53 protein-coding genes, 3 pseudogenes and 4 riboswitches are annotated in these 56,177 nt (G+C 70.0%); of the genes and pseudogenes, 33 read left to right on the top strand and 23 right to left on the bottom strand.

The genetic code is table 11. From position 1 onward, the window contains the following. The first annotated feature begins 40 nt into the window (after positions 1-40). From V6U82_RS27960 to V6U82_RS27945, 4 genes and pseudogenes are all read left to right on the top strand, one after another. Positions 41-1,024 (top strand): ABC transporter substrate-binding protein, encoded by a 984-nt coding sequence (locus V6U82_RS27960; RefSeq protein ID WP_334466375.1) that lies wholly within the window; start codon positions 41-43, stop codon positions 1,022-1,024. 26 nt (positions 1,025-1,050) lie between these two features. After that, complete coding sequence (locus tag V6U82_RS27955; protein ID WP_334466372.1) at positions 1,051-2,088, top strand: FecCD family ABC transporter permease; 1,038 nt, start codon at positions 1,051-1,053, stop codon at positions 2,086-2,088. Next, a pseudogene (locus V6U82_RS27950) lies at positions 2,088-2,595 on the top strand (ABC transporter ATP-binding protein); the annotation flags it as partial. The gene V6U82_RS27955 and the pseudogene V6U82_RS27950, both read left to right, overlap by 1 nt. A 228-nt stretch (positions 2,596-2,823) precedes the next feature. Next, positions 2,824-3,393, top strand: coding sequence for a (2Fe-2S) ferredoxin domain-containing protein (locus tag V6U82_RS27945; protein ID WP_334466366.1), 570 nt, complete (start codon positions 2,824-2,826; stop codon positions 3,391-3,393). Here V6U82_RS27945 and V6U82_RS27940 read toward each other — a convergent pair. Further along, positions 3,356-4,182 (bottom strand): IS5 family transposase gene (locus V6U82_RS27940; RefSeq protein WP_334466363.1). Its coding sequence is split into 2 segments (ribosomal slippage): positions 3,356-3,819 and positions 3,819-4,182, totalling 828 coding nucleotides; the frame shifts between segments, so codons are not numbered across the junction. The two genes, V6U82_RS27945 and V6U82_RS27940, sit on opposite strands and share 38 nt — an antisense overlap. A gap of 73 nt (positions 4,183-4,255) precedes the next feature. Here V6U82_RS27940 and V6U82_RS27935 point away from each other — a divergent pair. Genes V6U82_RS27935 through V6U82_RS27920 form a run of 4 tightly spaced genes read left to right on the top strand, consistent with a single transcriptional unit; the run spans position 4,256 to position 7,150 of the window. Continuing rightward, complete coding sequence (locus tag V6U82_RS27935; RefSeq protein WP_442933475.1) at positions 4,256-4,588, top strand: superoxide dismutase; 333 nt, start codon at positions 4,256-4,258, stop codon at positions 4,586-4,588. Continuing rightward, on the top strand, positions 4,585-4,992 hold the full coding sequence (locus tag V6U82_RS27930; RefSeq protein ID WP_334466359.1) for a hypothetical protein: 408 nt from the start codon (positions 4,585-4,587) through the stop codon (positions 4,990-4,992). The genes V6U82_RS27935 and V6U82_RS27930 overlap by 4 nt, the downstream gene beginning before the upstream one ends. Beyond that, positions 4,950-6,413: a cobyric acid synthase gene (locus tag V6U82_RS27925; RefSeq protein WP_334466381.1), complete on the top strand. Its 1,464-nt coding sequence runs from the start codon at positions 4,950-4,952 to the stop codon at positions 6,411-6,413. The genes V6U82_RS27930 and V6U82_RS27925 overlap by 43 nt, the downstream gene beginning before the upstream one ends. A gap of 8 nt (positions 6,414-6,421) precedes the next feature. Beyond that, the gene (locus tag V6U82_RS27920; RefSeq protein ID WP_128139015.1) at positions 6,422-7,150 is read left to right on the top strand and encodes a cobalt-precorrin-6A reductase; all 729 of its coding nucleotides are present in this window, start codon (positions 6,422-6,424) and stop codon (positions 7,148-7,150) included. 22 nt (positions 7,151-7,172) lie between these two features. Here V6U82_RS27920 and V6U82_RS27915 read toward each other — a convergent pair whose 3' ends face one another. From V6U82_RS27915 to V6U82_RS27890, 6 genes are all read right to left on the bottom strand, one after another. Further along, a complete protein-coding gene (locus tag V6U82_RS27915) occupies positions 7,173-7,955 on the bottom strand; it encodes a CbtA family protein (protein WP_334466353.1) in 783 nt (260 codons plus the stop codon). Between the two features lie 111 nt (positions 7,956-8,066). Next, positions 8,067-8,276 carry a CbtB domain-containing protein gene (locus V6U82_RS27910; RefSeq protein ID WP_013476133.1) on the bottom strand — a complete coding sequence of 70 codons (210 nt, stop codon included), beginning with the start codon at positions 8,274-8,276 and terminating at the stop codon, positions 8,067-8,069. Further along, positions 8,275-8,415, bottom strand: a riboswitch (adenosylcobalamin (AdoCbl) riboswitch). (Overlaps the previous gene by 2 nt.) Continuing rightward, on the bottom strand, positions 8,415-9,437 hold the full coding sequence (gene cobA, locus V6U82_RS27905) for a uroporphyrinogen-III C-methyltransferase (RefSeq protein WP_334466347.1): 1,023 nt from the start codon (positions 9,435-9,437) through the stop codon (positions 8,415-8,417). Its footprint overlaps the riboswitch before it by 1 nt. Before the next feature lie 13 nt (positions 9,438-9,450). After that, positions 9,451-10,812, bottom strand: a complete 1,362-nt coding sequence (locus V6U82_RS27900) for a cobyrinate a,c-diamide synthase (RefSeq protein ID WP_030275080.1) — start codon at positions 10,810-10,812, stop codon at positions 9,451-9,453. Beyond that, positions 10,806-11,420, bottom strand: coding sequence for a cob(I)yrinic acid a,c-diamide adenosyltransferase (cobO, locus tag V6U82_RS27895; protein ID WP_030275079.1), 615 nt, complete (start codon positions 11,418-11,420; stop codon positions 10,806-10,808). Before cobO ends, V6U82_RS27900 begins: the two co-directional genes overlap by 7 nt. Continuing rightward, positions 11,420-13,408 (bottom strand): magnesium chelatase subunit D family protein, encoded by a 1,989-nt coding sequence (locus V6U82_RS27890; protein ID WP_334466340.1) that lies wholly within the window; start codon positions 13,406-13,408, stop codon positions 11,420-11,422. The genes cobO and V6U82_RS27890 overlap by 1 nt, the downstream gene beginning before the upstream one ends. 47 nt (positions 13,409-13,455) lie before the next feature. Continuing rightward, positions 13,456-13,599: riboswitch (cobalamin riboswitch) on the bottom strand. Between the two features lie 54 nt (positions 13,600-13,653). On the opposite strand from V6U82_RS27890, the gene cbiE reads away from it, so the two are divergent. Both cbiE and V6U82_RS27880 read left to right on the top strand, forming a co-directional pair. Next, positions 13,654-14,862, top strand: a complete 1,209-nt coding sequence (gene cbiE, locus V6U82_RS27885; RefSeq protein WP_334466337.1) for a precorrin-6y C5,15-methyltransferase (decarboxylating) subunit CbiE — start codon at positions 13,654-13,656, stop codon at positions 14,860-14,862. Further along, positions 14,859-15,614, top strand: a complete 756-nt coding sequence (locus V6U82_RS27880; protein WP_334466334.1) for a cobalt-precorrin-4/precorrin-4 C(11)-methyltransferase — start codon at positions 14,859-14,861, stop codon at positions 15,612-15,614. The genes cbiE and V6U82_RS27880 overlap by 4 nt, the downstream gene beginning before the upstream one ends. On the opposite strand, the gene V6U82_RS27875 is transcribed toward V6U82_RS27880, so the two are convergent. The 3 genes from V6U82_RS27875 to V6U82_RS27865 are packed head-to-tail and all read right to left on the bottom strand — an operon-like array spanning position 15,615 to position 18,654. Beyond that, positions 15,615-17,117 (bottom strand): precorrin-2 C(20)-methyltransferase, encoded by a 1,503-nt coding sequence (locus tag V6U82_RS27875; protein WP_334466331.1) that lies wholly within the window; start codon positions 17,115-17,117, stop codon positions 15,615-15,617. It abuts the gene before it with no gap. Continuing rightward, positions 17,114-17,779 carry a precorrin-8X methylmutase gene (locus V6U82_RS27870; RefSeq protein ID WP_334466328.1) on the bottom strand — a complete coding sequence of 222 codons (666 nt, stop codon included), beginning with the start codon at positions 17,777-17,779 and terminating at the stop codon, positions 17,114-17,116. Before V6U82_RS27870 ends, V6U82_RS27875 begins: the two co-directional genes overlap by 4 nt. Beyond that, positions 17,776-18,654: a sulfite reductase subunit beta gene (locus V6U82_RS27865; protein ID WP_334466325.1), complete on the bottom strand. Its 879-nt coding sequence runs from the start codon at positions 18,652-18,654 to the stop codon at positions 17,776-17,778. Before V6U82_RS27865 ends, V6U82_RS27870 begins: the two co-directional genes overlap by 4 nt. Before the next feature lie 45 nt (positions 18,655-18,699). After that, positions 18,700-18,880: riboswitch (cobalamin riboswitch) on the top strand. A gap of 90 nt (positions 18,881-18,970) precedes the next feature. Here V6U82_RS27865 and V6U82_RS27860 point away from each other — a divergent pair. From V6U82_RS27860 to V6U82_RS27840, 5 genes are all read left to right on the top strand, one after another. Then, positions 18,971-19,615 carry a (2Fe-2S) ferredoxin domain-containing protein gene (locus V6U82_RS27860; RefSeq protein ID WP_334466322.1) on the top strand — a complete coding sequence of 215 codons (645 nt, stop codon included), beginning with the start codon at positions 18,971-18,973 and terminating at the stop codon, positions 19,613-19,615. Continuing rightward, positions 19,612-23,211: a cobaltochelatase subunit CobN gene (cobN, locus tag V6U82_RS27855; RefSeq protein WP_334466319.1), complete on the top strand. Its 3,600-nt coding sequence runs from the start codon at positions 19,612-19,614 to the stop codon at positions 23,209-23,211. The genes V6U82_RS27860 and cobN overlap by 4 nt, the downstream gene beginning before the upstream one ends. Beyond that, entirely contained in the window at positions 23,208-23,987 is a 780-nt protein-coding gene (cobF, locus tag V6U82_RS27850; protein WP_030275065.1) for a precorrin-6A synthase (deacetylating), read from the top strand. Before cobN ends, cobF begins: the two co-directional genes overlap by 4 nt. 223 nt (positions 23,988-24,210) lie before the next feature. Then, the gene (locus V6U82_RS27845) at positions 24,211-24,399 is read left to right on the top strand and encodes a Fe-Mn family superoxide dismutase (RefSeq protein WP_082931188.1); all 189 of its coding nucleotides are present in this window, start codon (positions 24,211-24,213) and stop codon (positions 24,397-24,399) included. 5 nt (positions 24,400-24,404) lie between these two features. Then, positions 24,405-24,665 carry a hypothetical protein gene (locus V6U82_RS27840; RefSeq protein ID WP_030275063.1) on the top strand — a complete coding sequence of 87 codons (261 nt, stop codon included), beginning with the start codon at positions 24,405-24,407 and terminating at the stop codon, positions 24,663-24,665. 124 nt (positions 24,666-24,789) lie between these two features. Here the strand turns inward: V6U82_RS27840 and V6U82_RS27835 are convergent, their stop codons facing one another. Next, on the bottom strand, positions 24,790-25,530 hold the full coding sequence (locus V6U82_RS27835) for a DUF1345 domain-containing protein (RefSeq protein WP_334466309.1): 741 nt from the start codon (positions 25,528-25,530) through the stop codon (positions 24,790-24,792). A 601-nt stretch (positions 25,531-26,131) separates the two neighbouring features. Between V6U82_RS27835 and V6U82_RS27830 the strand changes: the two genes are divergently transcribed. Continuing rightward, positions 26,132-28,609, top strand: coding sequence for an ATP-dependent Clp protease ATP-binding subunit (locus tag V6U82_RS27830; protein ID WP_334466307.1), 2,478 nt, complete (start codon positions 26,132-26,134; stop codon positions 28,607-28,609). 345 nt (positions 28,610-28,954) lie between these two features. On the opposite strand, the gene V6U82_RS27825 is transcribed toward V6U82_RS27830, so the two are convergent. The 4 genes from V6U82_RS27825 to V6U82_RS27810 form a co-directional block, all read right to left on the bottom strand. Further along, on the bottom strand, positions 28,955-29,725 hold the full coding sequence (locus tag V6U82_RS27825; protein WP_030275002.1) for a hypothetical protein: 771 nt from the start codon (positions 29,723-29,725) through the stop codon (positions 28,955-28,957). Continuing rightward, complete coding sequence (locus V6U82_RS27820) at positions 29,722-30,741, bottom strand: cytochrome d ubiquinol oxidase subunit II (RefSeq protein ID WP_030275000.1); 1,020 nt, start codon at positions 30,739-30,741, stop codon at positions 29,722-29,724. Before V6U82_RS27820 ends, V6U82_RS27825 begins: the two co-directional genes overlap by 4 nt. Further along, positions 30,738-32,108, bottom strand: coding sequence for a cytochrome ubiquinol oxidase subunit I (locus V6U82_RS27815; protein ID WP_091331579.1), 1,371 nt, complete (start codon positions 32,106-32,108; stop codon positions 30,738-30,740). The genes V6U82_RS27820 and V6U82_RS27815 overlap by 4 nt, the downstream gene beginning before the upstream one ends. Positions 32,109-32,201: 93 nt before the next feature. Beyond that, on the bottom strand, positions 32,202-33,212 hold the full coding sequence (locus V6U82_RS27810; RefSeq protein ID WP_030274996.1) for a mechanosensitive ion channel family protein: 1,011 nt from the start codon (positions 33,210-33,212) through the stop codon (positions 32,202-32,204). A gap of 230 nt (positions 33,213-33,442) precedes the next feature. Between V6U82_RS27810 and V6U82_RS27805 the strand changes: the two genes are divergently transcribed. Next, entirely contained in the window at positions 33,443-33,721 is a 279-nt protein-coding gene (locus tag V6U82_RS27805) for a nucleotidyltransferase family protein (RefSeq protein WP_247301876.1), read from the top strand. A 125-nt stretch (positions 33,722-33,846) separates the two neighbouring features. Here V6U82_RS27805 and V6U82_RS27800 read toward each other — a convergent pair. Next, positions 33,847-34,116 (bottom strand): annotated as a pseudogene (locus V6U82_RS27800) (transposase family protein); the annotation flags it as partial. Positions 34,117-34,484: 368 nt separating this feature from the next. On the opposite strand from V6U82_RS27800, the gene V6U82_RS27795 reads away from it, so the two are divergent. Together V6U82_RS27795 and V6U82_RS27790 are read left to right on the top strand one after the other, a co-directional pair. Next, positions 34,485-35,771 carry an NAD(P)/FAD-dependent oxidoreductase gene (locus V6U82_RS27795; protein WP_334466289.1) on the top strand — a complete coding sequence of 429 codons (1,287 nt, stop codon included), beginning with the start codon at positions 34,485-34,487 and terminating at the stop codon, positions 35,769-35,771. Positions 35,772-36,265: 494 nt separating this feature from the next. Beyond that, complete coding sequence (locus V6U82_RS27790; RefSeq protein ID WP_230650302.1) at positions 36,266-36,436, top strand: TraR/DksA family transcriptional regulator; 171 nt, start codon at positions 36,266-36,268, stop codon at positions 36,434-36,436. 73 nt (positions 36,437-36,509) lie between these two features. Here V6U82_RS27790 and V6U82_RS27785 read toward each other — a convergent pair whose 3' ends face one another. From V6U82_RS27785 to V6U82_RS27775, 3 genes are all read right to left on the bottom strand, one after another. Then, positions 36,510-36,776, bottom strand: a complete 267-nt coding sequence (locus V6U82_RS27785; RefSeq protein WP_030274987.1) for a hypothetical protein — start codon at positions 36,774-36,776, stop codon at positions 36,510-36,512. Positions 36,777-36,845: 69 nt separating this feature from the next. Then, positions 36,846-37,598 carry a rod shape-determining protein gene (locus V6U82_RS27780; protein WP_334466378.1) on the bottom strand — a complete coding sequence of 251 codons (753 nt, stop codon included), beginning with the start codon at positions 37,596-37,598 and terminating at the stop codon, positions 36,846-36,848. Positions 37,599-37,764: 166 nt separating this feature from the next. Then, positions 37,765-37,971, bottom strand: coding sequence for a hypothetical protein (locus V6U82_RS27775; protein ID WP_334466285.1), 207 nt, complete (start codon positions 37,969-37,971; stop codon positions 37,765-37,767). A 209-nt stretch (positions 37,972-38,180) separates the two neighbouring features. Here V6U82_RS27775 and V6U82_RS27770 point away from each other — a divergent pair, with 209 nt between their 5' ends. Both V6U82_RS27770 and V6U82_RS27765 read left to right on the top strand, forming a co-directional pair. Next, positions 38,181-38,492 (top strand): hypothetical protein, encoded by a 312-nt coding sequence (locus tag V6U82_RS27770; RefSeq protein ID WP_051611147.1) that lies wholly within the window; start codon positions 38,181-38,183, stop codon positions 38,490-38,492. 65 nt (positions 38,493-38,557) lie between these two features. Next, on the top strand, positions 38,558-38,689 hold the full coding sequence (locus V6U82_RS27765; RefSeq protein WP_334466282.1) for a hypothetical protein: 132 nt from the start codon (positions 38,558-38,560) through the stop codon (positions 38,687-38,689). 176 nt (positions 38,690-38,865) lie between these two features. On the opposite strand, the gene V6U82_RS27760 is transcribed toward V6U82_RS27765, so the two are convergent. Both V6U82_RS27760 and V6U82_RS27755 read right to left on the bottom strand, forming a co-directional pair. Then, positions 38,866-39,552 carry a response regulator gene (locus tag V6U82_RS27760; RefSeq protein ID WP_128138606.1) on the bottom strand — a complete coding sequence of 229 codons (687 nt, stop codon included), beginning with the start codon at positions 39,550-39,552 and terminating at the stop codon, positions 38,866-38,868. After that, positions 39,549-41,192, bottom strand: a complete 1,644-nt coding sequence (locus V6U82_RS27755; protein ID WP_225319627.1) for a sensor histidine kinase — start codon at positions 41,190-41,192, stop codon at positions 39,549-39,551. The genes V6U82_RS27760 and V6U82_RS27755 overlap by 4 nt, the downstream gene beginning before the upstream one ends. Positions 41,193-41,360: 168 nt before the next feature. On the opposite strand from V6U82_RS27755, the gene V6U82_RS27750 reads away from it, so the two are divergent. The 5 genes from V6U82_RS27750 (at position 41,361) to V6U82_RS27730 (ending at position 45,908) form a co-directional block, all read left to right on the top strand. Next, a complete protein-coding gene (locus V6U82_RS27750; RefSeq protein ID WP_334466277.1) occupies positions 41,361-42,341 on the top strand; it encodes a Bug family tripartite tricarboxylate transporter substrate binding protein in 981 nt (326 codons plus the stop codon). Further along, positions 42,338-42,967, top strand: a complete 630-nt coding sequence (locus V6U82_RS27745) for a tripartite tricarboxylate transporter TctB family protein (RefSeq protein WP_135240910.1) — start codon at positions 42,338-42,340, stop codon at positions 42,965-42,967. The genes V6U82_RS27750 and V6U82_RS27745 overlap by 4 nt, the downstream gene beginning before the upstream one ends. Continuing rightward, on the top strand, positions 42,968-44,470 hold the full coding sequence (locus tag V6U82_RS27740) for a tripartite tricarboxylate transporter permease (protein ID WP_013476179.1): 1,503 nt from the start codon (positions 42,968-42,970) through the stop codon (positions 44,468-44,470). It abuts the gene before it with no gap. Then, on the top strand, positions 44,467-44,919 hold the full coding sequence (locus V6U82_RS27735; RefSeq protein WP_128137554.1) for a universal stress protein: 453 nt from the start codon (positions 44,467-44,469) through the stop codon (positions 44,917-44,919). The genes V6U82_RS27740 and V6U82_RS27735 overlap by 4 nt, the downstream gene beginning before the upstream one ends. A 164-nt stretch (positions 44,920-45,083) precedes the next feature. Beyond that, the gene (locus tag V6U82_RS27730; protein ID WP_334466270.1) at positions 45,084-45,908 is read left to right on the top strand and encodes a LysR family transcriptional regulator; all 825 of its coding nucleotides are present in this window, start codon (positions 45,084-45,086) and stop codon (positions 45,906-45,908) included. Positions 45,909-46,097: 189 nt separating this feature from the next. Here the strand turns inward: V6U82_RS27730 and V6U82_RS27725 are convergent. Together V6U82_RS27725 and V6U82_RS27720 are read right to left on the bottom strand one after the other, a co-directional pair. Continuing rightward, a pseudogene (locus V6U82_RS27725) lies at positions 46,098-47,056 on the bottom strand (acetamidase/formamidase family protein). 125 nt (positions 47,057-47,181) lie between these two features. Next, a complete protein-coding gene (locus tag V6U82_RS27720) occupies positions 47,182-47,919 on the bottom strand; it encodes a response regulator transcription factor (RefSeq protein WP_051611145.1) in 738 nt (245 codons plus the stop codon). A 389-nt stretch (positions 47,920-48,308) separates the two neighbouring features. Here V6U82_RS27720 and V6U82_RS27715 point away from each other — a divergent pair, with 389 nt between their 5' ends. The 7 genes from V6U82_RS27715 to V6U82_RS31640 all read left to right on the top strand — a co-directional run. Beyond that, complete coding sequence (locus V6U82_RS27715; RefSeq protein ID WP_334466264.1) at positions 48,309-50,774, top strand: collagenase; 2,466 nt, start codon at positions 48,309-48,311, stop codon at positions 50,772-50,774. A gap of 108 nt (positions 50,775-50,882) precedes the next feature. Further along, entirely contained in the window at positions 50,883-51,845 is a 963-nt protein-coding gene (locus V6U82_RS27710) for a LysR substrate-binding domain-containing protein (RefSeq protein WP_135240905.1), read from the top strand. A gap of 105 nt (positions 51,846-51,950) precedes the next feature. Then, a riboswitch (glycine riboswitch) is annotated at positions 51,951-52,040 on the top strand. 138 nt (positions 52,041-52,178) lie between these two features. Continuing rightward, positions 52,179-53,306: a glycine cleavage system aminomethyltransferase GcvT gene (gcvT, locus tag V6U82_RS27705; protein WP_334466262.1), complete on the top strand. Its 1,128-nt coding sequence runs from the start codon at positions 52,179-52,181 to the stop codon at positions 53,304-53,306. Positions 53,307-53,337: 31 nt separating this feature from the next. Then, positions 53,338-53,715, top strand: a complete 378-nt coding sequence (gcvH, locus tag V6U82_RS27700; RefSeq protein ID WP_128138908.1) for a glycine cleavage system protein GcvH — start codon at positions 53,338-53,340, stop codon at positions 53,713-53,715. A gap of 6 nt (positions 53,716-53,721) precedes the next feature. Further along, positions 53,722-54,990: a serine hydroxymethyltransferase gene (glyA, locus tag V6U82_RS27695; RefSeq protein WP_334466261.1), complete on the top strand. Its 1,269-nt coding sequence runs from the start codon at positions 53,722-53,724 to the stop codon at positions 54,988-54,990. Positions 54,991-55,082: 92 nt separating this feature from the next. Continuing rightward, positions 55,083-56,009, top strand: coding sequence for a proline dehydrogenase family protein (locus tag V6U82_RS27690; RefSeq protein ID WP_334466260.1), 927 nt, complete (start codon positions 55,083-55,085; stop codon positions 56,007-56,009). A 105-nt stretch (positions 56,010-56,114) separates the two neighbouring features. Beyond that, positions 56,115-56,177, top strand: a 63-nt coding sequence (locus V6U82_RS31640) for a serine dehydratase beta chain (protein ID WP_442933455.1), incomplete at its 3' end; no start/stop codon positions are given.

Raw genomic sequence — 56,177 nt, 5'->3', positions numbered from 1 at the left:
CCACGAGGTGTTGGAAGGCGGTCCCGCTGTGCGGTTCCCCATGCCCTGGCGCGTTGCCGCGCCGTTGTTGCTGTCCACTGTGCTGCTCACCGGCTGCGGCGCCGATGCCAAGCCTGCTGCCGCACCACCGGCGGTGTCCGCTGGACCGGTCGCGGTGACCAACTGCGGCACCCCGGTGACCATCACGGCGCCACCGATGCGGGTCGTCACAATGAACCAGGCCGCCACGGAGATCATGCTGGCCCTGGGCCTGCAAGATCGGATGATCGGCACGGCCTACCTCGACGACGCGATCCTGCCCGCCTACGCGGACGCCTACGCGAAGATCCCGGTGCTGGCCAAGGAGTACCCGACCAAGGAGAAGCTGCTCGAGGCCGAACCCGATTTCGTGTACGCGTCGTACAACAGCGCGTTCGGTGACGAGGGGGTCGGTGACCGCGCCGACTGGCAGAAACTCGGCGTCGGCAGCTACGTCTCCCCTGCCGGGTGCCCGGCGCAGACCCGGCCGGCGAAGCTCGCCATCGGCGACGTGTTCACCGAGATCCGCGAGCTCGCGGCGATCTTCGGGGTGAGCGACCGCGGCGAGAAGCTGATCGCCGACCACGAGGGCCGCATCGCCACGGCCGCAGGCACCGCCCGCAACGTCAAGGTCTTGTGGTGGGACGGCGGCAGTGACGCCCCGAGCGTCGGCGCCTGCTGCGGCGCCCCCAACATGATCATGTCGGCGGCCGGGGTCACCAACGCCTTCGCCGACCTCACCGGCAGCTGGGGCGACACAAGCTGGGAGACCGTCACCGACCGCAACCCCGAGGTCATCGTGCTCGTCGACGCGAGCTGGGATCCCGCCGCGCAGAAGAAGACCTTCCTCGCCGGGCACCGCACCCTCAAGGACCTGCCCGCGGTCAAACAGCAGTGGTACGTGGTGATCCCGTTCTCGTCAACCACGGCCGGTGTCCGCAACGTCCTCGGCGTCGAAGCCCTCGCCCAGGGCATCGCCGCGCTGCCGTCCGGGGCCCCGAGCTGACCGCCGTCACCACCCGGCCCGCCCCGGTGCGCACCCACCGCCCGGTGCGGGCGGTCGGCCTGGCCGCGCTCGTGCTGGCTCTGGTCGCCGGTCTGGTGCTGTCGGTGGCCGTCGCGGTCACCATCGGCCCGGCCGACCTGACTGTCGGGACGGTGTGGACGGTCGTCGCCGGCCACCTGGGACTCGCGAACTCGGACGTGCCGCTGCTGCGCGACCACATCGTCTGGGACCTACGTTTGCCCCGGGTTCTCGGCGCCGCCACGGTGGGGGCGGGCCTGGCCGCGGCCGGTGCGGTCATGCAGACCGTCACCCGCAATCCCCTGGCGGACCCGTACCTGCTCGGGGTCTCCTCAGGGGCGTCGCTGGGCGCGGTCCTGGTGGTCGTGGCCGGCATCGGTAGTGGTGTAGCCGCGCTGACCGGCGGCGCCTTCTTCGGCGCCCTTGTCGCGTTCCTGCTGGTCGTGGGCCTGGCCGGGAGGTTCGAGGCATTGTCGCCGACGCGCGTGGTGCTGACCGGGGTCGCGGTGGGACAACTGTGCGCGGCACTGACCTCTTTCGTGATCATCTGGGTGGCCGACCCGCACGCCACGCAGAGCATCACGTTCTGGCTGTCCGGGTCGATGGCCCGCGCCGACTGGACGGCCCTGGGCTGGGCGGTACCGGTGCTGCTCGTGGTGCTGGCAGTGGTCGGCTGGCACGCCCGTACCCTCAACGCCTTCGCCTTCGGTGAGGAGGCCGCCGCGAGCCTCGGCGTCGAGGTGAACCGGCTGCGGTGGCTGCTGCTGGTCGGCACCGCCCTGCTGACCGCCGTGCTGGTCGCGGTCAGCGGCGCGATCGGGTTCGTCGGGCTGATCCTCCCGCACGCCGCCCGCCTGATCACCGGACCGGACCACCGGCGGCTGCTACCGGTCGCCGTGCTCGCCGGCGCCATCTTCCTGATCTGGGTCGACACCGCCGCCCGCACCGTCTTCGAACCGCGTGAGCTGCCGGTCGGGGTGCTGACGGCACTGGTCGGGGTGCCGGCGTTCTTCCTGATCCTGCGCCGCCGGGAGGTACGCGGCTGATGCTCCAGATCTCCGACGTCTCGTGGGCGGTGCCCGCCGCCCGCATCCTCGACCACGTCACCGGCACCGTACCGGCGGGCAGCCTGGTCGGGCTGCTCGGCCCGAACGGATCCGGCAAGACCACCCTGCTGCGGGCCGTCGCCGCCCTGGTGCGCCCGGATACCGGCAACATCACACTCGCAGGCGACGACGTGGCTCGGCTGCGGCGCCTTGCCCTGGCCCGGCGCATCGCGTTGCTGGCCCAGCACGCCGAGACCGACCTCGACCTGACCGTCCGCGACGTGGTCCTGCTCGGCCGTATCCCGCACCGCCGGACCCGCTGGTCCGACACCGGCAGCGACCATGCCGCCGCGGTCGAGGCACTGGGCCGGGTCGACCTGGCCGGGTTCGCCGACCGTAAGTGGCAGACCCTGTCCGGTGGGGAACGCCAGCGCGTCCAGCTCGCCCGCGCGCTGGCCCAGGAGCCGGAACTGCTGCTGCTCGACGAACCCACCAACCACCTCGACATCGGCCACCAGCTTCAGCTGCTGCACTTGGTCCGCCGATCGCAGGTCACCGCCCTCGCCGCGCTGCACGACCTCAACCTGGCCGTCATGTTCTGCGACACCGTCGTCGTGCTGCACCACGGCCGGGTCGTCGCCGCGGGACCACCCGCACGGGTGCTCACCCCGGTGCTGCTCGCCGACGTGTACGGCGTCGACGCAGACGTGCGGGTTCACGACGGGCGGACCGTCATTGAGTTCCGGCCGCCGTCATGACCCGGCACGTGCTGCCGGTGCCCGGTCGGTCACCCACCACGCTGGCCACGACACGATCCACCAGCTCGCCGAGCAGGTGGCCGCGCGTCTGGGCGTACCCGTGCACAGGTGTTTCCTCGACGGCGCGCAACCGTTGCTGCACGCGGCGCTCGACGCGGCCACCGACGACGCCGAGGTCGTGCTGGTGCCGTGCCACGTGCCGCCCGACCGCTACCTCGACACCTGGATCCGGCGGGCCGTCGCACACCGGCGGCAGACCAGCGGCCGGGTTGTGCCGATCGCCGTCACCGCACCGCTCGCCGCACAGCCCGCCCTGATCGATGCGGTGATCGAGGCCGTCACCGGTGGCCATGCCGCGCTCGGCGGCTCGTCAGGGCCGTTCCGCAGCCCGGCCTGGTCGCAGATCACCCGGCACCGGCGGCACGTGCTGGTCTGCCGCGGGCCACGCTGCACCGCCTACGGCGCCAACGACGTCGCCGCAGCCCTCACCGGCCGGCGACTTAGAGCTCCTAACTCTTTAAGCGTTGGAGTCGGCGCCAGCAGATGATGGCGCAGGCGAGAGTGAGGAACGCTTCGTGGATGTCGTCGCGGATCTCCCAGCGGATGCGCAGGCGGCGGAACCAGTGCAGCAGGGCGATGGTCTGCTCGACGACCCAGCGTCGGGTGCCGAGCCCAGAGCCGTGTGGGACGCCGCGTCGGGCGATGACAGGTGTGATGCCGCGGGTCCGTAGCTCGCGGCGGTACTTGTCGAAGTCGTAGCCGCGATCGGCGTAGATGCGGTCGGGTCGCTGCCGGGGCCGGCCGCGGATGCCCTTGATGCGGGGGATCTTGTCGACCAGGGGCATGAGCTGGGTGACGTCGTGGCGGTTGCCGCCGGTCAGTGCCGTGGCGAGGGGGATGCCGCCCGCGTCGGTGATGACGTGGTGTTTCGAGCCTGGCTTGCGGCGGTCGACCGGGCTCGGACCGGTTTTGGGCCGCCCTTGAGCGCCCGGACGTGGGAGCCGTCGATCACCGCCCGGGACATGTCCAACTGGCCCGCGGCGCGGAGTCTGCCGAGCAACACCTCGTGCAGGCGCTGCCACACGCCAGCGTCGTTCCAGTCCCGCAACCGGCGCCAGCAGGTCATTCCTGAGCCGAAACCCAGCTCTTGGGGCAGGTACTCCCACGGGATCGCGGTGTAGAGCACGAACAAGATCCCGCACAGCACCTTGCGGTCATCGAGAGGCTTGCGGCCCGGGAGCCGTCGCCGCCGGGGCGGACGGGGCGGCAGCAGCGGTGCGACCTCGGCCCAGAGTTCGTCCGAGACGACCCACGGCGGCTGCTCACCCCTCCTCACGTTCAGACAGAACGATCCTCGCGTCCCGAGGACACGCCCAACATCATTTCGTTAGGAGCTCTTAGAAGCGGCGATCGTCGAGCACTTCGGCTCGTTCGATGCCTTCAGCGCGCAGCTGTCCACCGCGACCAAGGGGGTGCAGGGCTCCGGTTGGGGCGTGCTGGCGTGGGAGCCGCTGTCGCAGCGCCTGATCGTCGAGCAGGTCTACGACCACCACGGCAACGTCGGCCAGGGTTCCACGCCGATCCTTGTCTTCGACGCCTGGGAGCATGCTTACTACCTGCAGTACAAGAACGTGGGCCCGGACTACGTCGACCGGCTGTGGAACCTGGTCAACTGGTCGGACGTGACCCGGCGGTTCGACGCGCCCCGCGCCGTCGGCAACCCGATCATCCTGGCACCGTGACCGAGGCCGGCCCCGGGCCGGCGTTCCTCGCGGCGCAGCAGGCGGCGGGAGTCATCGCGGCCAAAAACCGCGGTGACTTCGCCGGCGCCGAGGAACTGCTGGGCGCAATCGGCGACGAGACCGTGCGCACCCGGGTTTCATGCTGCTCGCCGAACTCGCCCTTGACCCTGGTCCGGTCACAGACAGGGCAGAGCATGGACGAACTCGTCCAGGAGGTCACGTTGCTGATGGCCGAAGTGGTGGGCAGCGTCGGACACCAGCCCGGGCTGAACCTCGCCCACGCCGAGCCCGGCGGTCCGGCGGACGGACAGCAGGCGATACTGGGGCGGTGGAAGGACAGGCTCGCCGAACCGGGCGGCTCATGGTGGCGGGCACGACATCGGACGCGGGCAAGAGCCTGGTGACGACCGCGTTGTGCCGGGCGTTCGCACGGCGCGGTGTCCGGGTCGCTCCGTTCAAGGCACAGAACATGTCGAACAATTCGATGGTGTGTGCGGGTGGGGCGGAAATCGGCCGTGCCCAGTGGGTGCAGGCGCTGGCGGCGGGCGCAGAGCCGGAGGCGGCCATGAATCCGGTGCTGCTGAAGCCGGGCGGGGACCGGCGTAGTCACGTCGTGGTCATGGGCGAGCCCGCGGGTGAGATCAGCAGCCGCGAGTTCATCGGCGGCCGGACGCATCTGGCCGAGGCCGCGTATGCCGCGTACGACGATCTGTCGTCGCGCTACGACCTCGTCGTCGCCGAGGGTGCCGGCAGCCCGGCGGAGATCAACCTACGGGCCGGTGACTACGTGAACATGGGCCTGGCGCGGCACGCGGGGATGCCGGTGCTGGTGGTCGGCGACATCGACCGTGGTGGTGTCTTCGCGGCACTGTACGGCACGGTGGCACTGCTCGAACCGGCCGATCAGGCCCTCGTCGCCGGGTTCGTGATCAACAAGTTCCGCGGTGACGAGACGTTGCTCGCACCGGGCCTGCAGCGGCTGGAGGAGCTTGTGGGACGCCCCGTCCTAGGCACTTGGCCCTGGCGATCTGACGTGTGGCTGGACTCCGAGGACGCGCTCGACCTGCAGGGCCGGCGCGGTGACGCTGCACGTGACCTGCGGGTGGTTGTCGTACGGCTGCCGCGGATCAGCAACTTCACCGACGTGGACGCGCTGGGGCTGGAACCGGGCGTGGACGTCGTCTTCACTGCCGACCCGCACGACCTGGCCGGCGCTGACCTCGTGGTGCTGCCCGGAACCCGGGCCACCATCGCCGATTTCGCCTGGCTGCGCTCGCGCGGGCTGGACCGGGCGATCGTCCGGCACGCCGAGGCGGGACGTACGGTGCTGGGAATCTGTGGCGGGTTCCAGATGCTCGGCCGGCACGTGCACGATCCCGAGGGCGTCGAGACCGACGGGCCGGCGAGCGTACCTGGCCTGGGCCTGCTGCCGGTCGAGACGACATTCACCGCACGCAAGGTGCTGCGTCTGCCGAGTGGTGCAGCGCTGGGCGCGCCCGCGTGGGGTTACGAGATTCATCACGGTCACGTCACCCGTGCGGCCGGAGCCACCGAGTTCCTGGGCGGCGCACGGGACGGCAACGTACTGGGCACGATGTGGCACGGCAGCCTGGAGTCCGACGCCCTGCGCAGCGCCGTGCTCGGACTCGCCGCGACCGCGAGCGGCCGGACATTCACGCCCTCGGGCGTCAGTTTCGCCGCGGCCCGGCAGGCCCGGCTGGATCTGCTCGCCGACCTGGCGGAGAAACACCTGGACGTCGATGCGCTGCTGAACCTAGCCGAGCGGGGCGCTCCCGCGGCGCCGGTGATCGGACCCTACGCGTGAGGATTCTCGTGCTCGGTGGGACGGGCGAGGCCCGCGCGCTGGCGGCCTCGCTCGTCGACGACGGTGCCGTGGTCGTGACCTCATTGGCGGGGCGGGTCGCGCGTCCCCGGCTGCCGGTGGGGCAGGTCCGCGTCGGTGGCTTCGGCGGGATCGCAGGACTGGCCGCGTACCTGGCGGAGACCCGGGTTGGTGCCGTGGTCGACGCGACGCACCCGTTCGCGGAGAAGATCAGCGCCAACGCGGCGGCGGCGTGCCCGGCCGCCGGGATTCCCCTGCTCCGTTTGGAACGGCCCGGCTGGGCCGCTCGCCCCGAGGCGTCGGCCTGGTACTGGGCCGGTGACCACAGTGAAGCTGCCCGGGTGGCGGCCGGTCTGGGCGACCGGCCGTTCCTCACCGTCGGACGGCAGTCGCTGGCGCACTTCGTCGAACCGTTGCGCCGGCACGCGTGCCTGGTTCGCGTGGTGGACGAGCCCGACATCGTCCTGCCGGTGTCGTGGAAGCTGCTGCGCAGCCGCGGTCCCTACACCCTCGCGCACGAGCGGGAGGTGATGGCGGGCACGGACGTTCTAGTTACCAAGGACTCCGGCGGTGACCACACGGTCGCCAAGCTGGCGGTCGCCGCCGAGCGGGCGATGCCGGTCGTGATCGTGCGCCGCGCCGGGCCGCCGGCCGGTGTGCCGCTGGTCCGTGACGTGGACGCCGCCCTGGCGTGGGTGCGGGCGTTGCCCGCACCCTGACGCGAGGTTCAGCCGGGAAGGTTCAGAGCGTGGCCGCCAGCTCCTGGCGGCGCAGCCGCTCGGCGGCACGGTCCGCGTCGCGTCCGACCAGACCAGTCAGCATTGCACCCAGGACCGCCCAAGTCGCGGCCAGGGTCGTGATCGACGAGATGCGGAAGTACCAGAGTGTGTCGGCCGGGAAGCCGCCGACCTCGTTGACCGTCGGTAGCAGAGCCCCGGCGACCACGACGACCACGAGATAGGCGCCGGCACCGGCCAGCACCGCCGAGTATGCGCCAAGCTGGGGCAGCAGACGCCGGGCCAGGACCACGGCGCCGATCGCGGCGGCCAGGCTCAGTGCCCAGAACCCGAAGTACAGCGCGGTCCGCTCGTTGATCGTGTCACCGGAGCCGACCGCCGGTGGTGTGGCGGGGTACTTGAGGAACGGCACAAGGGCGGTGGCGACGAAACCGACGGCGGCGACCACCGCGGTGCTGGCCCGTGCGGACAGGGAGCCCAGACGCCCGGCGGCGAAGGCGGCAGCGAGCGCGGTCGCTCCACCGAGGACGATGCCCACCAGGATGGTGCCCAGTGCCAGGCCCCCGGTGGACTGGGTGCCACGCGAGACTTCGGCCTCCTCCTCATCGTGGCTGTGAGACTGCTCGGCGGTGGCATTGTCGTGCGGGTGCTCGGCGGCACCGGCTTCCTCCAGGGCGATGGCTGCATCGACCTGGGGTTCGGCGACGACGTAGGAGACGAGGAAGGCCGCGAAACCGGCGATGAGCCCGGCCAGCAGCCCGTGAACGAGAAAAGTGCGAGGGGTCATCAAGGGTCCGTTCGAGAGCCGGCCGCGGGCAGCACGAAACGCCCGCAGCGCCGGTGACGAGGAAAGACGAAAACTCCGGCCGGGCCGGGCGAACTGCCGCGTGGCGTGGTGTCAGTGGCAGGGGAAGCCCAGCACGTGCCGTGCGTCGTGCGTCAGCTCGTGGATGAAGGTGCCCTCGAAGACGGAGAACGCTCCCTGCTCGGCGCCCACGAAATACAGGACGACGGCGGTGACCAGCGCGAAGAACAGCGCCCAGGGGGCGAGCGCGCGAACGGGGATGGTGGGAAGAACGGCCGGAATGGCCGTGGTCGCCTGAGGCATGACACTCCTTGGGATGCTGCGTCCCGTCGATGGGTGGTCGACCTGGCTGGAGGGTCTGGCTTCGCCGCGAGCGGCGTCACAGTAGCGCGACTGCGCCGGATTCACACCGGCTTCCTTCAGCAGGGTGGCACGACCATATCAGGTATCGGAGCAACGCGACGCTGTCGCGACTGCCTGCACGGCGGCCGGTCCGAGGGCGACGACGTGGCCGATCACCGTTACGGCGGGCGCGCCGATGCCGGCCTCGGCGGTGTCGGCGACGACGTCGGCGAGGGTACTGCGCAGCACCCGCTGGCCGGCCGAGGCGGCGTCCGCGACGACGGCGCATGGTGTGTTCCGGTCGAGACCGGCGGCGACGAGCGCGTCGGCGATGGCCGCGAGGTTGCGCATGCCCATCAGCACCACGAGGGTGGTGCCGGTGCGGGCGAGGGCGGCGTAGTCGATCGACGAGTCGGGATGGCCGGGCGGTACGTGGCCGGAGATGACGGTGAAGCCTTGCACGAGTCCGCGGTGGGTGACCGGGATGCCGGCCAGCTCCGGGGCCGCGATGCTGGAGGTCACGCCGGGTATCACGGTGGTGGGGACGCCGGCTTCGGCGCACGCGGTGACTTCCTCGAAGCCGCGGCCGAAGACGTACGAGTCGCCGCCCTTGAACCGCACAACGTGCCGTCCGGCGCGGGCGTGCTCGACGAGCAGCGCGTTGATCTGTTCCTGGCTCGTGCTCCGCCCGTACGGGATCTTGGTGACGTCGATGATCTCGGCGTCCGGGCGCGCCCACTTCAGGGCCTCCCACGGGGCGAGCCGGTCGGTGAGGATCACGTCGGCCTGCTTGACGGCCGCGCATCCGGCGACGGTGACCAGCCCTGGATCGCCCGGGCCGGCGCCGACCAGCGTGACGTGTCCGGCCGTTCGGACCGCTGCCGGTGCCCCGGCCTCCGAGGGTGCGACGGTACGCAGCACGACGTCGAACCGGCTCTCGTCGACCGGGGTGGTGACCCAGGTCAGGCGTCCGCGGAGGGCGAGGTCCTCCAGCGCGGCGCACACGGCCGGCGCGGCGACGGTGACCAGGGCGCGCTTGTGCAGCAGCGCACTGACCGTGACGGCGGCGGGTGCGCTCCCGTCGAGGACGAGCACGCTACGGCCGGTGAGGTTCAGCTGCATGTGACGGTGATTCCTAACGTGCTGAGGAGACAGCCGTCCGGTGTACGGCCTCGGTGAACGACTGGGCCAGATGCGGTTGCCCAGCCCAATGCACGTGCAGATAGGACGCGCTGAGGCTGGGGGAGGCGAATCCGGCATTGCGGCCCTCGATGCGCCAGGCGGGGTGCTCGCCGTGACCGGGTGTGACGGTGGTGCGGTGGAATTCGTGGCCGGTGGCAGCGGTTCCCCGCTCGCCGAGCAGCTGGTCCGAGCCGAGTGCGGCACGGTGGTACGCGAGGGTGAGGCGCGGCGTCATGACGGCTTCGGCGTCGAGCGCCCCGACCATGGGATGGCCGTCGACGGAGCGGCACAGATACAGCAGGCCGGCGCACTCGGCGACGGTGGGGACGCCGTCGAGGACGGCCTGGCGCAGTTCGTGGCGCAGCGTCGTGTTGGCGCTCAGCGTGGACGCGTGTACCTCGGGGAACCCCCCACCGAGGTATAGCCCGCATGTCCCGGCGGGAAGCCGCTGGTCGCGGGCCGGGTCGAACGGGACGACGGTGCAGCCCGCCGCCTGCAGCAGCTCGGTCGTCTCGGCGTACCGGAAGGTGAAGGCACGCCCGGCCGCGACCGCAACCACCGGTGATCCGGCGCCCGGCCGCCGGACGTGCGCGGCGGGGTCCCATGGCTGGGCGTCCAGATCGGGTGCGGTGCGTGCCACCTGCAGCACCGCATCGAGGTCCACGTGGCGGGCGATCTGCTCGGCCAGCACGTCCAGGGCGGCGGCGGCCTCCTCACGTTCGGCTGCCGGCACGAGCCCGAGGTGGCGCGACGGGGCGCTGACACCCTGGTCGCGGTGCAGGATCCCGAGCACCGGTACGCCGGTGGATTCCACCGCCCGGGCCGCCTCGGCGGCGTGGCGGGCGGACCCGGCTTTGTTGAGCACGACACCCGCGACGGTGACGCCGGCCTCGAACGTGCCCATTCCGTGCACGACGGCCCCGACGCTGCGCGAGGTGTGCGAGACGTCCACGACCAGCAGGATCGGGGTGGCGGTCAGGGCCGCGAGGTGCGCGGTGGAGGCGAAACCGTCGCCGCCGATGCGGCCGTCGAACAGGCCCATGACCCCTTCGACGATGGCGATGTCCGCGTCGCGTGCGCCGTGCAGCAGCAGCGGGATCACGAGTGAGGGGTCGGTCAGGTGCGGGTCGAGGTTGCGGCCGGGGCGTCCGGTGGCCAGCGCGTGGTAGCCGGGGTCGATGTAGTCGGGCCCCACCTTGTGCCCCGACACGGTGTGCCTGCGCGCGGCCAGCGCGGCCATGAGCCCGGTCGCGACCGTGGTCTTGCCGTGGCCGGAGGCCGGCGCCGCGACGATCAGCCGCGGAAGGCTCACCATTCGATGCCTCGTTGGCCCTTCTGGCCGACGTCCATCGGGTGCTTGACGTGCTGCATCTCGGTCACCAGATCGGCTGCCTCGATCAGCCGGGGGTCGGCCCGGCGCCCGGTGACGATCACGTGCTGACGGCCGGGACGGTGGACCAGTGTCTCCACGACGTCGCCGACGTCGACCCAGCCCCACTGCATCGGATAGGTGAACTCGTCCAGGATATAGAGCTGGTGCCGTTCCGCCTGGATACGGCGCTTCACCTCCGCCCAGCCCTCGGCGGCGTCCGCGGCGTGGTCCGCCTCGGTGCCGCTCTTACGGCTCCAGGACCATCCGGAGCCCATTTTGTGCCACTCGACTGGCCCGCCTTCGCCGGTCTGCTCGTGCAGCAGCCCGAGCCTCTCCAGGACGGTCTGTTCCCCGATGCGCCACTTGGCCGACTTCACGAACTGGAACACCCCGATGTCCCAGCCCTGGTTCCAGGCGCGCATCGCCATGCCGAAGGCGGCGGTCGACTTGCCCTTGCCGTTTCCGGTGTGGACCATCAGCAGCGGCCGGTTGCGCCGCTGGCGGGTGGTGCTGCCGTCGTCCGGGACGGTGAGCGGCTTACCCTGCGGCATCAGGCCACCCCCGCCCGCGGAGCGGTCGCCGTGCGAACGACCCCGGTGAGCCCGTCGGCGGTCACTTCACCGAGCGGCACGTGCTCGGCCCTCAGATGAGTGGCAAGCCGGGCGGCGAGGCCGAGCCGGAATCGTCCGGTCTCGCAGTCCACGACGACGACCTGGACACCGCTGGTGGCGAGCGCGGCGGCGGCGCGGTGGGCACGACCCAGCGGGTCCGGGCCGGAGGTGGCGCGGCCGTCGGTCACCACGACGAGCAGGGGCCGGCGGGACGGGTCGCGCAGCGCCTCCCGGCGCAGCACCTCGCCACTGCGTTCCAGGCCCTCCGCGAGCGGGGTCCGGCCACCGGCCGGTAGGTCGGCCAGGCGGCGGGAGGCGACGTCGACCGAGCCGGTCGGTGGCAGGACGACCTCGGCGGTGTGCCGGCGGAACGTCACCAGTGCGACCTTGTCCCGGCGGCGGTAGGCGTCCAGCAGCAGCGACAGCACAGCGGTCTTGACCTGCTCCATGCGGCGGCGGGCCGCCATCGAACCGGACGCGTCCACGCACAGCAGCACGAGGTTCGACTCGCGCCCGACGGTCTCGGCCCGGCGCAGGTCGCCGGGCACGAGCGCGAGGCCGCGACCGCCGGTCAAGCCACCCCGGGAATGCTGATGCGGCGCCGCCGCGGTGATGGTGCCCGGCAGGTGCAGCCGGCCGTCGCCGGACGTGCGCCGCCGCTGCCCGGCGACACGGCCCTGCGGTGTTCGTGCCCGGGACCGCCGGCCGGCCTGACCGTCGCCGGTTCCTTTCACGACCAGCAAGCGGGCACGTGCGGGCTCGCCCGCGGATGCCATCGATGTGGCGGCCTGCCGTTCGGGCTCCGGTACGGGTGGGCTCTCGCCGGGAGAGCCGGGCACGTCCCCGGCCGATCTGTCGTGCCCGGTGTCGTCGGGCAGACCGCCGCCGGGACCGTCGGGTCCGGGGTCGGGGTCGGGGTCGTTGTGGCCGAGTAGGTCGTCCAGGCGGTCCTGGTCCAGGCCGGGCTCGTCGAAGGGGTTGCGGCGGCGGCGGTGCGGCAGCGCGAGACGGGCGGCGATGCGGATGTCCTCGAGTGTCACTCGCGTACGTCCCCGCCAGGCCGCGTGCGCCGCGGCGGCGCGAGCGGTGACGAGGTCCGCACGCAGGCCGTCCACGTCGAACGCGGCGCACAGCTCGGCGATCCTGGTCAGCGTCTCGTCGTCGAGCACGACACCGGCCAGCGAGCGCCGGGCGGCGGCCAGCCGGGTGCGCAGGGCTTCCTGCTCGCCGGCCCAGCGTGTGGCGAAGCCCTCCGGGTCGGCGTCGAATGCGAGCCGGCGGCGGACCGCCTGCACCCGCAGGACGGGGTCACGCGGGGCGGCGACCTCGACCGTCAGGCCGAACCGGTCGAGCAGCTGCGGGCGCAGTTCGCCCTCCTCCGGGTTCATCGTGCCGATCAACACGAACCGGGAGGCATGCTCGACCGAGACACCGTCGCGTTCGACGCTGACCCGGCCGGTCGCCGCGGCGTCGAGCAGCAGGTCGACCAGGTGGTCCGGCAGCAGGTTGACCTCGTCGACGTACAGCAGGCCACGATGGGCCCGGGCCAGCAGGCCAGGCTCGAACGCGACGACGCCGTCTCGCAGCGCGGCATCGAGCTTCAGCGATCCGGTCACCCGGTCGTCGCCGGCTCCGACGGGTAGTTCGACGAGGCGTACCGGCCGTTCGACGACGGGCGTGGACACGTCGAACGGCCCGTCGGGGCAGACCGCCGAGGGATCGTCCGGGTCGATGGAGAACCGGTCGCCCGCATAGACCCGTACCGCCGGGAGCACCTCGGCGAGGCCGCGCACGGTAGTGGTCTTGGCAGTGCCCTTCTCCCCGCGGATCAGGACACCGCCGATGAGCGGATCGATCGCGACCAGGGTGAGGGCGAGAGTCATGTCGTCGGCGCCGACGACGGCACAAAAGGGGTACTGCGCTGGCATGTAGGGCTCCCGCTCGATCTGCCATGGCGGTCCAAGACGCGGCATGCGCCGTGGATCGGATCGAGGCCGGTCTTCGGACTTTCCAGGTCAATGCCTGGATCACCGCAGCGGGCCCTGTGCCGGATTCTCACCGGCTTCCCAGATTCTCCCCGTGACCACGGTCGTGGGGCACCTCGAACCTGTGCATCACCATAGACGCCCCGGTGGCCGGGGCAAGGGCCGGTGGGCGGCTAGGGTGCATCTCCATGGAGGAGCGGGTGACCGTGGTGGGGATCGGGGCTGACGGGTGGGTGGGTCTGCCGGAGCCGTCCCGGGCGCTGGTGCGGGCGGCCGCGACGCTGCTCGGCGGGCGGCGGCACCTCGAGGCGGTGCCGCCCGTCGACGGCCAGCAGCGCGTGGCGTGGCCGTCGCCGCTGCGGGACAATCTGCCAGGTGTGCTCGCCTCCGCGCGAGGGCCGGTTGTCGTGCTGGCCTCCGGCGACCCGCTCGTGTCGGGTATCGGCACGACGCTGCTGGACGTCCTGGGCCCGGAGCGCGTGACGATCGTGCCCGGGGTCTCCTCGGTAGCCCTCGCCCGAGCACGTCTCGGATGGCCGGCTGAGTCCGTCACCACGGTCAGCCTGGTCGGCCGGGACCTACGGCTGATCGTGCCTGCGCTCTCGGCCGGGCGCCGGCTGCTCGTGCTGTCCAGCGACGAGACGACACCCGCGGCCGTGGCCGCGGTGCTGACCGGGCTCGGTTGGGGGCAGTCCAGGCTGGTCGTGCTCGGTGACCTCGGTGCCGCCGGTGAGTCGTGTACCGCGACCACCGCGGCCGGGTGGGACCTGAACGACGTGCCGCGGTTGAACGTTCTCGCCGTCGAAGTTCGCGGTGCCGGTCCGGGCTGGGCCTCGGGCGGCGTGTTGCCCGACGACGCGTTCGAGCACGCCGGGCAGATTACCAAACGTGACCTGCGGGCCAGTGCCCTGGCCCGGCTCGCGCCCGCGCCCGGTCAGCTGCTGTGGGACGTCGGCGCCGGCAGCGGCTCGATCGGTGTGGAGTGGATGCGGGCCTGGCCGACGGCACGGACGATCGCGGTGGAGCCCCGCTCCGACCGGGCCGCGCTGGTGCACCGCAACGCCGCTGCCCTCGGCGTGCCGGGTCTGTGTCTGGTCGAGGGTTCGGCGCCCGGGGCCCTGTCCGGCCTGGACCGTCCCGACGCGGTGTTCGTCGGCGGCGGGGCCACCGTCCCCGGCGTGCTGGACACCTGCTGGGATGCGCTCGGCGCAGGTGGACGGCTCGTCGTGCACGGTGTCACCGCCGAGACCGAGGCGGTGCTGCTGGAGCAGCACAGCCGGCGCGGCGGTGAACTCGTCCGCCTGCACGTCGAACGCGCCGAACCGCTCGGCGGCTTCACCGGCTGGACGCCCGCGCGGGCAGTCAGCCAGTGGTCCATCGTCAAGGGAGATCCATGACCGTCCATTTCGTCGGGGCCGGGCCCGGCGCCGCCGACCTGCTCACCCTCCGCGCGGTACGCCTGCTCGGGTCCGCCGACGTGTGCCTGTACCCGGGCACGTACCTCGACGCCGAGGTGCTGGAGCACTGCCGTGACGACGCCCGGCTGATCGACACCCAGCACCTCGACCTGGACCAGATCACCACGCACCTGGTCCAGGCACACGCCGACGGGTCCGAGGTCGTACGGCTGTGCTCCGGTGACCCGTCGCTGTACTCGGCGGTGCACGAGCAGGCACGCCGGCTCGACGCCGCCCGGGTCCCGTGGGACGTCACGCCCGGCGTGCCGGCCTATGCGGCTGCTGCCGCCGCCGTCGGCGCCGAGCTGACCGTCCCGGAGCTGGCCCAGTCGGTCGTGCTCACCCGCGCGCAGGCCCGGTCCACGGTCATGCCGTCGGGAGAGAAGCTCGCCGCGTTCGCCGCGACCGGCGCGACGCTCGCCCTGCACCTGGCGGTCACGCGTACCCGCGAGCTGGCCGCCGAACTGGCCGGCTACTACGGCCACGACTGCCCCATAGTCGTGGTGCACCGGGTGTCGCAGCCGCAGGAGCTCATCCTGCGCGGCACGCTGGCCGACATCGGCGGCCGGGTCGAGCAGGCCGGTCTGCGACAGGCAGCGGTCATCCTGGTCGGCCCGGCGCTGGCCGGGGACGTCCGTGGCGGCGAGTCGTTCCTCTACTCGGCCGGTCGCGAGCGCCGCGTGCGCGGCTGATCAGGGCACGAAGCGCGGGCTCCAGACACGTCCGGCCGCGGTGACTCGCGTCGCCGAGGCGCCGATGATCAACAGGCATTTCATGTCGATGCTGCCAGGGTCCAGTTCGCCGAGCGAGGTGACGGTGAGGCTCTCCCCGGCCCGGCCGATGTCGCGGCCCACGACCACGACCGTCCGGGGGGACTTGTGCTCCAGCAGCACGGCCCGGGCCTGCGCGACCTGTTCGGTGCGTGAGCGTGAGCGCGGGTTGTAGAGGGCCAGCACCAAATCCGCCTCGGCGACAGCGCGCAGCCGCTTGACCACGACCTCCCACGGCTTGAGCCGGTCCGACAGGCTCATCACCGCGAAATCGGCCCCGATCGGCGCGCCCGCGCGCGCCGCGACCGCCTGGACGGCGGAGATCCCGGGTACGACACGGATGGCGACGCCGGCGTAGCGGGGGTCCTCCGCGGCCTCGAACACCGCCGACGCCATGCCGAAGACGCCCGCGTCACCGCCGGAGACGACCGCGACGCGCTCACCGGCGAGCGCCAGTTCGAGCGCCTGCCGGGCCCGCTCGAGCTCGACCGTGTTGCCGGAGGCGTGGCGGACGAGTCCGGGGCGCTGCGCGACGCGCTGGACGTACGGGCCGTAGCCGACGACGTGGCCGACCTCGGCGAGCACCTGCGACGCCTCGGGGGAGAGCCACCGATCGGGACCGGGGCCGAGGCCCACGACGACGACCTCGGCGCCGGGACAAGGTTCGGTGACCCTGGTGGCCGGGAGGTCGTAACGGGCCACTCCGGGTCGGGTGTCGCCGGGGACCAGCACGATCGAGAAGTACGGCACCGTGGCGGGGTCCACGTCGGCGACAGGCAGTACCCGCTCGGCGGTCATCGACGCCCGTTCGACGTACCAGGAGCCCTCGACGCGCCCGGCCTGCTCGAGCGCCGAGCGGACCTTGGTGAACGTCCGGCCCAGCTTCATGATCACCGCGCCGTCGGTGTCGGCGAGACGCCGGGCCAGCTCGGGCTCGGGCAACGTTCCCGGCAGCACGGTCAGCACGTCGGTCTGCCGGACCAGCGGCAGGGCGGTGGTGGCGGTGGCGGCGGCGAAGGCGGGCACACCGGCGACGACCTGCGTGTCGAACTCGCCGGCGAGCCGGTCGTGCAGGTACATGAACGAGCCGTAGAGCATCGGGTCGCCTTCGGCCAGCACGACCACGTCGCGGCCCGCACGAAGGTGGGCCCGCAGCCGCTCGGCGGCTTCGGCGTAGAAGTCGGCCATCGCCCCGGCGTACCCGCCCGGGTGCTCGGTGCTCTGGGTCGTCACCGGATAGACCAGCGCCTCCTCGATCACGTCGTCCGGGAACAGCCCGGCAGCGATGCGGCGCGCGTTGGACTGTTTGCCGACACCCTGGTGGTAGGCGATGACCTGGGCCGCGCCGATCAGCCGGGCGGCTTTGAGCGTGATCAGTTCGGGATCACCCGGGCCGACCCCGACGCCGGACAGCCGCCCGGTCACTCCGCCTCCCGGGCGAGGGCGTTGAGCGCGGAGGCAGCCATCGCCGAGCCGCCCCGGCGCCCGGTCACCACGAGATAGGGCACGTCGAGGCCGGGGGCGTCGGTGGCGAGGTCGATGAGCGCCTGCTTGGACTCGGCGGCGCCGATGAATCCGACCGGCGTACCGATGATCGCAGCTGGTCGTGGCGCGCCGTCGCGCAGCATCTCCAGCAGGTGGAACAGGGCCGTGGGGGCGTTGCCGAAGGCGACGACCGCGCCGGCGAGGTGGTCGGTCCACAGCGACACCGCCGCCGCCGACCGGGTCGTTGCCCACCGGTGGGCAAGCGCCGGGACCTCGGGTTCGTGCAGAAAGCAGCGGACCTCGTTGTCACGGGGCAGGCGGGCGTGGGTGATGCCGGCGGCGACCATGTGCGCGTCGGTCAGGATCGGCGCCCCCGCCTCCAGCGCCCCGCGGGCGGCGGCCACCAGGCCGGGGTGGATCACCAGGTTGCGGGTGAGGTCGGTCTGGCCGCATGCGTGGATCATCCGCACCGCGACCTTCTCGGCGTCGGCCGGCACACCTGAGAGATCGGCCTCGGCACGGATGGTGGCGAACGAGGCGTCGTAGATCGCCGCGCCGTCGGTGACGTAGTCGTAGCGGCGTGCCGGTGTGGTGAGGCTCATGCGTTCTCCAGATCGGGGACGAGCAGGGTGCGGTACGGGGTGACGACGATCTCGCCGGCGCCGAGCGCGCGGATCTCCTCCAGCAGGGGAGCGTCCACTCGGCCGCCGGGAGCCGCGAGGTGCGCGGTGACGCGGCCGTCATCCTGAACGATCCTGCCCAGCGCGGGTGGAGGTGTGCTCACCCGGGTCCGCTCGGCACGGTCGAGTACGGTGCCCAGCAGCGCGGCGCCGGCGCCGGGCAGCTCGTCGACGTGCCAGGGTGAGTCCGGCCGGTCACCCGCGAGCCCGGCGAAGCGTACGGCGAGCCCGGTCAGCGCCGCGGCGGCCTCGTCCAGCCGGATGACGGGCCCCCACGCCGAGGTTCCGGCACGTAGCTGCGCGGTGTCCGAGTCGAGCGCCACCAACCCCAGGTCCAAGTCACGGCTGACCAGATCACCGCGGCCGTCGTCAAGCACGAACAGGAACCGTCCGGTCAGCGCGGTGAGCCGGGGCTCGGCGCGCAGCCGTGCGTCGAGTCCGGCGACGACCGGGTGTAGATCGGCCCGGCCGCCACTGCGTCCGGTCAGCGGTGAGGCGAGGATGTTGCGGACCAGCTCGTGCGACGTGGACGGTACGAGCCCGGTCGCGATGACGTCGGCGACGACGGTCTCGGGCAGCCGCCCACCGTCGTGCTCGAGACCGCGCACCTGCAGGTTGGCGCGGCTGGTCAGGTGGACCGCGCCGTCGCCGTGCGCACGGGCCACCTCCACGAGTGCGCACAGCGCCGCAGTCGGCACGATCCCGCCGGGGACGCGCACCCGCACGAGCGCGCCGTCGTCGGCGATCCATGGGCGCAGCAGGCCGGGACACAGGTCGCGGCGGGTCCTCTCGGTCACGGCGACATGGTGCCAGAGCCCGTCCCCGGCGACACCGGCTGTCGGTGCTACCGTCGTGATGCCAGTCAAACTCAGCCATGAGCCAGGGAACCCGGTGCGAATCCGGGGCTGACGCGCAGCGGTGAGGGTGACGGGCGGGGCACGACGCCACTGGACCCACGGTCTGGGAAGGCGCCCCGTCCGGTTGATCCCGAGTCCGAAGACCTGCTGGCCGCAGATCCGTCTGCGACACGTGCCCATCCAGGCCTCGCGCACAGGCCCCGGACGAAAGAAGACCCCGTGTCCCGATCGCACCGGATCACCGGCTCCTGACCCCGTGAGCGTCCTCGTTCACGTCGCGACCGCACTGACGGACGCCGCGTCGCCGGTGCTACGCGGGCAGGCCGAGGCAGCCGGCGCCCGACTGGCCTTCCTGCAAGCCGGCGAGCCCACGCTGACCCATGTGCTCGACCTGCTGCACGCCGAGGGCGTTCGGGAGGTTCGCCTGGAACCGGTGAGCACCGACGACCTGACTTTCGCCCGTTCGTGGGTGGGACGCGTGGCCGGCCACTGGCACCGTCAGCAGATCGACCCGCCGGTCATCCGGTTCGGCGAGCGCGCGATCACCGGGCACGAGGCGCCACTCACCTCACCGGCCTGGGAGACCACGCCGCCGTACCGCCATCATCTACTGCTGTGCCGCGGCCCACGCTGCAGTGCCCGCGGCGCGGACGAGACCTATCGCGCGATCGTGGGCGCGTTCGTCGAGCAGCAGCTCACCGACGCCGACGTCCTCATGGCCCAGACCGGCTGCCTGTTCCCGTGCAACCACGGACCAGTCGCCGTCGTGCACCCCGACGGCACCTGGTACGGGCCGGTGCGACCCGGCGACGCGGCACGCCTCGTCGGCGAGCACCTACGCGCCGGCCGTCCGGTCGGCGACCTGCGCCTCGGCTCCCGTGTCACCGAAGGAGAAACATGACACGCATCGCCCTGCTGTCCACCTCGGACACCGACCTGCTCTCGGCGCGGGCCAGCAACGCGGACTGGTCCTGGGCCAACCCTGCCCGGCTCACCGGCGAGCGCCGCGACACCCTGACCAGCGAGGCCGACCTGGTCGTTCTGCGGGTGCTCGGCTCGCCCGAGGACGTACGCGACCTCGCCGCGCTGATCCGCGGCACCGGCCGTCCCCTGGTCGTGCTCGGTGGGGAACGGACGCCGAACGCCGCGTTGATGGGGCTGTCGACCGTCCCGATCGGTGTCTGCGCCGAGGCGCACCGCTACCTCGCCGAGGGCGGCGCGGAGAACCTGCGCCAACTGCACGCCTTCCTGTCCGACACCGTGCTGCTGACCGGCGAAGGCTTCGAACCGCCGGCGGTGCTGCCCGAGTGGGGAGTCAGCCGGCAGCCGGCCCCGGACGCCCGGCCCCGCGTCGGAGTCCTGTACTACCGGGCCCACGAGGTGAGCGGCAACAACGCGTTCGCCCACGAACTCGCCGATGCCATCGACACCACCGGCGTGGCCACCGGCGTACCGATCTACGTCTCGTCACTGCGGGCGGCGCCCGAGGAGTTGTACGCCGAACTCGCCACCCTGGATGCGATCGTCGTCACGGTCCTGGCCGCCGGCGGCGCCCGGCCCGCCGCCGCGAGCGCCGGCGGCGACGACGAGTCCTGGGACGTCGAACGGCTGCGCGCCCTCGACATCCCCGTGCTGCAGGCTCTGGCGCTCACGTCCAGCAGAGCCGAGTGGGAGGCGTCCGACGAAGGCGTCACCCCGCTCGACTCCGCGACCCAGATCGCCATCCCCGAGTTCGACGGTCGCCTGATCACCGTCCCGTTCTCATTCAAGGAGGTCGACGCCGACGGCCTGCCCCGCTACGTGACCGACCCTGAGCGATGCACCCGCGTCGCGGGCGTCGCCGTCAACCACGCCCGACTGCGGTACGTCCCGCCCGCCGAGCGCAAGGTGGCCCTCGTTCTGTCGGCCTACCCGACCAAGCACAGCCGCATCGGCAACGCCGTCGGCCTCGATACGCCCGTGTCGGCGATCCGATTGCTGCGCGCGATGCGAGATGCCGGCTACGACCTCGGCGCACCCGGCGCAATTCCCGGGCTCGACCCGCTGTTCCCGGTCGAGGGAGAGGATGCCGACACGACGGCCGGCAACGCGCTCATCCACGCTTTGATCGCCGCCGGTGGGCAGGACGAGGAGTGGCTCACGCAGGCTCAGCTCAGCGAGTCGCACGTGCGTATCAGCCGGGACGACTACCGGCGCTGGACTGCCGGATTGCCCGCCGCGCTACGCGACGCCATGGCCGAGACCTGGGGCGAGGCTCCCGGCTCGCTTTTCGTCGACGACGACGGCGACATCGTGCTGGCCACACTGCGCGCCGGTAACGTCGTCATCCTCATCCAGCCCCCGCGTGGCTTCGGCGAGAACCCGGTCGCGATCTACCACGACCCGGCCATGCCTCCGTCGCACCACTACCTGGCCGCGTACCGCTGGCTCGAACACGGCTTCGGCGCCGACGCGGTGGTGCACCTCGGCAAACACGGCTCGATGGAGTGGCTGCCGGGGAAGAACGCCGCGCTCTCAGCCGCCTGCGCCACGGACGCGGCGATCGGCAGCATGCCGTTGATCTATCCGTTCCTGGTCAACGATCCTGGCGAGGGTGCCCAAGCCAAGCGCCGCGCGCACGCCACCATCGTCGACCACCTGGTGCCGCCGATGGCACGCGCTGAAAGCTACGGCGACATCGCCAAGCTGGAGCAACTGCTCGACGAGCACGCCAACATCGCCGCGATGGACCCGGCGAAGCTTCCCGCGGTCCGCCAGCAGATCTGGACGCTGATGCAGTCCGCACAGATGCATCGCGACCTCGGCCTGGACGAACGGCCCGGCGACGAGGAGTTCGACGACTTCCTGCTGCACGTCGACGGCTGGCTGTGCGAGATCAAGGACGTACAGATCCGCGACGGATTGCACGTGCTCGGCCAGGCACCGACCGGACAGGCACGCGTCAACCTGGTGCTCGCCGTGCTCCGCGCGACACAGGTCTGGGGCGGACAGAACCGGGCACTGCCCGGCCTGCGCGCCGCGCTGGGTCTTGCCGAGGACGCCCCGGCGGCCGACGTCGACGCCGTGGAGGCGCAGGCCCGTGCCCTGATCGAGGCGATGGAGAAGGCCGGCTGGCAGGCTGACGCGATCGACGCGCTGCACGACGACCCGGTGGTACGCGACGTCCTGCGCTTCGCCGCCGAGCAGGTCGTGCCGCGGCTGGCCGCCACCACCGACGAACTGACCAACGTCCTGCACGCGCTCGACGGCGGTTTCGTCCCGGCCGGGCCCTCCGGCTCCCCGCTGCGCGGACTGGTCAACGTCCTGCCGACCGGCCGTAACTTCTACACCGTCGACCCGCGGGCCGTTCCGTCCCGTCTGGCCTGGGAAACGGGACAGGCGATGGCCGAGTCCCTCGTCGCCCGGCACCTCGCCGAAACCGGCGAGCACCCCCGATCGGTCGGCCTCTCCGTGTGGGGCACCTCCGCGATGCGCACCTCCGGCGATGACATCGCCGAGGTGCTGGCGCTGCTGGGCGTACGCCCCATCTGGGACACGGCCTCACGCCGGGTCAACGGCCTGGAGGTCATCGGCCTCGACGAACTCGGCCGGCCCCGCATCGACGTGACCGTGCGCATCTCGGGATTCTTCCGCGACGCCTTCCCGCACGTCATCGAACTCCTCGACGACGCCGTGCAGCTCGTCGCCGGGCTCGACGAACCCGATGAGCGCAACTACGTGCGGGCACACACCCGCCACGACCTCGCCGAGCACGGCGACCAGCGGCGGGCCACCACGCGGATCTTCGGTTCGAAGCCCGGATCGTACGGCGCCGGCATCCTCCAGGTCGTCGAGTCCGGCACCTGGCGCGACGACGCCGACCTGGCCGCCGTCTACACCGCCTGGGGCGGCTTCGCCTACGGCCGCGGCCTCGACGGCATCGCGGCAACCGACGACATGCGAACCAACTACCGGCGCATCGCCGTCGCCGCGAAGAACATCGACTCCCGCGAGCACGACATCGCCGACTCCGACGACTACTTCCAATACCACGGCGGCATGATCGCCACGGTCCGCGCGCTGACCGGCGCCGAACCCAGGGCGTACGTCGGTGACTCCACCACGCCCGACGCCGTACGCACCCGCAGCCTGCAGGAAGAGACCAACCGCGTCTTCCGCTCGCGGGTGGTCAACCCGCGCTGGATCGCGGCGATGCAGCGCCACGGCTACAAGGGAGCGTTCGAGCTCGCCGCCACCGTGGACTACCTCTACGGCTTCGACGCCACCGCCGGTGTCGTCCACGACTGGATGTACGAGTCACTGGCCCGCGAATACGTCCTCGACGAGACGAACCAGCAGTTCATGCGCCGCGCGAACCCCTGGGCACTGCGCGGCATCGTGGAACGGCTGAACGAGGCCGCCGACCGTGGACTGTGGGCCGAACCGGACGCCGAGGTCATGGCGGAGATGGCCCGCGTGTACCTCGAGGTCGAGGGAGACCTGGAGGATCAGGCGTGACACGGCGCCTCACCCTGGTCGGCCTCGGCCCGGGCGACCCCGAACTGGTCACGGCCCAGGCCGTCCGGGCACTCAACGAGGCCGACTACTTCCTCGTCGCCGACAAGACCGGACAGCACCCGGGCACGGCCGACCTCATCGCGATGCGCGAGGCGATCTGCGCCCGGCACGTCACCGGCGCCTGGCGGCTCGTGCACGTACCCGACCCGGAACGCGACCGTGCCGGCCCGGCCGACTACACCGGCGCGGTACGCGACTGGCACGAGGCACGGGCCGAGGCGTTCGAGCAGGCATTGCTGGACAACCCGGGAGACGCCGCAGTGCTCGTCTGGGGCGATCCGGCCCTGTACGACTCGGCGATCCGTGTGGCCGACCGCATCGCCGAACGCGCACGGGTCGACATCACCGTGGACGTCGTACCCGGCCTCAGCAGCATCCAACTGCTGGCGGCACACCACCGGCTCGTCCTCAACACAATCGGCGGCCCGATCACCATCACGACCGGCCGCCGCCTGCTCCACGACGCGGCGACGCACGACAACCTCGTCGTCCTGCTCGACGGGGCATTGACCTGTCGCCAGCTCCCCGAACTGTCGGCCTGGCGGATCTGGTGGGGCGCGAACCTCGGCTCGTCCGACGAGCAACTGGTGGCCGGCAACCTTGACGAGGTCGCCGACCGAATCTGGTCCCGGCGGACGGCGGCGAAACAGAGCCGCGGCTGGGTCATGGACACGTATTTGTTGCGCCGGGCCGGCAGCCTCGAGCGGCGATCCTGAGAATCACATCCTTTGACCCACCGATGATCACCCAGCCGTGAACGCACTCCTGCGATCGTTGGCCGCAACCCGTTACTGTGCGTGCCGCTCTAACGCCTTGCGCCGAGCCTTCCTTCACTACAATCGCCGTTGTAGCGGCCGTGCTCCACGCGGAGTAAGTAGATCGCGTAGTGATCCGTTGATGATCGGATGTCGGCGACCGTTTCAGTACGGGCGCGTCTAATTGGTTGCGCCAGCCAACGTCGGGCAGGGCTCAACCCCGATCCTGGTGTTCGACGCCTGGGAGCACGCCTACTACCTGCAGTACCGCAACGTCCGCCCGGACTACGTGGACCGGCTGTGGAACCTGGTCAACTGGACCGACGTCATCTCCCGCTTCGACGCCGCCCGCGCCGCCACCCCGAAGATCTGATCGGGATGACCGGGTACACCCCCGAGGCGGCCGAGATCGTCCAACGCGCCGCCGGGGTCATCGCGGCCAAGCATCGCGGTGACCTCGCGGGCGCGGAGGAACTGATGTCGGCGTTCGGCTCCGAGCAGTCCCGCACCCTCGGCTTCTACCTCCTGGCCGATCTCGCTCTGGGCCTGGTCAAGGCGCAGAGCCGCCAGTCGATGGACGACCTGGTCCGGGAGCTGTCCTTACTCTTGGCCAACACCGTCCAGTCCCAACCGGCATGACGGTCCGCTGGGTTCCGCCCGGAGGCGGAACCCAGCGGGCAACCGCAGCGTCACCGCCGAGCTCGGGCAGGCCCGATGCGGCTATCAAACCCGGGGCGGTTCATACAACGATCATCGGCGAAGCTCACGCCGACACACCGAGCCACAGCGGACAAACCTGGCCTTTCAAGATCTGTAGCGAGACAGTCCTGCTTCTAACGCTCGTGGGTCCTGACTGACCAAGGTTGGTGACCAGGTTGACGGCGACGGCCAGGATGCCGGTTCCGAAGGTGTACGAGAGCAGTGCGTGCCCGAGCGCGATCCGGCGCATGTGGTTACTCGTCGGTTCGTTCTCGCCCGGGGCATAGGACATGCCGACCGTGAAGGCGATGTACGCGAAGTCGGCGTACGCCGGTGGATCTTCCCGCTTGAAGTCGATGCCACCGCCGTCGTCGCGGTAGCACAGCCGGGCGTACTTCAACGCGAAGACCGTGTTCACCAGCGCCCACGCCAGGACCACCGCGATGACGCTGAGGATCACCAGCGTGACTGCCACTGCGTCATGCTGGTTCGAGGCGCGCACGAGCGCCTCGGCCACGGCGGCGAGACTGGCAACGGACGCGATCAGGATCGCCGAGTCGGTGGAACGGGAGTGCTGCTCCGCCTCGGCAAGCTGCTCGGTACGCTTCGGGCTCGCCGACCAGCAGGCCCGCCACACCCAAACGAGGATCGTGCCCGCCGCGATCGTCCAGACCACCAGCGGCGTCAGCTCCGGCGCCCCGACGAGCGCGGTGGCCGTGCCGGCGACGACACCGGCGGCCAACGACCACAGCGCACGCCTGACGGACAGCAGGCGTCCCGGCGCACGTCCCGATCGCTGCTCCACCCGTTCAGCGTTCCGGATCAACCGGGCCGGCCAGCGGAAACCCGGAGCCATCACCGGATCGGGCCGCATCGAGGGTGGGGCGGGGTGGCCGGTGTGCTGCGGGGAGGGTTCCTCATCCGCGACCGCAAGTACACCGCCGCCTTTCGATCACGCCTTCGCCGCCCGAACTCGGCGGAGATGTCTGGGGCGCAAGACGGCGGAGAGCGTGGTGCTGTCGGAACACTGAGCGCAATTCGGTCCCCCGCCGATGGCCAAACTCGGACGCCTGCCGGACGCCTGGGTCAAGTCCACCGGTAACAACGCAGCGCTCGTGAGGGCAGACCGCAGGGTCCGCGGGTACCGGGGTCCCGCGCCTCCCGGCCTGCCGGTCAAGGCGCCGATCCGATGGTGGGCAGGCCGCAGGCGCCGACGGGGCCCAGCGCCTGGGACGCTCCGGTGCGACCTCCGCGACAACCACCCTCAGTGGCTGCCCTGCACCCGCAGCGAGTACAAACCCTGGCCTCCCCAGAAACCCATAAAGGCCAACTCTGTGGGCGAAAGGTGCGTAGCGTTCAGGTGGGCCTGTGCCGAGGACCCACCTCACCGGCAGAAAGGGTATGAGATGTCGCTCGACGCGTTCCGCATCCCTGGCGGCTCCTTGGACGACTTGATCAGTCGGTTCTTCGGCGGAGACCCGTTCGCGGGACGTCCGGTGGAGCGGGTCGACCTGTCCCGGCTGCTCTCCACCGAGTCGCGGCAACTGCTGCAACGGGCAGCCGAGCAGGCTACGGAGTGGGGCAGCCCGTACCTCAATGTCGAGCACCTGCTGTGGGCCGCAGCCCAGGCCGACCCCACCCGCCGGATGCTCGGCGCGAGCGGCGCCGACCCCGACGACCTGGCCCGCCAGATAGAGTCGGCCGTCCCCAAGGGCAGGCCACGCGAGGACACGCCTCCGCTCGCGCCGGCGGCGAAGCGCGCCCTGCTCGACGCGCACCGCGAGTCGCGACGGTCCGGCGCGACGTACATCGGCCCCGAACACCTCCTGCTCGGCATCGCCGCGAACCCGGAGACGACCGCGGGCCGGGCGTTGCGGGCGCTCGGTGGGGCCGTCACCGGGCCCACGCCGCCGGCGGGCGGTGCCGACGGGCGCGGGGCCAGCAGCACCCCCACCCTTGACCAGTACGGGCGGGACCTCACCGAGGACGCCCGGGCCGGTCGGCTCGATCCGGTCGTCGGCCGTGATGACGAGATCGACGACACGATCGAAGTGCTCTCCCGGCGTACGAAGAACAATCCGGTGCTCACCGGCGAGCCGGGCGTCGGCAAGACGGCGATCGTCGAGGGCATCGCGCAGCGCATCGTCAACGACGAGGTGCCCGAAACCCTGGCCAACCGGCGTGTGGTCGCACTCGACCTGTCCGGGATGGTGGCGGGCACCAAGTACCGCGGTGAGTTCGAAGAGCGCCTGAAGAACGTGATCCAGGAGGTGACATCGGGCGAGGACGGGCTGATCCTCTTCATCGACGAACTGCACACCGTTGTCGGCGCGGGCGGCGGTGGCGAGGGGGCGATGGATGCCGGCAACATGCTCAAGCCCGCCCTGGCCCGCGGCGAACTGCACGTGGTCGGTGCGACGACACTGAACGAGTACCGTCGCTACATCGAGAAGGATCCTGCGCTGGAGCGCCGGTTCCAGCCGATCCTGGTGTCGGAGCCGAGCGTGGAGGACACCGTCGCGATCCTCAAGGGCATACGTGACCGGTACGAGGCGCACCATCAGGTGCGCTACACGGACGAAGCGCTGGACGCCGCGGCTGAACTGTCCCACCGTTACATCACCGACCGGTTTCTGCCGGACAAGGCCATCGACCTGCTCGACCAGGCGGGGGCCCGGGTCCGGCTTCGTTCCCGCACCCCGGCTCCGGACAAGAAGGAGATCGAAAGGCGGCTGTCCCAGCTGCGCCGGGAGAAGGACAGCGCGGTGGCGAACGAGGATTATCAACGCGCGGGTGCGCTGAAAGCCGAGATCGGTGCGGCAGAGCGGGATCTGGCGGCGGCGCAGGAGGGCATGCCTCCGGTGCCCGAGGTGCATATGAGCGACATCGCCGAGGTGGTCAGCCGCCGTACCGGTGTTCCCGTCACCCAGCTCACGGAGGTGGAGAAGCAGAGGCTGAGGCGCATCGAGGAGCAACTGCACGAGCGCGTGGTCGGCCAGCACGAGGCCGTACGGGCTGTGGCGGCCGCCGTACGCCGATCGCGTTCCGGGCTGAGTGACCCCCAGCGACCCGACGGGTCGTTCCTCTTCCTCGGACCCACCGGCGTCGGCAAGACTGAACTGGCCAGAGCCCTCGCCGCGGCGCTCTTCGGCGACGAGTCCAGCATGATCCGCTTCGACATGAGCGAGTTCCAGGAGCAGCACACGGTCAGCCGGCTGGTCGGAGCGCCCCCGGGCTACGTCGGGTACGAGGAGGCCGGTCAGCTCACCGAGGCGGTCCGGCGTCGGCCGTATTCGGTGCTGCTCTTCGACGAGGTGGAGAAGGCGCATGCGGATGTGTTCAACGCGCTGCTGCAGGTGCTCGACGACGGTCGCCTCACCGACGCGCAGGGTCGCACGGTCGATTTCAGCAACACCATCCTGATCATGACGAGCAACATCGGCGCGGACCGCATTCTGGCCGCGCAGGCGGCAGGGCGTCCGGTCAACGACCAGCGCGAGGAACTGATGGGGCTGCTGGGGCAGCGGTTCCGGCCGGAATTCCTCAACCGGATCGACGAGATCATCGTCTTCACCGGCCTGGACCGGGACCAGCTCCTTGAGATCACCGGCCTGCTGCTGGACCGCACCCGCCGTCGGTTGCACGCACAGAACATCAACCTCGAGATCAGCCCGGACGCCACGCAGTGGCTGGCCAACCGGGGCTACCAGCCCGAGTACGGGGCGCGGCCACTGCGGCGCAGCATCCAGCGCGAGTTGGAAGACCGGCTGTCGACCCTGCTGCTCGAGGACGGGGCGAATCCGGGCGACACCATCGATGTCAATGTCGTCGGCGGCGAGCTCGACCTCTCGGTCCGGCCCGCCGCCGTACCGGCTGGCACGTGACACCCGACGAGCAGCTCGGCGAGCCGTCGCGGTGTGTCCCGGGGGCTCCACCCCGGCGAGTTGTTGCAGCAGATCATCCAAACCGCGGCCGTGCTGGGAGGGCTTGACGACGACGCCGGCGCAGGCCGGTCAGCCTGCGGGACAACCGCCCGGCCAACCCCCTGTGCCTGAAGGACGTCGCCATCGGCCCCCAATGCGTAGAAGGCGCTGCGCCGCACGGGCGGCATCCGCTGCACCCCACTGAATGACGGCACCGTGAGCGCCGGACCGGTCGACGTGACGGTCAGTCGCTGACAACCGGCCGCCATCACCGGCTGGCCGTCTGGAGGCGGCCGGTGATCGTCCTCAGGCAGCGCCGACGTCGGTGGTGAAGGTCGCGAAGGCGAGCAGGCCGGAGTAGGCGGCCAGGCCGATGGTGAACCAGGTGAAGCTGGAGTGCCTTTCGGGGGCCAGTTCGTCGACGAAAATGTTGAGCAGGATCCCGCCACCCAGGAAGGCGGTGAGCACGTTCATCAGCACGCCGGTGGGCTGGACGGCGACCGCGGTCACCCAGCCGCCGGCGGCGCCGGCGACCAGGACGAGGCGCCACCCGGTGGTGAGGCTGACCGGGAAGTGCTCGGCCAGGACGCCGTCGGTGGCCAGCACGTGCAGCCCCATGGCGACGGCGAACAGCACCGCCGGCCCGAGCCCCGCGTCCAGCTTAGTCGCCAGGGTGTACGTGATCAGGCCGCTGTACAGGGCGAAGAAGCCGAGCTGGAACCCGAAGACCAGCCGGGTGGGCTCTTGCCGGCGCTGCTGCGAGCGGTGGGTGACACGTTCCAGGGCGTAGAACGTGAAGAAGCCGACCAGCGCGACGAGGAACAGCACGAATCCGCGGGCCGGGGTGGGCCTGATCTCCTCCTCCAGGACGTGGGCCACCGCCTGGTTGCCCTCCGCGAGGCGCGGCAGCAGGTAGAGGAACACGTACGCGGCGGCGATGCCGCCACCGAGGGACGTCGCCGCGTGGGTGGGCACCGGCAGTCTCCGGCGGATGGCCGGCGCGAGAAGGTGCAGGGCTCCCAGCGCCACCGCCGCCGCCAGCGCCGCCCACAGGCTGCCCGCCCGGGTGAGCGTCACCGGGGCGGTGGGTTGCCGGCGGCCGGCTTGGAGCGCTGGAAGATGCCGAACAGCCAGAGCAGGGAGGGCGCCAGCAGCAGCGCTCCGACCGCGAGGACGGCGAGCACCGTGGCGAGCACGGTGGGATCACCGGCCGCCTCGGTGACGGTCAGGTCGGGCGGCAGCAGGTCTGGGTACTGGGCGGCGCCCCAGGCCCAGAGGACGGCCGCGACCGCGAGGGCCGCGGTCACCCGCACCGCCCGGTAGCGGCCGGTGGCGATCAGCACCAGCGACCCGAGCCCCGCGGCGAACGAGAGCAGCACCAAGGCGAGCGCCCGGCCCCGAAGATCGGCGAAAAGGTCCGGCGCGTCGGCGGCGACGACGGCCAGCCCGGCCGCCGCGCCGACGCCCACCACTATGCCGGTGACCAGGGCGCGGCGGCGGAACTGGGCCACCAGGTCGGCGGCACCGGCGCGGCGCGCGTCGTGGATGAGGTAGACCGCGGCGAGGTACGCGCACACGCCGATCGCGAGCAGTCCGCCGTAGATGGAGGTGGGATTGAGCCAGCTGCGCCAGATGTCACCCTCGGCGATGCCGGGTGGGACGCGACCGGAGGCGACTGCGCCGACGATCGAGCCGAGGAAGAACGGGGTGGCCACCGAGGAGAGCGCGAAGGTGGCGCCGTAGAGGCGTTGCTCGGTGAGGGTGTGACTGGCCTTGCGGAAGGCGAAGGCCGCGCCACGACCGATGATGCCCAGCGCGGCCAGGGTCAGCGGGATGTAAAGGGTGGAGGCGAACGCGGCGAACGCGGGCGGAAAGGTGGTCCAGAACAGGGTGATCACCAGGATCAGCCAGACGTGGTTGGCCTCCCACACCGGGCCGATCGAGTGCGCGATCAGTTCCCGGCGGGCTGCGCCGCGGCGCGCCCCGCCGGCGAGGAGGTCCCAGATCCCGGCGCCGAAGTCCGCGCCGGCGAGCAGGGTGTAGAGCGTCAGACCGGCCAGCAGCACCCCGAGCAGGACGTCGACGACGGTCATCGGCCGCTGTCCACCGGTTCGGGTACGCCCTCCTGCGGAGCGACCGGCTCGTCGCGGTGGCAGGCCATCCGCCACAGAACCGCGACGGTGGCGACGGTGAGCACCGCGTAGACGGCGGCGACCAGGGCCAGGCCGGTGGCCAGGCCCGGCGCCGGATTTACCGCCTCGGCGGTGCGCAGCACGCCGTACACGATCCAGGGTTGCCGCCCGACCTCGGTGACGACCCAGCCGGCCTCGACCGCGACGGCGGCGGCGACCCCGGACAGGGCGGCGGCCCGCAGGAACCACGGCGAGCGCGGCGGACCCCGACGCCGCCACCACGCAAGCGCCCACCAGGCGGAAAGCGCTACCAGCCCGAAGCCGATGGCCACCATCAGCTGGAACGCCCACTTGACCACCGTCACCGGTGGCTCCTGATCGTCGGGCACCTGGTCCAGGCCCATGACCACGGCGTCCGGATCCCACCTGGCCAGCAGCGACAGGGCGTTGGGCACCTCGACTGCGTACCGCAGTTCCCCGTCGACGTAGACGCCGCCGAGCGAGAGCGGCGCGCCGGCCTCGGTGCGGGCCAGCCCCTCCATCGCGGCGAGCTTGGTGGGCTGGTACTCCGCGACGAAGTGCGCCGCCCAGTCGCCGACCACGACCTGCACCGGGGAGAGCACCGCAGCGACGGTGAACGGGATGGCGAAGCCGAGCCGGTGGTAGCGGTCCCGGCGGCCGCGCAGCAGGGCCACCGCGTAGACGCTGGCGATGCCGAAGCCGGTCACCATGAACGCCGCGACGATCATGTGCAGGGTCTGCGGCGGCGTCGCCGGGTTGAACATCGCCTGCCACGGCCTGACGTCGGTGACCTCGCCGGAGACCAGGTCGAAGCCGCGGGGCTGGTTCATCCAGGCGTTTGCCGACACCACGAAGAACGCGGACGCCACGCCCGCGACACAGACCGGCAGTCCGGAGAGCAGGTGCACCCGGGGTGGCACCCGGTCCCAGGCGTACAGGTAGATCCCGACGAAGATGGCCTCGACGAAGAACGCGATGCCCTCCATCGCGAACGGCAGGCCGATCACGTCGCCGAAGCGGCCCATCAGGCCGGGCCAGAGCAGCCCCATCTCGAACGACAGGATGGTCCCCGACACCGCGCCGACCGCGAACAGCACGCCCATCGCCTTGGCCCAGCGGTGCGCCAGCCGGGTGAAGGTCGGGTCCCCGGTGCGCAGACCGCGCCACTCGGCGAAGACGGTGACCGCCGGCATGCCGACGCCGAACGAGGCGATCACGATGTGCCAGCCCAGGGACAGGGCCATCTGCACCCGCGCCGCCATGAGGTCTCCCGGGGCGGCGTCCTGGGCGAGCAGGTCAACCAGCATCGGGTTCCCCACCTTCGTTGCGTGTCAGCCCTATGGTGGTCTAACGGCCCGGCTGCTGGTCGGCAACGCGAATGCCGCATCCCGGGCGCGGAATCAGGGCTTGTACTCGCTGCGGGTGCGGGGCAGCCACTGCGGGTGCTTCTCCCGCAGGTAGCGAACCATCGCCTCGCGCAGGTCGCAGCGGAGGTCCCAGGCGCTCGGCCCGTCGGCGGCGGACGCCTGGATCTGGATGACGACGGTCTGCGGGTTGGCATCGACCATCTGAAGCACCCACTGATGCCGGTCCCACAGCGGCGACGCCTCGATCAGGCGCTGCGCCTCGACGCGCAGGTCGTCCAGGTTGGCGGTGTGGTCGACGTGGATCTGGACCTTGCCGACCACCCGGGTCTCGTGTCGCGTCCAGTTCTGGAACGGGCGCTCGGTGAAGTAGGTCGTGGGCAGGATGAGCCGGCGGTCGTCCCAGAGCCGGATCACCACGTTAGTCAGTTTCACCTCCTCGACGCGACCCCACTCGCCGTCGATGACGAGCACGTCACCGATGTAGAGGCCGTCCGCGAAGGCGACCTGGATGCCGGCGAAGGCGTTGCCCAGCGCGGTCCGGGCGGACAGGCCGATCACGGCGCCGATCACACCGGCCGAGGTGAGCACCGAGATGCCGAACAGGCGTATCGGCTCGAAGGTGGTCATGATCAGACCGATCGCGACGATCGTGACCGCCGTCGAGGTCAACCGTCGCACCGGCCGGATCTGGGTGCGGGTGCGGCGGATCCGACGGTCGGCCATCACCCCGGCCGGCAGCCGGCTGAACGCCACGATCTCGGCGACGTGCAGCGCCCTGACCACCAGCAAGGCGACGCTGCCGATCAGCAGCAACAGGATGGCGTGCCGGCCCTCGCGCAGCCACCGGCCCGGCCCTCCCGGCAGCGCGGCGTAGAGGCCAGCGAGTAGCAGAACGGCGGTCGTCGGGCGGCGGCAGGCCTGGCGCAGCGGCGCCAGCAGCCATTTGTAGCGACCATGGGCGATCCGGTTGACGAGTACGCCGCTGAGCACGTCCACCAGCACGGCCGCCGCCACCGCGGCCAGCATGATCACCGCTCGGCCCATCAGCTGCCGTTCACCGCGATACCAATGGTCATTACTTCCGCTCCCGTCCGGGTCGTCCCCACGGCAGCGTGTCACGAGACGGCCGATCGCCGGGCGTACATCGCGACCGGCCGAAGTCCCCCGGCGGCCGCGGCACGCGGCGCCGCCGCCCGGGGCTCGGGTGGCGAGGAGGTCGCCCGTGATCATCCGCGCTAGCCGAATCCGCCGTGGGAGGCAAAAACCAGGCCGCGGTGCACACCTGGTACCCGGCCAAGTTCGGCGGAGGTCCGGTGGCGCCGTTGCGGACCGTCGCCGATGCCATTGCCACCTGGCCCGAGTACGCCACCGCCGTGGCCGTACGCCTCGACGCGCATGACCAGATCACGGTATGCGCGCCCCACGGCCCCGACGATCTGCTCGATGGGGTGTGGCGGCGCAACCCGGCCAGGGCCAGCGCGGAGATCTCCCGGCGGCGACTCGCCCGCCACCGCCCCACCGAACGCTGGCCTGGTGTCCGCGTCGTGATGTGACCCGGCGCTCGAAGCCCGCTGCCCGAGTCGACCTGCTAATCGCAGGGTGCCCCGTTGCGACATGTGAGTGCGTCTAAGGATGTCTCGTAACTCGGTGATGGCGTTGCCGCGCAACGGTTCCTGGATCAGCCGGCCAGGATGATGTTGTGGAGGTGGGCGATGCCGGATGCGGTGTCGGCCAATGTGTGGGCGGCGCGGCGGTAGTCGCGCAGGATCTTGAAGCATTTCATGCGGGCCAGGGCGTGTTCGACCTGCGCTCGGACCGAGCGATCCTGCTTGTTCAGGTCCGCCTTCCACTCGGGCAGATCACTGCCGTCAGCGGGCTTGCGGTACGGGATGATTACCTCAGGATTGCCGCGGTAGGCGCCGTCTGCCATGACCGGTCGGCCGGCCAGCTTTTAGAACTCCTAACCCCGATGATTCGCCGGTGACGGCCGCTTGTTCGACCAGGCCCGCAGCTATCGACCAATGTTGATGGAGTGCGTGGTCTGGGCGGGGGCGGCGGCGAGGTGCGTCTGTGGCAGCACCACGACGTGCTGACCTGCCAGGTCAGCGACAACGGGCCCGGGCTGGGCGAGATTGCCGTCGCGCTGCCGTCGCCTGATGGTTTCCGAGCGTCGGCAAGGTGTGACGCATCAGCTGACCGGCCACAGCCCTGGCCCGGTATGCGGTGACCAGGCGATCATGGCCGGAAAGCAGGCCCGGATGGCGCGCCCAGCTACCCAACGGCTGTCGAGACGGCACAGCGCAGCAGAGGAGTGGTATGTCTGACGAGCTCGGCGTGACAGGCACTCCCGCGTTCGTGCGCGGCTCACCGTGTGACGTCGCGGTGATCGGAGCGGGCATGGTCGGCTTGTCCACGGCCTGGTTCCTGCAGGAAGCCGGCGCACGGGTGACGGTCTACGAGCGTCATCACGCTGGCGCCGGCTCGTCGTGGGGCAACGCCGGCTGGCTGACCCCGGGGCTGACCGCCCCACTGCCGGAACCTGCGGTGCTGCGTTACGGTCTACGCGCGGTGCTCAGCGCCCGATCCCCGGTGTACCTGCCGCTGCGGGCCGACCGTGACCTGTGGCGTTTCCTGCTGTCGTTCGTGTTCTACAGCACCGCCCGGCGGTGGCGACGGGGCATGGCCGCCTACGTCCCCCTCAACGAGCGCTGCCTGGATGCCTTCGATGCCCTCGCTGCCGGCGGTGTGAGCGCCGTGACGACGCCGGCGGAACCCTTCCTGGCCTGCTTCGCCCGCGAGCGTGACAGCCGTGGGCTGCTGGACGAGCTGGAACAGATGGGCGACGCCGGTCAGGGCGTCACCTTCCGCCCGGTGACCGGACAGGTGGTCCGATCGATGGAGCCCGTTCTGAGCGACCGGGTCGGTGCCGCCGTCCAGATTTTCGGGCAGCGGTACCTGAACCCTTCCGAGTTCATCCCGTCGCTGGCGGATGCGGTCCGGGCCCGCGGCGGCCGCATCCTCGACAACAGCGAGGTGACCGGTCTGCAGCCGGCAACCACGGACGTCCGCGTCACCGGCCCATTCGGGCAGCAGCGCCGCCATGACGCTGTGGTCATCGCCACCGGAGCGGCCTTCGGTGAGCTGGCGGCACGCTTCGGCGTACGTCGCCCGGTGCAGGCCGGGCGCGGCTACAGCTTCAGCGTGCCTGTCGAACGGATGCCCGCCGGCCCGCTGTACTTCCCGGCGCAGCGGGTCGCCTGTACTCCGTTGGGCAGCCGGTTGCGGGTAGCCGGGATGATGGAGTTCCGCCGGCCCGCCGACGAGTTGGACCCGCGACGCATCACCGCCGTCGTCGACGCGGTGCGGCCGTTGCTCAACGGGGTGAACCTTGATGACCGTCGCGACGAGTGGGTCGGTTCCCGGCCGTGCACTCCTGACGGCCTGCCGTTGATCGGCGCGACCGCCGCGCCGCGGGTGTTCGTCGCCGGTGGCCATGGCATGTGGGGCATCGTCCTGGGGCCGATCACCGGACAGTTGGTGGCCCAAGCGGTGCTCAAGGGTGAGGTGCCCGCGGAGCTGGCGCCGTTCGACCCGCTGCGCTAGCGGGTGCGTCAGCGCTGCCGAAGCCCCTGCCGAACGTCCGGAACGATCAATTCAAGGTGGTCCGATGCTGGTGGCGAGCTCTCGCTCGCACACCGTCACTGCGTTGGCGGCGTTCAAAGCTGTCCATCTCACGGCCCCGCGGCCGATCGCCGCAGTTTCCGACGGTTGCTCCTCGAGCAGGACGGCGACTGGGCAACGCAGCCCGCAGCCGTCGGGTCGAGACCCACGGCGAGCGAGGTAGTTCACGACACCCACCGATCGCCAGGGCGAAGCCGTTCGAGCTTCCGCCCTCTTGCTTCCCGAAGCACTTTCGGCCTCCCGACCAAAAAGCGGTACATGAGCGTCGACATCGAAGTATCCGATCAGGGCTGGCTCGCCGGCCTCCGTGCGTCGCTGAGCGAGGACTTCGCCGCCCAGACGACCGGCTCAAGGAACTGACGGAGATCTCGGCCGACACCGGCGACCCCGGCGAAGCACACAACCGGGCGGCACTGGTGACGGCCACCCGGCACAACCTCGAACAGATCACCGGTGCGCTGCGACGCATCGCCGAGGGCAGCTACGGCCGCTGCGAAAAATGCGGCGGCCTCATCCCCGCCGAACGGCTCGAAGTGCTACCGCATACCCGGTTCTGCGTCCCCTTCCAGCAGAAACACAAGGGCTGACGGAATGCCGCGGCAACGGCCGCGCCGGCCTCGTCGCCGGCGCGGCCGCTGATCATGGCAGCACTCAGCCCCGTCACCCGGCAGCCGGATGGCGGGGCTGCCGAGTGGTTGTGACATCCACGTCGATGACGTCCAGGATGCCCAGCAGTCCCGCCAACGCGATCGCCTCGCTACGCGAGAGGGTCAGGCTGCAGGTGGCATCGGGATCGTCGCTGACGCCGTGGATCAGCTCGCGTCGACCGCCGGCGTAGTGGGTGACAACGCCGACCCGATGACCGGTGACGGTGGTGAATGCGTGGCACTCTCCGATGCCCGGCAGCGGTGTGAATTCGACGTCCATGACAAACTCCGGAAGAAGACGACCGCAACCGCGGCCGGGAAGTGGATACGGATGCGGGACCGGCCCACGTCAGCTCGTGAGTAGCCGGCGCAGGCCGGTGAGCGTGGCCAGCGGCGGTTCGGCGGGCATCGTGATGGAGCGGCCGGTCAGCGCGGCCAACCTCGCGGCGGCTCCGGCGGCGGTCGCACCACCACCGGTGAGCAGCAGCCGCCGCTGACCACCCCGCAGACGGTCGAGACGGCGCACACAGTCGGCGATCGCCGGGATCCGGTCGACGGATCCGGCGTCATCGACACGCTCCGCCGCGACGATGCTGCGGTCACAGATGCGTGCCACTTCGGTACGTCCGGATCCGATGTCCACCACGACCACGTCACCGCCCGGGTCAGGACGGCAGGCCAGAGCAGCCGCGAGTGGCTCCTCCACTGCATTGACCCGTCCACCGACGGCACGGCGGACCGCGGCGACAAGCACGTTGCGCTGGCGCAGGGTCGCGGTCGCCGGCACACCGACCAGTACGGGATAGGCGGTGTCGGAAGGTAGGCGGAGATCGGCGGTCAGCAACCGGAGCAGGTGCACGCAGGCGAAGAAGTCGCTTACCACGCCGTTGCGCACCGGCCACGTGGCGGTCACACCGCGGGTCTGAGCGGTCAGCGCGGCTCGTCCGGCCACGTGCCGGTCGGTGCTGGGGCGGCAGAGCACCGTCGGTTCAGTGATCACCGTTCCAGCCTGCGGCGTCCACAGCCGGACGGTGGACGTTCCGAGGTCAAGGGCAAGGCACGACTGTACGCCCGGACGAGCGTAGGCGCCGGCGGTCAGCATGTCGTCCACCCGGGTACGTCGGGGACCAGGTGTCGAGGGCTAACGAAGGGAAGCGACGTCGCCGGCAGGTCAATGGGCATGCAGAAGCGAAAGTCATGAATGAAGGGTGGCATGGTGCTCCCAGCCAAGGGGCAGCGTCGTGTCCGACGCCGCGCAACGGGCGGCTTCAGGCGGTGAGCGTCCACGTCGGCGGGGCCCGGTCCGCCGACCACGCCGGTACACAGCCCGGGACCGCACGGCGGGTCAGCCGGAAGACGATGCACAACCCGATGTCCCGGGCGGTGGACACGACCAACACCAGCACAGCCCAGACGAGCAACGTCGGCACCGCAACTCGCCGGTCGACGCCCCCGAAGCCGCGCCCGTCATCCATGTCGGCCACCATAGCCGTCCAGAACAGGAAGGGCCACGACAGCACTCAAGCGGTCGACCGAGGTCTCGGTCATCCGGCCCGCACCGCAGCCAGTGACCGCGGGCCGGTTGCCGGGCATCGGCAACGAGCGCGACGAAGTTGCGCCGGATCCGACCGCTTTCACTGAGCTGTTCAGCGGCGACGATGGGATTCGGTAAACGCTTGTATCAATGGAAGTGATCGGTGTAACCGTGCCCGCGAACGTCCTCTCGTCCGACCAGCGCGCTGCCGGTATGTGTCGCTCTGCCCCGCAGACCGCGGTCGCGATTGGCCTCGGCAGCAGCTCGATCGGCGTCTGGGCGGCGCACCGCGGCACCATCAGCGCGCCGTGCGGGGACGCGTCTACCTCCGCCGGTTCTCTGATCCGGCGCGGCTGTATCGTCGACGCCGACGGCTGCGTGATCCTGCTGTCCCACTTGATCCGCCTCTTCAGCGAACCGGTGCCTCCGGCGGTGTCGTCGCGGCCTGCCGCCCGGTCCTAGCCGGCGAACACGACCAGACCGTGATGCGCCGCGTCGTCGAGACGGTCCTCGCACCCTCCCGCCTGGTGTCCATCGACACCGTGCGCGCCGCCGCGATCGGCTCGGGAGCAGCCGGCAGCCTGCTGGTCACCGACGTCGGAGCCCAGCTGACCGAGGTCGCCCTGCTGCACCACAGGCGGGTCGCAGCACGGCCGTGATCTCCGGAACCGACCCCCCGGCGGCGAAGCACGCCAACCGCCTGCCGCCGTACCGCCTCACACTCGCCCACCGCGCGGACAACCCACCTCATCGAAACGCCCCATCACCCGGGCCTGGGGTGATTAACGGTGACGACCACGCTGACAGGCCGAGTTGCAATGAACGAGTTGACCTTTCAAGATCCAGAACGGACCGTCCAGCGGTAACGGCGTTCCGGCCGTCCGGTGTTTCCGTACCTGAGTGTTACTGCGGCCCGGCCGACTACGGCGAAGTGTTCGAGGTAACGGCGGGCACTGACTCGGGAGATGCCGATCTGATGCGCACACTCGGCGGCGGAGAGGGTTCCCGCTTGCTTCCGGAGGATCCCCTCCACCAGTCCGGCAGTCTCTGGGCTGAGGCCGCGGGGGAGAGCCGACGAGCCGGTGATCGGGCTGCTCGACGTGAGCGCCCGGTCGATATCCCCCTGGTCGCAGACCATGCTCTTCGAGAGAGTGCTGCGCCGCGCGGCATACTGCTCGAGCCTGCCCCGCAGTTCCTCGAAGCTGAATGGTTTGAGAAGGTAGTTGACCGCGCCGTACCGCACCGCCCGGCGTACATTGTCGCTCTCCCGGGCAGCGCTGATAACGAGGACATCGCAGTCATGCCCGGCGGTGTGCAGCCTGGCGACCACGTCGAGGCCGAACATGTCCGGAAGGTACAAGTCGAGCAGCACCAGGTCTGGGCGCAACTGCTCCACCGCGGCGATTGCCTCTTCCCCGGTGCTCGCGGTTGCCACGACCCGGAAGTCTTCGAGCCGTTCGACGAAACCGCGATGGATCCGGGCCACCCTGAAGTCATCATCAACGATCAGCACGTCGATCACGGCCCTGCCTCCAGCGGGGCTACCGACATTCGCGCGGTGAACATCGCGCCCTCCTCGGTGTTCGTCACTGCGACCTCACCACCGCGGCGGTGACAGACCATGCGGGTGAGCGCGAGGCCGATACCCCGTTCACCGCCCTCTGCCGCTTTCGTCGTGAAACCGTGGGCGAACACTTCCTGCGCCAGTCGGGGAGCGATCCCCGGCCCCGAGTCGCGGACGACGATTTCGATCGATGCGGAATCCTGACGCAACTCGACTTCTACCCACTGGTTTCCGGCGCCCGGCCTGCCGTTGATGTCCGGGCAGGCGCCCGAGTCCGCGGGGGAGACATTCCGGCCTCCTGCGACGGCTTCGACGGCGTTGTCCACGAGGTTGCCCAACACCGTACCCACATCGGCTGATACCGCCATGTCCAGCCGGCCCAACCTGGTCCGCTCAGAGATCCGCAGTTCCACGCGGCGCTCGGCGGCGACCGCCGATTTGGCCGTGAGCAGAGCTGCCACCGCAGTGTCGTGGATCCGGCTCGTCACCGCGAGGTCCAGGGAGGCGCGATGCCGGCTGAGCGCCTCGACATACCGGACCACCTCCTCGTGCTCACCGATCTGGATCAGCCCGGAGATGGTGTGCAGCTGATTCGCGAACTCGTGTGTCTGTGCGCGCAGCGACTCAGTGGTACTGCGAAAGGAACCGATCTCCTGCTCCAGGCGGGCCAGCTCGGTCCGGTCCCGCAGTGTGGTGACCGAGCCGAGCCGCCGGCCGTCCTTGTTCACCCTCATCCGGCTCATCACGAGCACCCGGCCGCCCCGCACCACGACCTGGTCCCGCGTCTCCCGCGCGCTGCCCGCCCCCGTGAGTACGTCGCGTAGCCGGCCCTCGATCCGTAGCTCCGACAGGCTGCGGCCGAGGCAATGTTCGGGCAGGTCGAGCAATCGGCGGCCGACAGAGTTGACCAGCGTGACCCGGTGTTGCGGATCGAGCGCGATGACCCCTTCGGCTAGGCCGTGCAGCAGCGCTTCCCGGTGCTCTGCCAGACCGGCGATCTCCCGCGGTTCGAGGCCGAGGGTCTGCCGCTTGATGCGCCGGGCCAGCAGCCATGATCCGAGCACTCCGAGGGCGCTGGCTATGCCGAGGTAGGTGAAGAGGTAGGACGAAGCGCCGACCAGCCGTTGCCACCAGGACGGAAGTGCCTCGCCGACCATCACCACGCCCAGATGCCGCCCGAGGTTCTCCTTCTTGCGGTCGCCCAGGACCGGCACCTGCGCCACCAGCTCGCGTGCCCCGCCCACCGCCAGCTCACCGAACCAGCTCCGACCGCCGGCGACCCTCGGATCACCGAGCACCATGAGGCTGCCCACCAGCGTCGGGTTGGTGGAGGTGACTATCCGTCCGCTGTCATCGGCGACGCTGACGGTGGTCACGTTCGCCTGAACCGGCAGGTTCTGCACCAGGGACGCGATCGTCTCCCCGGGCGCCGGCCGGTCGAGGCGGTCCCGTAGCAGCGGGTTCCCGGCGAGTTGTTCGCCGAGGGCAGCGACACGGCGGCCTTCGACCCGGTTGAAGGTGGCCGCCGACTGCGCCAGCGACACGGCCGCCACCGCTGCGAGCACCACGACGATGATCGCGAGTTGGAGAGCGAGCAACTGCCCGGCGAGCGTACGACGCCGAGGCATGACCGCGACCACAAAGACCTCAACTTCCGCTGGTGACACAAGGCAGACGGGGAGCCTGCGCCGGGGTCATCATCTTGCCGCCGGTCTGAATCGAAACGGAAGAGAAACATGATGGCAACCAGAAGAATTGCGCTACTCGTGGGCGTCTCCGCAACCATGGCGGTCGCCCTGGTGGGCTGCGGCGCCACGGCAGAAGAGGGCGAGGCGGGCGCCGGCGGCGACGGCAAGCCGATTACCGGTCTACGCATCATGGTGCCGAACAGCCCCGGTGGCGGATACGACACCACGGCCCGCACGGCGGCGAAGGTGATGGAGGATGCCAAGATCGCCGCTGGCGTGCAGGTGTTCAACCTGCCCGGAGCAGGCGGCACGGTCGGACTGCAGCGCATCGTGAACGAGAAGGGCAACGGCAAGCTCGCGATGCAGATGGGGCTGGGAGTGGTCGGAGCCTCATACACCTCGAAGTCGTCGGCCACTTTGACTGATACCACCCCGCTGGCCAAAATGATCGAGGAAGCAGGCGCGGTCGTCGTGCCGAAGAACTCGCCGTACCGGACGATCAACGACTTGGTCACGGCCTGGAAGGCCAACCCGAAGGGCCTCGCTGTCGGCGGCGGCTCGTCCCCCGGAGGCCCCGACCACCTGCTGCCGATGCAACTGGCCAAGACCATCGGCATCGACCCGCGACAGGTCAACTACATCTCGTACGACGGCGGGGGCGAGCTGCTGCCAGCCCTGCTCGGAGGCAAGGTGGCCTTCGGCGCAAGTGGGTTCGGGGAGTTCCTCGATCAGGTCGAGGCCGGGCAGCTCCGGGTTCTCGCGGTGACCAGCGAAGCGCCGGTCGACGCGCTACGGGACGTACCGACGCTGAAGTCCGCAGGTATCGACCTCGTCTTCACCAACTGGCGGGGCATCGTCGCACCGCCCGGCATCAGCGACGCCGACAAGAAGCTGTGGATCGATGCGTTGACCAGGATGCACGACTCCGCCGAGTGGAAGACCGAACTCACCAAGCGGGGCTGGACCGACGCGTTCGTCACGGGCGATCAGTTCGCCGCCTTCCTCACCCAGCAGGACAGGTCGGTGGCTGACCTGCTCAAGCAACTCGGCCTGGCATGACCGGCCGGCCGAGCCGATCGGATCGGGACGGCGGTTCGCCGTCCCGGTTCCCGGCGTTGTCTGACATCCCGATCCAGCGCGCGCCTGAGCCGTCGGACGCGGCACGAGCGGACGACGCGCCGCGTTCCGCAGCGGATGCGTCGAAGCCGGACCGCGCACAGTACGTCGTCTGCGTCTTCCTGGCGCTGGTCGGGATCATGGTCGTCGTCGACGCGACCCAGATCGGTCAGGCGGTGAGCAGCACCGACCCGCTCGGCCCACGACCGGTGCCGATCCTGCTCGGCACGCTGCTCATGGCCGTCGCGGTGGTCTACGCCGTCGATGTGGCTCGTGGCGGCGTCGGCGAGCCCGAGGCCGGCGAGGACGTCGACCTGGCCACTCCTGTCGACTGGCGCACCGTCCTGCTTCTCCTCGCGGCGTTCCTGACCAACGCAGTGTTGATCGAGCCGCTCGGCTGGGTGATCAGTGGCTCGTTGCTCTTCTGGGGCACGGCGTTCGCGCTCGGCAGCCGCAGCCACGTCCGGAACCTGCTGATCGCCGTGGGGCTCTCGCTCATCACGTTCTACACATTCGCCATCGGGCTCGGCGTCAACCTGCCCGCCGGCGTGCTGCGAGGAATCCTGTAGATGCAGAACCTCCATTCGCTTCTCGACGGGTTCGCCCACGTGGCGACGCCGATGAACCTGCTCATCGCGCTTCTCGGTGTCACCATCGGCACCGCGGTCGGTGTACTACCAGGCATCGGCCCCGCGATGACAGTAGCGCTGCTGCTGCCTGTGACGTACGGCATGGAGCCCACCCAGGCCTTCATCATGTTCGCCGGCATCTTCTACGGCGGAATGTACGGCGGATCGACCACGTCGATCCTGCTCAACACTCCCGGTGAGTCCTCGTCGGTGGTGACCGCGATCGAGGGCAACAAGATGGCCAAGGCCGGCCGGGCAGCGCAGGCGCTGGCCACCGCCGCGATCGGGTCGTTCGTCGCCGGAACCATCGCCACCCTGCTGCTGGTGGTCATCACCCCGCCGGTGGTCCGGTTCGCGGTCAGCCTCGGCGCGCCGGACTACTTCGCCCTGATGCTGCTGTCGTTCGTCGCCGTCACCTCGGTGCTGGGCGCCTCCCGGGTACGCGGTTTCGCCTCGTTGCTGATCGGCCTGGTCATCGGAGTGGTGGGGATCGACAGGGTGACCGGTCAACAACGGCTCACCTTCGGCGTGCCGCAGCTCGCAGACGGCATCGACGTGGTTGTGGTGGCTGTCGGGATCTTCGCCGTGGGCGAAGCGCTCTGGATCGCCGCGCACCTCCGACGCCGTCCGGCCGAGGTGATCCCGGTCGGCCGGCCGTGGATGGGCCGCGACGACTGGCGCCGGTCCTGGAAGCCCTGGCTGCGCGGCACCGCTTACGGATTCCCGTTCGGGGCGCTACCCGCGGGCGGCGCTGAGATACCCACGTTCCTGTCGTATGCCACCGAGAAGAAGTTGTCCAAGCACCGGGACGAGTTCGGCCGGGGAGCGATCGAAGGCGTCGCCGGCCCCGAGGCGGCCAACAACGCGTCCGCCGCCGGCACGCTGGTACCGATGCTCGCCATCGGCCTGCCCACCAACGCCACCGCCGCGGTGATGCTGGCCGCCTTCGAGCAGTACGGCATCCAACCCGGCCCGCTGCTCTTCGAGCGGGAGTCGGGTCTGGTCTGGACGCTCATCGCCAGCCTCTTCGTCGGGAACCTGCTGTTGCTGGTGCTGAATCTCCCGCTCGCGCCCGCCTGGGCGCGGCTGCTCCGGATTCCTCGACCGTATCTCTACGCCGGCATCCTCTTCTTCGCGTCTATGGGCGCGTACGCCGTCAACGCACAGCCGTTCGACCTTTTCCTGCTGCTCGTACTCGGCCTGCTCGGCTTCGGCCTGCGCCGGTTCGGGCTGCCGATCCTGCCGCTGATCGTCGGGGTGATTCTGGCTCCGCGCGCCGAACTGCAGGGCCGCCGGGCGTTGCAGCTGTCCGGTGGAGAGTGGCACGGGCTGCTGGGTGGCTGGGTGTCGGGTTTGATCTACACCACCGTGCTGGTGGTGCTCTTCTGGCCGTTGGTCCGGCGGTTCGTCCTCCGCCGGCGTGCAAGGATGGTGACAGGGTGACCGTTCTGGTGGGATACGTTCCATCCCCGATGGGAATGGCAGCCCTGCAGGCCGCGATCGGACAAGCGCGATTCCGCGACGAGCCGGTGCTCGTGGTGAACACCTCGCGGGGAGATGCCTACGTTGATCCCTGCTTCGCTCAGCAGCCCGACCTGGACGCGGTGACCCGCGAGCTGAACGCGTCCGGGGTACCGTTCGCGATCAGGCAGCTCATGCAGGGTCGGGACGCCGCCGAGGAGATAGCCGATCTCGCCGAGGCGCAGGACGTGTCGTTGGTAGTCATCGGAATCCGGCATCGAAGCCCGATCGGCAAGCTGATCCTGGGCTCGACCGCACAGGAGATCCTGCTCCGGGTCTCCTGCCCGGTCCTCGCGGTGAAGGCCGCGACGCCACGACGGATATCTCGGGCAGCGGGGCCGTCCCGCTGGCCTCTCCCCAGTGAGCCGTAGCCGCCGGGTCACCACCCCGAGCCCAATGACGGTTCATGAATGCTCGCGAAGCTTCCGCCCGCCATTGCCACCGAGACTGCGACGCTTTTTTGACGACATGCCCTCGCGCGAGGACCTGGGAGTAGCGACTACCCGGCCTGAACCCGGATGGATAGGGTGCACGCATGGATCTGGAAATCCGGCATCTGAGAGTCGTTTGCGCGATCGCCGATACCGGAAGCATCTCGAAAGCAGCATCCAGACTGGGGATCTCGCAGCCCTCCGTCACGACCCTGCTTCAGCGTGTCGAACGGATGGTCGGTCATCAGATATTCCAGCGCGGGCGCGGTGGCGCTCGATCCACCACCTTCGGAGAGCAGTTCCTCCAACGAGCCCGCCTATTGGTCGCCGAAATGGACGCGTTGAGGGGAAATATCGCCGGCCCGGCGGGCACGATCCGATTTGGATCGGTGCACATGGAGTGCGTCTCGTCTCTGTTCCATTGTCTGGAGACGAGCTTCCCGGATATCTCCTTCTCCATGTGCGTCGAGCCGTCCAGCCTGAGGCTCGCCCAGCGACTGGTGCACGGCGACCTCGATGTGGCGGTGCTGGCGATTGCGGAGTCCCATCAGATTCCACTCCCGCAGGAACTAGGTGAGCGGGTGCTCGCGTCGGCAATCCCGGTGTACGTCGCTGTCTCCAGCGCCCACCGGGCGGCGGGTCTTCGGGAGATCCCCCTGGAAGGGCTCAAGAAGAGGCATGGATCAGGCCGCCCGGCGGAGAGGACGGTTCCCTGTCCGCCTTCTGGCAGGCGGCCCGCAAGGCAGGCTTCACCCCGCGAATCCAGTTCGACGTGCCCAGCGGCGGCGGGCGGCAGCTCGTCGGCTCCGGACGCGCCGTTCAGCTGGTGGAGCCGACCTCCCATGGCGGTCCGGGAGTCGCAGTCGTTCCCCTCGCCGGGGAACCGCTGCGCATGCACCTCACGCTCTGGTGGCATCGCCGTCGCATGAGTGCCGAACAGGCCGACCGCCTCTTCGAGGTTATCCTCGGCACCTACTCGACGTTCGCGATGGAGAGCCCCGTTTTCCAGCCGCGCTGGTCGAGGCACCCATCAGCTTGTCTGACGGCGCCTCGCGACGACGAACAGCACTCTCATCGACCAGCAAGCACGCCCCGGTGCGTGGAGGGATCGACGACCGCTATCCCGCCGAGGCGGCGGTCCGCTTGAGCCGATCGTGTGCGTCGTCGTAGGCGGTAGCAGGATGGGGGAGCACGTTGCCGAGGGCCGACCGCCCTGCCTGCGAGACGAGCTGATGAGCGTCCAGCATCTCCAGCCCCGCCAAGGATCCGACCCAGCTCACCAGATCCTGGTGAGCTATTCGATAGGCGTCATCGAGAGGACGGGCGCAGCCGATCGACATGAGATCGAGGTCGGTCTCCAACCGTGGCCAACTAATTTGCCATCCCTTGATCACCTCAATGGCGACAGTGGTGACGGTAGCGATCGCCACACCGGCCGGACAGGCCTGGCCGTGCCCCTGGCGAGCGTAGCCGTCACCGAGCGCAAGCATCGCCCCGTGAACGTTGACACCCAGGTACAGGGTCGCGCCCGCACGCGCCTCGGGGATGTCGAGCTTCCCGCCGTAGAAATCAGGCACCATGGTGGACCGAGCCTCGAGTCTCCCGGGAGACACGCCTATGGTGCCGATAGTCGGCTCCAGCGGCAGGTCCACCGCATGGTCCGTTCTCGTCGGCTGGAACCGGACCGTTCCAGCCCGACGATCTATCTCATAGAACCAGACCCGCGCCTCGACCGGTGCGCCAAGCGCGAGCGCTCGCACACCGGATCCGAGCGCGCCGATGTGTGGAGGCGTGGACGACACCCCCAGTCTCGCGCGGGAACGATCGAGACGATGTGGATGGCGAGTGTGTCACCGGGCTCGGCCTCCTCGATCAGGAAGGGTCCGGAGACCGGATTCAGATGCGGCGTCTCCAACATCCAGGACGACAGGTCGGACACACTGCGAAGCCGGCCACCGAAGCAGTCCTCGGTGTACACCTCCAGCACGTCACCGGAGCGCAGATGCGCGACTGGTATCCGACCCCCGAACGTGTAAGCGAGTTGTCGCTCGGCGGGCCGATGACCGATCTTCCCCATGACATCACACTCGTCCCTCGTCATGCTGCTTCGTCTGGTAACGGCCCGCCGGACCACGTCCCTTGCCGCAACGCATCGCGGTCCTCCATGAAGTGCGCCGCGGCGCGGCCCAGAACGATCGGCGATCAACGCGCCGCATCGCTCCCGGATGTCTGCGTGATCTGCTCCCGCGCCGGAACCGGTCGCAACGAGACTCCCCGCCCCCGAGCGGTGTGCAGGTATTTCGTGCCTGTCGAGCGCTCGCCCAGCTTGCGCCGCAGACGGGACAGCAGGACGTCGAGGGACGCCGCCGACGGCAGGCCCTCCGCGCGGATCCTCGTCCGTAGCTGCGACCGTGGCACCACCCGGCCGGGGTGCTCCGCAAGATAGGCGAGAAGCTCGAACTCGGTACGCGTCAGCGCCACGGGTCGTCCGTCCACTGAGACGCTGCGACCTGCCACATCGATGCGAAGAGCGCCGACCTCGGACGGCGCCGGAGGCGGTGCCGGCGGAACCCGGCGCAGCAGAGCGCGGACGGAGGCGTCAACCACCGCGGGTGGACACGGCTTCGGCAGGAATCCGTCTGCGCCGGCGCGCAGCATGCGGACGACGTCATCGTCGATACTCCTGATGCTGTGTGCCAGAACCGGGCGGCGGGACGCGACACACAGCAGGCGCATCAGCAGCAGCCCGTCCACCGCCGGCACGACCGGGTCTACGATCACGACATCCGGCCTCCGGTGGGTGTGGCAGGTCAGGTCGGACAGCGTCCGCCCGCTCTCATGGAGGGCGATCTCGGTGACCAGATGACCGAAGCGCGTCAACTGATCGCCGAGTAGGCGCCGATAGCGATGGTCTTCGTCGATGAGCAAGATGGTCGCCATGGTTGCCGTCCGGTGTCTGAATCGTGAACACCTGGACGATCGCACGACCGGACCGCCCGCTTTCATGTCATCTGTCCATCACGTCGCCTGATCGATCCGACGACCCTCGACGCATCGCTCACAGGTTCCGGTAAGGCCCAGGCGGGCCACCCTGACCACCCGCTGTGGACTCGTTGTGGCCGCCGGAGCCGCCTGGCTAGCGTCCACCCCCCAAGCATCCATCGAAGTGCGTCAGCGCCTTTGCTGGATCACACCCTCGCCCATGAGGAGAGAGCATGTCTGGACACCCATTGCGGCGAAGACTAGGTCAGCTGTTCGGCGCGCTCACCGCGCTGACGCTCGCCTGCGGCGTCATCGCGCCGCCGGCCGCCGCGAACACGGCGCGGCCCGTGCCACCCGGGCAGCAGGCCAGAAAGACCGATGCGGCACCGCCGGCAGCGGGCGATGCGACTGTTCGGGGCAAGGACCGGGTAGACCATGTGAGCGAGCAGGCGCTCCCCGTACACAAGCGCCCGCCGCAGCCGGCCGCGAAGGACGCCGCCCGCGTCGACTACGACCGCCCCGCAACCGCGAAGCGACGCGCTCGGCCGTCGGACGCCGGGTCTCGCGCCGCCGCTGCCGCCTGCAGCCCCGCAGACTTCACCGGCCGAACGGGATCGGCGCTGGTCAGCCAGATCAAGGGATCCACTGTCGACTGCATCAACAGCCTGTTCAGCCTCTCCGGCAGCGATGCCTACAACGCCTTCCGCGAGGCGCAGATGGCAAGCGTCGCGTACGCCGTGCGGGACGGCTCGCCCGGCTACCCGGGTAACCCCTCCACCGGCATGCCCCAGCTCGTTCTCTACCTGCGGGCCGGCTACTACGTGCAGTGGTACGACACGAGCGTCGGAACGTACGGGCCGGCACTGCAGACCGCAATCCGCTCAGCGCTCGACGCCTTCTTCGCGAACGCACGCGCCTGGGACGTGACCGACGCCAACGGTGAAACCCTGGCGGAGGCGGTGACGCTCATCGACAGCGCACAGGAGAACGCCCGATACCTGTTCGTGGTGAACCGGCTCCTGACCGGCTTCAACTCGTCGTACACCTCGTCCTGGTACATGCTCAACGCGGTCAACAACGTCTACACGGTGCTGTTCCGAGGCCACCAGGTGCCCGCGTTCGTCTCCGCCGTGCAGGGCGACCGCACCGTGCTCGACAACCTGTACAACTTCGCCAACACCCACGCCGGCCTCCTCGGCACCGACAACGGCTACCTCACGTCGAACGCGGGCCGGGAACTCGGACGATTCCTGCAGCACGCCCCGCTCAAGCCCATCGCGCGGCCGATGGCGTCGGCGCTTCTCTCGCGAAGCAACATGACCGGCCCGACCGCGCCGCTCTGGGTCGGCGTCGCCGAGATGACCCAGGCATACGACGTCGCCAACTGCTCCTACTACACCACCTGCAACCTCTCCGCCCAGCTGACCAGCTCTGTCCTGACGATCAACTACACATGCAGCCCATCGATCAAGATCGTCGCGCAGGACATGACCTCGGCTGAACTGAGCCAGTCCTGCACCAGCCTGAAGGGCCAGGACGCCTACTTCCACAGCCTGGTCGGGGACAGCGGGCCGGTGGCAGGCGATGTCAACACCGACATCAAGGTTGTCGTCTTCAACTCGAGCACCGACTACCAGACCTACGCGGGCGCCATCTACGGCATCGATACGAACAACGGTGGTATGTACCTGGAGGGCAACCCGCCGGACCCCAGCAACCAGGCAAGGTTCATCGCCTACGAAGCCGAGTGGGTCCGGCCGGCCTTCCAGATCTGGAACCTCAACCACGAGTACACCCACTACCTCGATGGCCGGTTCAACATGTACGGCGACTTCAGCGCCAACATCACCACACCTACCATCTGGTGGATCGAAGGCTTCGCCGAGTACGTCTCCTACTCCTACCGGAACGTCACCTACACCAGCGCCCAGAACCAGGCGGGCAACCACACCTATGCGCTGCGCACGCTGTTCGACACCACCTACAACAACGACCAGACGCGCATCTACAACTGGGGCTACCTGGCCGTGCGGTACATGATGCAGTCCCATCGGCCGGACATGACGACAGTGCTCGGATACTACCGATCGGGGGCATTCAACGCCGCCCGCACGTACCTCACCAGCACCATCGGCTCGCGCTACGACGCCGACTTCGACGCCTGGCTGACGCGCTGCGCGGCAGGGGATTGCGGCGGGGGCACCACGCCGCCCCCGACCAACCAGCCGCCGTCCGCCTCGTTCACCGTGGCGACCAGTGGGCTCACCGCCACCTTCACCGACCGGTCCACGGACGCCGACGGCAGCATCGCCTCACGGCAGTGGGCCTTCGGGGACGGGAGCACCTCGTCGACCGTCAACCCCAGCAAGACCTACGCTGCGGCCGGCACCTACACCGTCTCGCTGACGGTCACCGACAACCAGGGAGCGACCGCGAGATCGTCCCAGACCATCTCGGTCACGACGGGCGGCGGCACCACCATGCCGGAATGCGGCGGCACTGACACGCGTACCCTCGACCGCAACTGCCAGCGCAGCGGACGCTCCGCGACCGCGGGCAACTACGACTACCTGTACATCTACCTGCCCGCCGGCGTCAGCACCCTCACCATTGCCGCGGCCGGCGGCACAGGCAACTGCGATCTCTACTACAGTCCGTCGAGCTGGGCCACCACCAGCAACGCCACCCGCTCCTCCGCCGGGGCCGGCAACACCGAGTCGCTGGCCATCCCCAGCCCGGCCGCCGGGTACCACTACATCAGCCTCTACGGGAAGACCGCCTGCTCCGGCGCCACGGTGAGCACGCGCTACTGAACCCCATGTGATGGGTATGAGCGCGCCGCCCGGCGGGAGTCGCCGGGCGGCGCGCCCGCCTGGCCTGTGGCCACCGCGCCGCCTGCGGTCGCGTGCATAATCTCGGTCATGGGCATCGATGTGCGCCACCTGCGGGCGATCAGTGCCATCGCCGAGGCCGGAAGCGTGACCGGCGCCGCCGCCCGCCTGGGTCTGTCGCAGCCCGCGCTGACGGCCCAGGTGCATCGGATCGAGAAGACGGTCGGTGGGCCGCTGTTCGTCCGAAGCCGTACCGGTATGCAACCGACCGAACTCGGCAAGCAGGTGCTCCAGCGCGCCCGCGTCGTGCTGGCCGAGGTCGACGCGCTCGTCGAGGACTTCGGCGACCGGCACCCCAATCCGGGCCTGCTCCGACTCGGCACCGTCCACATCGCCTGCGCGGGCAGTATCGTACGTCATGTCGCGGAAGCGTTCCCGGATCCGGAGATCGCGCTGCAGATCGAGCCGTCCTCGCGCCTGTTGGTGGAGGCACTCACCCGGGGCCAGTTGGATGCCGCGTTGCTGGGCATCCTTGAGGGCTTCGAGATGCCGATCGGTCCCACGCTCACCAGCCGGCCACTGATCCCCCGTTACCCGATCTTCGTCGCCATGTCCGCCTCCCACCCGCAGTCCCACCACGAGCAGGTGCGGCTGGCCGACCTGAGAAACGAATCGTGGGTGTGCCCGCCGGGGCCGGACGACGGCTCACTTGCCTCGCTGCGACGGGCCTGCCGCGCTGCAGGTTTCGAGCCGAAGATCCGGTACGAAGCGCCGAGTGGCGCCGCGCACCCACTGGTGGCCGCCGGAGACGGTGTCCGGCTGGTCGACCCGACCTGGGCCCCGGCCGCCGGGACTCGGGTGCTGCCGCTGCGCGGGGAGCCGCAGTTGCTGGCCAGGCTGATGGTCGTCTGGCGGCGCGATGCGCTGACCTCGGCACAGAGCAGCACCCTGTTCCAGGCCATCACCCGGGCCTACCTGGATCACGTCAACGACAACGCTGCCTTCGCCCGATGGTGGCGGGCCAATCCCCACGCCCATCCCGCAGCGTCGTAGCGATCCGACGGCGATATATAGGCATCAGCTATGGGCAGGATGATGTTGACGCGGTATGTGCCGTCATCTAACCTGCGAATGGCCCACAACTACATAGACACCATTCGAACCTGCACGGGAGAGACTCCGTTCATTCGGAGCGCCGAAGGAGCAAACTCCCAAGAAACTCTCAGGCCCCATTACCGTGCAGGCGAGGTGACTCTGGAAAGCAGACGACCGTCGTCTCACCCACGGTGCAAGCCGCTGACGCAGCGGTGAAGCTCTCAGGTCAATGACAGAGCGGGAGGCAACCGACCGTTCGACGCCGCGTGCGTCGGGACGAGGAGCGCCCCCGTGCACCAGGATCCTGCGGCTCTGCTCCGCTCACCTCTGCATGCGTCGCACATAGGACACGGAGCTCGATTCACCGACTTCAGCGGCTGGCGGATGCCCCTTCGCTACGGAAGTGAGCTCGCTGAGCACCGCGCCGTACGCGAACAGGCCGGCCTCTTCGATCTCAGCCACATGGGTCAGCTCGAGGTGTCGGGGCCGGAGGCCCCGGCAGCACTGGACTACGCTCTGGTCGGGCACCTGTCCGCCGTACCGATCGGCGGCGCGCGCTACACCATGCTCTGCGACGCCGCCGGCGGGGTGCTGGACGACCTCGTTGCCTATCGTCTGGCATCGCACCGGTACCTGCTGGTCGTCAACGCCATCAACACACGCGTCGTACATGAGGCCATCAGGACCCGTTGTGCGGACTACGCGGCCTGGGCCGCCGACCGCACGAACGAGCGGGCGATCATCGCGGTGCAGGGGCCGCGCGCCGCCCCCATCGTGGAAGCCCTGACCGGTACGGGACTCACCCGGCTCCGCTACTACACCGTAGCGCTACTGGACATCGACGGTCGGCCAGCCGTCGTGGCTCGTACCGGCTACACCGGCGAAGACGGCTTCGAACTGCTCGTACACGCCGAAGACGCGGTCCGCACGTGGGAAGCAGCGCTTGTGGCCGGTCGGCGTCACGGCTTGACGCCCACGGGGCTGGCGTGCCGCGACACCCTCCGCATCGAGGCTGGGATGCCGTTGTACGGCGCAGAGATCGGCCGTGACGTCACCCCGTTCGATGCCGGGCTGGGGCGGGTGGTGTCCTTCGTCAAACCAGGCGACTTCGTCGGACGAGCCGCGCTGGCCGAGGCCCACAAGAGCGGCGTCACCCGTCGGCTCGTCGGCCTCGTCGCGTCCGGGCAGAGAATTCCCCGAGCGGGCCAGCAGGTGGTGACGCTGACCGACGACGGCCATGGTGCTGATCCGGTCGGCCTCATCACAAGCGGCGCCCCGTCACCCACATTCAAACGACCGATCGCGATGGCCGGCATCCGTGCCGGCACCGGCGACAGCATCCGGCTGGCCGTGCAGATCCGGGGGACCACCGAGCCCGTCGAGATCGTCCCTCTTCCGTTCTACCGTCGTCCGCGGTGATCGCGGCCATTCCTTGCGAGGGTTCAGCGTCATGAACGTACCGGAACACCTGAAGTACAGCCTCAACCACGAGTGGGTCAACGACTCGGTTCAGCCGGCCGAAGTAGGCATCACCGCTTTCGCCGCCGAAGCGCTCGGTGATGTCATCTATGTGCAACTGCCCGAGCCGGGGAGCCACCTGACTGCCGGTGACGTGTGTGGAGAGGTCGAGTCCACGAAGTCGGTCGCGGAGCTGTACCTCCCGGTCAGCGGAGAGGTCGTCGCCGTCAACGAGGCGGTCATCGCCGATCCGGGCCTGATCGGCGTCGATCCGTACGGCAAAGGCTGGCTTCTGCGGGTCCGGTTGGCGCAGGTGCCTTCCCTGATGTCGCCGGACGAGTACCGCGCCTTCTCCAACGAGTCGCGGTAGGCCCCGATGGCAGCCTTCGACGATGATCTGGCCGACCTCGACCCCGTCGTCGCCGAGGCGATCGGCCGGGAGCTACGCCGCCAACACGAGACCTTGGGCATGATCGCCTCCGAGAATCTCGCGCCCCGAGCCGTGCTTCAGGCGCAGGGATCGGCCCTCACCAACAAGTACGCGGAGGGCTACCCGGGGCGGCGCTACTACAGCGGATGCGAGCATGTCGACGACATCGAGTGCCTGGCGATCGACCGGGCCAAGCGGCTGTTCGGTGCCACGTACGCGAACGTGCAGCCGCATTCCGGATCGCAGGCGAACGCCGCCGTGATGGCTGCTCTGCTCCAGCCGGGTGACACCATCCTCGGGCTCGACCTCGCTCACGGCGGTCATCTGACCCATGGCATGCGCATCAACTACTCGGGGCGGCTGTACCGGGCCGTGAGCTATCGCGTAGGCGCCGAAAACCACCTGATCGACATGGACGAGGTCGAAGAGCTGGCGCGCGAGCATCGGCCGAAGCTGCTCATCGCCGGCTGGTCGGCCTACCCTCGGACGCTCGATTTCGCCCGGTTCCGGCGGATCGCCGATCAGGTGGATGCATACCTGCTCGTGGACATGGCACATTTCGCCGGGTTGGTCGCGGCCGGTCTGCATCCCAACCCGGTGCCTCACGCCCATGTCGTCACCCTGACCACGCACAAGACCCTCGGCGGCCCCCGGGGCGGCACCATCCTCAGCGCGTACACCGATCTCGCGCGGAGGCTGGACTCTGCGGTCTTCCCAGGCCAGCAAGGCGGTCCGCTGGCGCATGTCGTGGCCGCGAAGGCGGTGGCCTTTCGGATCGCCGGAGAACCGCAGTTCCAGGATCAGCAGCGGCGCGCCCTGACCGGCGCGAAGATCGTTGCCGATCGTCTCGGCGCCGCCGAGGTCGCGAAGGCCGGCATCCGGGTGGTCAGCGGAGGCACCGACGTGCACCTGGTGCTGGTCGACCTGAGTCACGCGGATCTCGATGGCGCGCAGGCGGAGCGGCTGCTGCAAGGCGTCGGCATCACCGTCAACCGTAATGCCGTGCCGTTCGACCCCCGCCCGCCGATGGTGACCTCCGGGCTACGGATCGGCACCTCCGGTCTCGCCACCCGAGGATTCTCCGAAGCGGAGTTCATGGAGGTGGCCGACATCATCGCCGGTGCTCTGACTGGCAAGGAGGCTGACACGTCGCTACGCACGCGGGTGGCTCGCCTCGTCGATCGGCACCCCCTCCATCCCGGCCACACCTCCTGACCGTACGGGGAACCCGAGCTCCCGCGGGTGGTAGATCACTTCGTCACGCTCTGCTTCCTGAGGGCGACAACAGCCCCGAGAAAGGACCCCAATTGCCGAACAAGCTGTTGCTGATGGCGGCCGGCAGTCACCGACTCCGGAGAATCGTGGCCGGATCCCCCCTGACCCGGGGCGTGGTGCAACGATTCGTTGCCGGCGAGGTCAACGACGAGGCGATCGCAGTAGCGCGGCGCATCGTCGATTCCGGGATGCGGGTGACGATCGACCATCTCGGCGAAGGAACGACGACAGTCGAGCAGGCTGCCGCTGTACGCGACGCGTATCTCAGCCTGCTCTCCGCGACGCGGATGCCCGGTATGGCCGAGGTGTCGGTGAAACTGTCGGCGCTCGGTAGCGCGCTGCCCCACAACGGTCGCCGACACGCCTATCGGCTGACACGCGACATCTGTGCCGCTGCGGCTGCCGCCGACGCCACGGTGACCCTCGACATGGAGGATCACACCACGGTTGACCTGACGCTGGCCGTACTGGACGAACTGCGTACCGAATTTCCCTGGGTGGGCGTGGCGCTGCAGGCGTGCCTGCACCGTACCCCGGCGGACTGCCAGCGCCTCGCGTACGCAGGGAGCCGGGTGCGCCTGGTCAAGGGAGCCTACGCGGAGCCGGCGTCGGTGGCCTTTACGCGACGGCGTCAGATCGACGAGGCATTCGACAGGTGCCTGCGGATCCTGATGCAGGGCCAGGGCTATCCCATGGTGGCGACCCACGACCCCCGCCTGATCGACAGCGCCATCGGACTCGCCCGCGCCGGTGGCCGGAGCACCACCGACTTCGAGGTCCAGATGCTGTACGGCATCCGCGCGAACGAGCAGACGCGGCTTGCGGGGGAGGGGTACCGCGTACGGGTTTATCTGCCGTATGGACAGGACTGGTACGCGTATTTCACCCGCAGGCTTGCCGAGAAGCCCGCGAACCTGCTCCTCCTGGCTCGATCCTTCAAGCCGGGCGCCGCCGACTGAGCGCGACGCGGAGCTTCCGGCATCGTTCGCCGCGGACCAGGCAGCCATGGGCGGTCACGCGGAACCGAAGACCGTCGTCCGTGGCGATGACAGGAGCATTGCGCCATGATCAGTGTTTTCGATCTTTTCAGCGTCGGTATCGGGCCGTCCAGCTCGCACACCGTCGGG

Origin of the sequence: Micromonospora sp. CPCC 205554 (assembly GCF_036902745.1) — a bacterium.
Lineage (GTDB): Bacteria > Actinomycetota > Actinomycetes > Mycobacteriales > Micromonosporaceae > Micromonospora > Micromonospora tulbaghiae.
The sequence above is the reverse complement of the archived record's forward strand: the minus strand, read 5'-3'. Positions and strand labels throughout refer to the sequence as shown.

What these genes read in the sequence shown, in the direction of transcription:
- V6U82_RS27890 (WP_334466340.1), bottom strand. Translation starts at nt 13,408, where the DNA reads ATGCCAGCGCAGTACCCCTTTTGTGCCGTCGTCGGCGCCGACGACATG.
- V6U82_RS27775 (WP_334466285.1), bottom strand. Translation starts at nt 37,971, where the DNA reads ATGGATGACGGGCGCGGCTTCGGGGGCGTCGACCGGCGAGTTGCGGTG.
- cbiE (WP_334466337.1), top strand. Translation starts at nt 13,654, where the DNA reads ATGGAGGAGCGGGTGACCGTGGTGGGGATCGGGGCTGACGGGTGGGTG.
- V6U82_RS27795 (WP_334466289.1), top strand. Translation starts at nt 34,485, where the DNA reads ATGTCTGACGAGCTCGGCGTGACAGGCACTCCCGCGTTCGTGCGCGGC.
- V6U82_RS27810 (WP_030274996.1), bottom strand. Translation starts at nt 33,212, where the DNA reads ATGGGCCGAGCGGTGATCATGCTGGCCGCGGTGGCGGCGGCCGTGCTG.
- cobN (WP_334466319.1), top strand. Translation starts at nt 19,612, where the DNA reads ATGACACGCATCGCCCTGCTGTCCACCTCGGACACCGACCTGCTCTCG.
- V6U82_RS27730 (WP_334466270.1), top strand. Translation starts at nt 45,084, where the DNA reads ATGGATCTGGAAATCCGGCATCTGAGAGTCGTTTGCGCGATCGCCGAT.
- V6U82_RS27960 (WP_334466375.1), top strand. Translation starts at nt 41, where the DNA reads ATGCCCTGGCGCGTTGCCGCGCCGTTGTTGCTGTCCACTGTGCTGCTC.
- V6U82_RS27745 (WP_135240910.1), top strand. Translation starts at nt 42,338, where the DNA reads ATGACCGGCCGGCCGAGCCGATCGGATCGGGACGGCGGTTCGCCGTCC.
- glyA (WP_334466261.1), top strand. Translation starts at nt 53,722, where the DNA reads ATGGCAGCCTTCGACGATGATCTGGCCGACCTCGACCCCGTCGTCGCC.
- V6U82_RS27720 (WP_051611145.1), bottom strand. Translation starts at nt 47,919, where the DNA reads ATGGCGACCATCTTGCTCATCGACGAAGACCATCGCTATCGGCGCCTA.
- V6U82_RS27870 (WP_334466328.1), bottom strand. Translation starts at nt 17,779, where the DNA reads ATGAGCCTCACCACACCGGCACGCCGCTACGACTACGTCACCGACGGC.
- V6U82_RS27770 (WP_051611147.1), top strand. Translation starts at nt 38,181, where the DNA reads ATGGAAGTGATCGGTGTAACCGTGCCCGCGAACGTCCTCTCGTCCGAC.
- V6U82_RS27815 (WP_091331579.1), bottom strand. Translation starts at nt 32,108, where the DNA reads ATGCTGGTTGACCTGCTCGCCCAGGACGCCGCCCCGGGAGACCTCATG.
- V6U82_RS27710 (WP_135240905.1), top strand. Translation starts at nt 50,883, where the DNA reads ATGGGCATCGATGTGCGCCACCTGCGGGCGATCAGTGCCATCGCCGAG.
- V6U82_RS27830 (WP_334466307.1), top strand. Translation starts at nt 26,132, where the DNA reads ATGTCGCTCGACGCGTTCCGCATCCCTGGCGGCTCCTTGGACGACTTG.
- V6U82_RS27820 (WP_030275000.1), bottom strand. Translation starts at nt 30,741, where the DNA reads ATGACCGTCGTCGACGTCCTGCTCGGGGTGCTGCTGGCCGGTCTGACG.
- V6U82_RS27925 (WP_334466381.1), top strand. Translation starts at nt 4,950, where the DNA reads ATGGTGGCGGGCACGACATCGGACGCGGGCAAGAGCCTGGTGACGACC.
- V6U82_RS27915 (WP_334466353.1), bottom strand. Translation starts at nt 7,955, where the DNA reads ATGACCCCTCGCACTTTTCTCGTTCACGGGCTGCTGGCCGGGCTCATC.
- V6U82_RS27780 (WP_334466378.1), bottom strand. Translation starts at nt 37,598, where the DNA reads ATGCTGACCGCCGGCGCCTACGCTCGTCCGGGCGTACAGTCGTGCCTT.
- cobA (WP_334466347.1), bottom strand. Translation starts at nt 9,437, where the DNA reads ATGCAGCTGAACCTCACCGGCCGTAGCGTGCTCGTCCTCGACGGGAGC.
- cobO (WP_030275079.1), bottom strand. Translation starts at nt 11,420, where the DNA reads ATGCCGCAGGGTAAGCCGCTCACCGTCCCGGACGACGGCAGCACCACC.
- V6U82_RS27910 (WP_013476133.1), bottom strand. Translation starts at nt 8,276, where the DNA reads ATGCCTCAGGCGACCACGGCCATTCCGGCCGTTCTTCCCACCATCCCC.
- V6U82_RS27840 (WP_030275063.1), top strand. Translation starts at nt 24,405, where the DNA reads ATGACCGGGTACACCCCCGAGGCGGCCGAGATCGTCCAACGCGCCGCC.
- V6U82_RS27740 (WP_013476179.1), top strand. Translation starts at nt 42,968, where the DNA reads ATGCAGAACCTCCATTCGCTTCTCGACGGGTTCGCCCACGTGGCGACG.
- V6U82_RS27900 (WP_030275080.1), bottom strand. Translation starts at nt 10,812, where the DNA reads ATGGTGAGCCTTCCGCGGCTGATCGTCGCGGCGCCGGCCTCCGGCCAC.
- V6U82_RS27880 (WP_334466334.1), top strand. Translation starts at nt 14,859, where the DNA reads ATGACCGTCCATTTCGTCGGGGCCGGGCCCGGCGCCGCCGACCTGCTC.
- gcvH (WP_128138908.1), top strand. Translation starts at nt 53,338, where the DNA reads ATGAACGTACCGGAACACCTGAAGTACAGCCTCAACCACGAGTGGGTC.
- V6U82_RS27785 (WP_030274987.1), bottom strand. Translation starts at nt 36,776, where the DNA reads ATGGACGTCGAATTCACACCGCTGCCGGGCATCGGAGAGTGCCACGCA.